At 45.7% G+C, this 57,671-nt stretch carries 50 protein-coding genes and 2 pseudogenes; 36 read left to right on the top strand and 16 right to left on the bottom strand.

Annotation, left to right across the window (positions count from 1 at the left end):
- Positions 1-324: 324 nt before the first annotated feature.
- Positions 325-794: pseudogene (locus FTO70_RS08980) on the bottom strand (catalase).
- Between the two features lie 394 nt (positions 795-1,188).
- Here FTO70_RS08980 and FTO70_RS08975 point away from each other — a divergent pair.
- The 12 genes from FTO70_RS08975 (at position 1,189) to FTO70_RS08920 (ending at position 16,665) form a co-directional block, all read left to right on the top strand.
- Entirely contained in the window at positions 1,189-2,361 is a 1,173-nt protein-coding gene (locus tag FTO70_RS08975; protein WP_369694353.1) for a nitrous oxide reductase family maturation protein NosD, read from the top strand.
- Positions 2,355-2,537, top strand: coding sequence for a hypothetical protein (locus FTO70_RS08970; RefSeq protein ID WP_255335417.1), 183 nt, complete (start codon positions 2,355-2,357; stop codon positions 2,535-2,537). Before FTO70_RS08975 ends, FTO70_RS08970 begins: the two co-directional genes overlap by 7 nt.
- Positions 2,538-2,784: 247 nt before the next feature.
- Complete coding sequence (locus FTO70_RS08965; protein WP_255335416.1) at positions 2,785-3,921, top strand: DUF1015 domain-containing protein; 1,137 nt, start codon at positions 2,785-2,787, stop codon at positions 3,919-3,921.
- Between the two features lie 743 nt (positions 3,922-4,664).
- Positions 4,665-6,959, top strand: a complete 2,295-nt coding sequence (locus FTO70_RS08960) for a PAS domain S-box protein (RefSeq protein WP_255335415.1) — start codon at positions 4,665-4,667, stop codon at positions 6,957-6,959.
- Positions 6,960-7,160: 201 nt separating this feature from the next.
- Positions 7,161-8,450, top strand: coding sequence for a hypothetical protein (locus FTO70_RS08955; RefSeq protein WP_255335414.1), 1,290 nt, complete (start codon positions 7,161-7,163; stop codon positions 8,448-8,450).
- Between the two features lie 305 nt (positions 8,451-8,755).
- Complete coding sequence (locus tag FTO70_RS08950; RefSeq protein WP_255335413.1) at positions 8,756-9,382, top strand: cysteine hydrolase; 627 nt, start codon at positions 8,756-8,758, stop codon at positions 9,380-9,382.
- Positions 9,383-9,851: 469 nt separating this feature from the next.
- Positions 9,852-10,142, top strand: coding sequence for a tropomyosin (locus FTO70_RS08945; RefSeq protein WP_255335412.1), 291 nt, complete (start codon positions 9,852-9,854; stop codon positions 10,140-10,142).
- A gap of 540 nt (positions 10,143-10,682) precedes the next feature.
- Complete coding sequence (locus tag FTO70_RS08940; protein WP_255335411.1) at positions 10,683-10,874, top strand: symporter small accessory protein; 192 nt, start codon at positions 10,683-10,685, stop codon at positions 10,872-10,874.
- Positions 10,874-12,463, top strand: a complete 1,590-nt coding sequence (locus FTO70_RS08935) for a sodium:solute symporter (RefSeq protein WP_255335410.1) — start codon at positions 10,874-10,876, stop codon at positions 12,461-12,463. Before FTO70_RS08940 ends, FTO70_RS08935 begins: the two co-directional genes overlap by 1 nt.
- Positions 12,464-13,323: 860 nt before the next feature.
- Positions 13,324-14,154 (top strand): YihY/virulence factor BrkB family protein, encoded by an 831-nt coding sequence (locus FTO70_RS08930; protein ID WP_255335409.1) that lies wholly within the window; start codon positions 13,324-13,326, stop codon positions 14,152-14,154.
- A gap of 537 nt (positions 14,155-14,691) precedes the next feature.
- The gene (locus tag FTO70_RS08925) at positions 14,692-15,213 is read left to right on the top strand and encodes a cob(I)yrinic acid a,c-diamide adenosyltransferase (RefSeq protein WP_255335408.1); all 522 of its coding nucleotides are present in this window, start codon (positions 14,692-14,694) and stop codon (positions 15,211-15,213) included.
- A gap of 120 nt (positions 15,214-15,333) precedes the next feature.
- The gene (locus tag FTO70_RS08920) at positions 15,334-16,665 is read left to right on the top strand and encodes an MFS transporter (RefSeq protein WP_255335407.1); all 1,332 of its coding nucleotides are present in this window, start codon (positions 15,334-15,336) and stop codon (positions 16,663-16,665) included.
- A gap of 46 nt (positions 16,666-16,711) precedes the next feature.
- Here FTO70_RS08920 and FTO70_RS08915 read toward each other — a convergent pair whose 3' ends face one another.
- The gene (locus FTO70_RS08915; protein WP_255335406.1) at positions 16,712-17,035 is read right to left on the bottom strand and encodes a cupin domain-containing protein; all 324 of its coding nucleotides are present in this window, start codon (positions 17,033-17,035) and stop codon (positions 16,712-16,714) included.
- A 676-nt stretch (positions 17,036-17,711) separates the two neighbouring features.
- Here FTO70_RS08915 and FTO70_RS08910 point away from each other — a divergent pair.
- Together FTO70_RS08910 and FTO70_RS08905 are read left to right on the top strand one after the other, a co-directional pair.
- The gene (locus FTO70_RS08910; RefSeq protein ID WP_255335405.1) at positions 17,712-18,242 is read left to right on the top strand and encodes a GNAT family N-acetyltransferase; all 531 of its coding nucleotides are present in this window, start codon (positions 17,712-17,714) and stop codon (positions 18,240-18,242) included.
- 288 nt (positions 18,243-18,530) lie between these two features.
- Positions 18,531-18,830 (top strand): carboxymuconolactone decarboxylase family protein, encoded by a 300-nt coding sequence (locus FTO70_RS08905; protein ID WP_255335404.1) that lies wholly within the window; start codon positions 18,531-18,533, stop codon positions 18,828-18,830.
- 705 nt (positions 18,831-19,535) lie between these two features.
- On the opposite strand, the gene FTO70_RS08900 is transcribed toward FTO70_RS08905, so the two are convergent.
- Positions 19,536-19,685, bottom strand: a complete 150-nt coding sequence (locus FTO70_RS08900) for a hypothetical protein (protein WP_255335403.1) — start codon at positions 19,683-19,685, stop codon at positions 19,536-19,538.
- Between the two features lie 96 nt (positions 19,686-19,781).
- Between FTO70_RS08900 and FTO70_RS08895 the strand changes: the two genes are divergently transcribed.
- Together FTO70_RS08895 and FTO70_RS08890 are read left to right on the top strand one after the other, a co-directional pair.
- Positions 19,782-20,261: a type II toxin-antitoxin system RelE/ParE family toxin gene (locus FTO70_RS08895; RefSeq protein WP_255335402.1), complete on the top strand. Its 480-nt coding sequence runs from the start codon at positions 19,782-19,784 to the stop codon at positions 20,259-20,261.
- Between the two features lie 211 nt (positions 20,262-20,472).
- Positions 20,473-21,288 (top strand): nitroreductase family protein, encoded by an 816-nt coding sequence (locus tag FTO70_RS08890; RefSeq protein ID WP_255335401.1) that lies wholly within the window; start codon positions 20,473-20,475, stop codon positions 21,286-21,288.
- Between the two features lie 308 nt (positions 21,289-21,596).
- Here the strand turns inward: FTO70_RS08890 and FTO70_RS08885 are convergent, their stop codons facing one another.
- Both FTO70_RS08885 and FTO70_RS08880 read right to left on the bottom strand, forming a co-directional pair.
- On the bottom strand, positions 21,597-22,274 hold the full coding sequence (locus FTO70_RS08885; protein ID WP_255335400.1) for a M48 family metalloprotease: 678 nt from the start codon (positions 22,272-22,274) through the stop codon (positions 21,597-21,599).
- A 164-nt stretch (positions 22,275-22,438) separates the two neighbouring features.
- Positions 22,439-22,798 (bottom strand): BlaI/MecI/CopY family transcriptional regulator, encoded by a 360-nt coding sequence (locus FTO70_RS08880; RefSeq protein ID WP_255335399.1) that lies wholly within the window; start codon positions 22,796-22,798, stop codon positions 22,439-22,441.
- Between the two features lie 359 nt (positions 22,799-23,157).
- On the opposite strand from FTO70_RS08880, the gene FTO70_RS08875 reads away from it, so the two are divergent.
- From FTO70_RS08875 to FTO70_RS08860, 4 genes are all read left to right on the top strand, one after another.
- A complete protein-coding gene (locus tag FTO70_RS08875; protein WP_255335398.1) occupies positions 23,158-24,333 on the top strand; it encodes an ABC transporter permease in 1,176 nt (391 codons plus the stop codon).
- Positions 24,326-24,997, top strand: a complete 672-nt coding sequence (locus FTO70_RS08870) for an ABC transporter ATP-binding protein (protein WP_255335397.1) — start codon at positions 24,326-24,328, stop codon at positions 24,995-24,997. Before FTO70_RS08875 ends, FTO70_RS08870 begins: the two co-directional genes overlap by 8 nt.
- A gap of 31 nt (positions 24,998-25,028) precedes the next feature.
- Positions 25,029-25,526: a Fe-S-containing protein gene (locus FTO70_RS08865; RefSeq protein WP_255335396.1), complete on the top strand. Its 498-nt coding sequence runs from the start codon at positions 25,029-25,031 to the stop codon at positions 25,524-25,526.
- A 344-nt stretch (positions 25,527-25,870) separates the two neighbouring features.
- The gene (locus FTO70_RS08860) at positions 25,871-27,085 is read left to right on the top strand and encodes an aldo/keto reductase (RefSeq protein ID WP_255335395.1); all 1,215 of its coding nucleotides are present in this window, start codon (positions 25,871-25,873) and stop codon (positions 27,083-27,085) included.
- 463 nt (positions 27,086-27,548) lie between these two features.
- Here FTO70_RS08860 and FTO70_RS08855 read toward each other — a convergent pair whose 3' ends face one another.
- Together FTO70_RS08855 and FTO70_RS08850 are read right to left on the bottom strand one after the other, a co-directional pair.
- On the bottom strand, positions 27,549-27,854 hold the full coding sequence (locus tag FTO70_RS08855) for an MscL family protein (protein ID WP_255335394.1): 306 nt from the start codon (positions 27,852-27,854) through the stop codon (positions 27,549-27,551).
- A gap of 340 nt (positions 27,855-28,194) precedes the next feature.
- Positions 28,195-28,764 carry a flavin reductase family protein gene (locus tag FTO70_RS08850; protein WP_255335393.1) on the bottom strand — a complete coding sequence of 190 codons (570 nt, stop codon included), beginning with the start codon at positions 28,762-28,764 and terminating at the stop codon, positions 28,195-28,197.
- A gap of 314 nt (positions 28,765-29,078) precedes the next feature.
- Here FTO70_RS08850 and FTO70_RS08845 point away from each other — a divergent pair, with 314 nt between their 5' ends.
- From FTO70_RS08845 to FTO70_RS08825, 5 genes are all read left to right on the top strand, one after another.
- The gene (locus FTO70_RS08845; RefSeq protein WP_255335392.1) at positions 29,079-29,213 is read left to right on the top strand and encodes a hypothetical protein; all 135 of its coding nucleotides are present in this window, start codon (positions 29,079-29,081) and stop codon (positions 29,211-29,213) included.
- 60 nt (positions 29,214-29,273) lie between these two features.
- Complete coding sequence (locus FTO70_RS08840) at positions 29,274-29,411, top strand: hypothetical protein (RefSeq protein WP_255335391.1); 138 nt, start codon at positions 29,274-29,276, stop codon at positions 29,409-29,411.
- 17 nt (positions 29,412-29,428) lie between these two features.
- Entirely contained in the window at positions 29,429-29,998 is a 570-nt protein-coding gene (locus FTO70_RS08835; RefSeq protein ID WP_255335390.1) for an Ig-like domain-containing protein, read from the top strand.
- Positions 29,999-30,829: 831 nt separating this feature from the next.
- Positions 30,830-31,342: an Ig-like domain-containing protein gene (locus tag FTO70_RS08830; protein ID WP_255335389.1), complete on the top strand. Its 513-nt coding sequence runs from the start codon at positions 30,830-30,832 to the stop codon at positions 31,340-31,342.
- Positions 31,343-31,825: 483 nt separating this feature from the next.
- Positions 31,826-32,251: a phosphate-starvation-inducible PsiE family protein gene (locus FTO70_RS08825; protein ID WP_255335388.1), complete on the top strand. Its 426-nt coding sequence runs from the start codon at positions 31,826-31,828 to the stop codon at positions 32,249-32,251.
- An 88-nt stretch (positions 32,252-32,339) separates the two neighbouring features.
- On the opposite strand, the gene FTO70_RS08820 is transcribed toward FTO70_RS08825, so the two are convergent.
- From FTO70_RS08820 to FTO70_RS08805, 4 genes are all read right to left on the bottom strand, one after another.
- A complete protein-coding gene (locus tag FTO70_RS08820; RefSeq protein WP_255335387.1) occupies positions 32,340-36,071 on the bottom strand; it encodes a hydantoinase B/oxoprolinase family protein in 3,732 nt (1,243 codons plus the stop codon).
- A 202-nt stretch (positions 36,072-36,273) separates the two neighbouring features.
- On the bottom strand, positions 36,274-36,723 hold the full coding sequence (gene tnpA, locus FTO70_RS08815; protein WP_255335386.1) for an IS200/IS605 family transposase: 450 nt from the start codon (positions 36,721-36,723) through the stop codon (positions 36,274-36,276).
- 430 nt (positions 36,724-37,153) lie between these two features.
- Positions 37,154-37,960, bottom strand: coding sequence for a class I SAM-dependent methyltransferase (locus FTO70_RS08810; RefSeq protein WP_255335385.1), 807 nt, complete (start codon positions 37,958-37,960; stop codon positions 37,154-37,156).
- 578 nt (positions 37,961-38,538) lie between these two features.
- Positions 38,539-39,651 (bottom strand): phosphoserine transaminase, encoded by a 1,113-nt coding sequence (locus FTO70_RS08805; RefSeq protein WP_255335384.1) that lies wholly within the window; start codon positions 39,649-39,651, stop codon positions 38,539-38,541.
- A 332-nt stretch (positions 39,652-39,983) separates the two neighbouring features.
- On the opposite strand from FTO70_RS08805, the pseudogene FTO70_RS08800 reads away from it, so the two are divergent.
- Positions 39,984-40,268: pseudogene (locus FTO70_RS08800) on the top strand (amidohydrolase family protein); the annotation flags it as partial.
- A 97-nt stretch (positions 40,269-40,365) separates the two neighbouring features.
- Here the strand turns inward: FTO70_RS08800 and FTO70_RS08795 are convergent.
- Complete coding sequence (locus FTO70_RS08795) at positions 40,366-40,947, bottom strand: DUF2121 domain-containing protein (RefSeq protein WP_255335383.1); 582 nt, start codon at positions 40,945-40,947, stop codon at positions 40,366-40,368.
- Positions 40,948-41,503: 556 nt separating this feature from the next.
- Between FTO70_RS08795 and FTO70_RS08790 the strand changes: the two genes are divergently transcribed.
- Both FTO70_RS08790 and FTO70_RS08785 read left to right on the top strand, forming a co-directional pair.
- A complete protein-coding gene (locus FTO70_RS08790; RefSeq protein WP_255335382.1) occupies positions 41,504-42,382 on the top strand; it encodes a pirin family protein in 879 nt (292 codons plus the stop codon).
- 1 nt (position 42,383) lies between these two features.
- The gene (locus FTO70_RS08785) at positions 42,384-43,439 is read left to right on the top strand and encodes a radical SAM protein (protein ID WP_255335381.1); all 1,056 of its coding nucleotides are present in this window, start codon (positions 42,384-42,386) and stop codon (positions 43,437-43,439) included.
- Between the two features lie 81 nt (positions 43,440-43,520).
- Here the strand turns inward: FTO70_RS08785 and FTO70_RS08780 are convergent, their stop codons facing one another.
- Together FTO70_RS08780 and FTO70_RS08775 are read right to left on the bottom strand one after the other, a co-directional pair.
- Positions 43,521-43,802, bottom strand: a complete 282-nt coding sequence (locus FTO70_RS08780) for a winged helix-turn-helix domain-containing protein (RefSeq protein WP_255335380.1) — start codon at positions 43,800-43,802, stop codon at positions 43,521-43,523.
- The gene (locus FTO70_RS08775; RefSeq protein WP_255335379.1) at positions 43,799-44,590 is read right to left on the bottom strand and encodes a hypothetical protein; all 792 of its coding nucleotides are present in this window, start codon (positions 44,588-44,590) and stop codon (positions 43,799-43,801) included. The genes FTO70_RS08780 and FTO70_RS08775 overlap by 4 nt, the downstream gene beginning before the upstream one ends.
- Positions 44,591-45,545: 955 nt before the next feature.
- On the opposite strand from FTO70_RS08775, the gene FTO70_RS08770 reads away from it, so the two are divergent.
- The 5 genes from FTO70_RS08770 (at position 45,546) to FTO70_RS08750 (ending at position 50,346) form a co-directional block, all read left to right on the top strand.
- Positions 45,546-46,139, top strand: coding sequence for a DUF4013 domain-containing protein (locus FTO70_RS08770; protein WP_255335378.1), 594 nt, complete (start codon positions 45,546-45,548; stop codon positions 46,137-46,139).
- 267 nt (positions 46,140-46,406) lie between these two features.
- Positions 46,407-46,691 carry a PLDc N-terminal domain-containing protein gene (locus FTO70_RS08765; protein ID WP_255335377.1) on the top strand — a complete coding sequence of 95 codons (285 nt, stop codon included), beginning with the start codon at positions 46,407-46,409 and terminating at the stop codon, positions 46,689-46,691.
- 102 nt (positions 46,692-46,793) lie between these two features.
- Positions 46,794-47,507 carry an ABC transporter ATP-binding protein gene (locus FTO70_RS08760; protein ID WP_255335376.1) on the top strand — a complete coding sequence of 238 codons (714 nt, stop codon included), beginning with the start codon at positions 46,794-46,796 and terminating at the stop codon, positions 47,505-47,507.
- A gap of 12 nt (positions 47,508-47,519) precedes the next feature.
- Entirely contained in the window at positions 47,520-48,971 is a 1,452-nt protein-coding gene (locus FTO70_RS08755; RefSeq protein ID WP_255335375.1) for a COG1361 S-layer family protein, read from the top strand.
- Positions 48,972-49,056: 85 nt separating this feature from the next.
- Complete coding sequence (locus FTO70_RS08750) at positions 49,057-50,346, top strand: ABC transporter permease (protein ID WP_255335374.1); 1,290 nt, start codon at positions 49,057-49,059, stop codon at positions 50,344-50,346.
- Between the two features lie 848 nt (positions 50,347-51,194).
- Here the strand turns inward: FTO70_RS08750 and FTO70_RS08745 are convergent.
- Positions 51,195-52,406: a hypothetical protein gene (locus tag FTO70_RS08745; RefSeq protein ID WP_255335373.1), complete on the bottom strand. Its 1,212-nt coding sequence runs from the start codon at positions 52,404-52,406 to the stop codon at positions 51,195-51,197.
- Positions 52,407-53,197: 791 nt separating this feature from the next.
- Here FTO70_RS08745 and FTO70_RS08740 point away from each other — a divergent pair.
- Positions 53,198-55,825, top strand: a complete 2,628-nt coding sequence (locus FTO70_RS08740) for a PAS domain S-box protein (protein WP_255335372.1) — start codon at positions 53,198-53,200, stop codon at positions 55,823-55,825.
- A complete protein-coding gene (locus FTO70_RS08735; RefSeq protein ID WP_255335371.1) occupies positions 55,770-56,588 on the top strand; it encodes an endonuclease III domain-containing protein in 819 nt (272 codons plus the stop codon). Before FTO70_RS08740 ends, FTO70_RS08735 begins: the two co-directional genes overlap by 56 nt.
- Before the next feature lie 383 nt (positions 56,589-56,971).
- Here the strand turns inward: FTO70_RS08735 and FTO70_RS08730 are convergent, their stop codons facing one another.
- Positions 56,972-57,184, bottom strand: coding sequence for a hypothetical protein (locus tag FTO70_RS08730; RefSeq protein ID WP_255335370.1), 213 nt, complete (start codon positions 57,182-57,184; stop codon positions 56,972-56,974).
- Positions 57,185-57,300: 116 nt separating this feature from the next.
- Here FTO70_RS08730 and FTO70_RS08725 point away from each other — a divergent pair.
- Positions 57,301-57,671 (top strand): hypothetical protein (locus tag FTO70_RS08725; RefSeq protein WP_255335369.1); only part of this gene is annotated, 371 nt, incomplete at its 3' end.

The following is a 57,671-nucleotide window of genomic DNA, read 5'->3' as shown; positions in this document are numbered from 1 at the left end:
ATGGAACGCATCGAGAGCCAGAGGATAAGAAAAAAGCTCTCAATTTAATTTTTTGCTATCATACTCTTGCTATCTATCATACTCTTGATATTTTATTTCCTTCTCCTTCCCCGTGCAAAAATAATAAAGGTGTGGGGAGTAAAAAAGTTTCCAAACCCCCCACAAAAAATTACTTTTCCCCATAAAACCGGGTTCTTTCAGGCTTGCGGTGAAACAGGAACCTGACCTGAAATTATTTTATTTTTCCGTCGCCTTTGCACGCTCTTCATGGGTCAGGTTCTTTATTCCCTGGTCAGTATTGAAATGATACTGTACCCAGAAGTATTATTCTCCATTATCATATACCACTTGTAGGTGTGGCTTGAGTACCCATTCATGTTCCGGTAAGTAGCAGGATACCCCCCTATCGGAGAAAAGGATAGTGACCTGGTGAATCGATTCCGGAGTGAGGGAAAAGAAGTCCCCGAACATGTCCGGGTCTTTGCAGTTTGTAGCGGGATTGCGCTTCTGTGTGTGGACAAAATCAGGAAATTTAAGAGGGGCGCGGATGAAAAACACAGGGGTGCTGTTTCCGGTCAAACCGTAGTTTCCATCTTCAGTGTAGAACTTTACGGCAAACCCGCACGGGTCACGGGCTGCATCAGCCGAACCTTTTTCCCCCCAACAGTGGAAAAGCGGACAAGGACTTCGGTTCGCTTGCCGACTTCTGAAAGGAACTTGGCCTTTGTGTACTTTGTCAAATCCGCTGTCACTTCGAAGTACCCGCCGGCACCCGCACCCTTGGCATGTACCACATGTTCCGGAATGCATTCCCGGTCGAAATGGCTGAGCTTATCCCCGATTAATATTATAGCATATATAATTTAAATTATAATAATTTTAGTAATTTTTCTTTATTTATAGTAATACTTTCTTATACAAAATTACTAATGTAAATTTCGTTTTATTTAATATAGATATATATACATAAAATTCATTGGAAAATATTGTTTTCCAATACATTTTTACAGTGGGGTAAATATGACAAGATGTAAAGAATTTATGATGATTTGTTTTGTAATCTCTTTACTTTTAATAAGCATGGGAACAGCATCAGCAGCAGACATCACTGTGAACAACAGTACAGGACCTGCAGCAGATTACACCTCCATCCAGGCCGCCGTGGATGCTGCATAGGACGGGGACACTATCATTGTGTACAGCGGTATCTACACTGAAAATATAAATGTGAGCAAGGAACTGACCATAGTCTCACAATCAGGTGACCCGGAGGATACGGTCGTTCAGGCTTTCAACCAAGAAAATGTTGTCTTCAATGTAACTGCAAATAATGTGACCATCCGGGGTTTTAAGGTAAATGGCTATCTTATGGGAATATATCTCAATGGAGTTCAGCATAACATTATTAGTAACAATGAAGTATACGGTAGCGAATGGGGAATCTTTCTGTATGATTCCAGCGACAACACACTGAGCAATAACATTGCAAGAGCTAGCAGTTTTGATACCATCCACCTGTTTTATTCCAACAACAACATGTTGATCAATAACTCTGCATGCGGGAGCATGGTTAATGGGATTGGCCTATCTTCTTCCGACAATAATATACTGAGGGACAACACCGCATCCTGGAACGATTTTGGCATCTGGCTGGCTTCTTCCAGCAACAACACTTTGAGCAATAACTATATAAGGGGGAACGATGAGTGCGGCATCATTCTGAGTCCTTCTGCCAACAACAACAAACTGGACAATAACAAGTTATTGTTTAACGGTGACGGAATCTCTCTGATGCATTCTTCCAGCAACAACATGCTGAGCAATAACAACATAAGCGGTGGATTAGACGTTGGTATTGAGCTGTATAATTGCAGCAATAACACGCTTACCGGCAACACGGCAAGCAAGAATGAAGATTGTGGCATATCCCTCACTAATTCAATGGACAACGTCATCTACAACAACTACTTCAACAATACCAATAACGCTTATGATGACGCGAACAACATCTGGAACGTCACGAAAACAGCAGGGCCAAACATTATAGGAGGGCCCTTCCTTGGTGGGAACTACTGGTCTGATTATGCCGGGATTGATACCGACGGAGATGGCCTGGGAGATACTTTGCGTCCATATGATTCTGCAGGGCAAATAGCTAACGGAGGAGATTATCTGCCCCTGGTAGCGTCAATCGGAGACGATGATGTAGAGTATAATCCGTACGACACCAACCAGGACTGTAAAATAAGTATGGAAGAACTTTTGGTTGCAATCGATGATTACTACAGTGGAGATCTGGAAATAAGAGGGCTCTTAAAAACCATTGAGTACTACCATCTTGGCGAAGCAGGGTATTGTTAAATAAAGGCCTGTTGGGAGATATTATTCTCTCAGCAGGCTATGATGTTAATGGCATTGAGGTACTAACAATCCTGCTGATGGGTGCCATCCCTGCAAAATGCCCTCCTGCGAAAGTGGGAGACTATGAGGCCGATGGCATTTCAGATCTGATGGTAAAGTTCGATAGAAATAACTGATCCCTCTTCTTGAAGCCGGAAATGCCGGATTCACGGTAACAGGGAAACTGACAGACAAACCAGTATTTGAATGGGCTGATTCGGAAATTCTTCCTTCCTGCTGTATGCCGATGAATCCCCCTCCGTCATCCTGGATACCGGGTAGTGTTAAATGAATTCAGGTATGTTGGATCCATTCCAACAGATTCTATTTTTGAAAATAATGATTATAGAAATCTTTATATCTTCTCTCTATTCTTCATTAATCATGACTCTTCATGTTCCCCGCATTCTTCTTCCAAAGGATAATTGGGAAAAGTGGGCCGTAATTGCCTGTGATCAGCACACTCAGGACCGGGAGTACTGGAAAAGGGTTGAAGAATTTGTTGGAAATACTCCTTCTACCTTAAGGCTTATTTATCCGGAAATATACCTTCCTTTAGATGAAAACAGGGTCAATAACATCCATAAGTGCATGGGCGATTACAAAAACGTCCTTGTCGATCACGGCCCCTGTTTTATTCTTGTAAAGCGTTCCGTTTCAGGCAGGGAAAGGTCCGGTCTGGTTGTTGCGGTTGACCTGGAAGATTATGAGTTCGACGGGTCCGATTCTTTTATAAGGCCGACTGAAAAGACGATTAAAGCAAGGCTCCCTGCAAGAGTCAAAATAAGAGAAGCTGCAGAAATCGAGCTATCCCATGTCCTGGTCTTATACGATGACTCGGACTTTTCCGTTCTTCCCGAAATTACAGCCGATCCGGTTTATGATTTTGACCTGATGGAGGATGGAGGCCATATAACCGGGTACAAAATCAGCGATGAAAAAACAATTAAAGAAATTTCCGATAAGATTCGGGCTCTCGGATTCCTTCTTGTCGGGGATGGGAACCACAGCCTTGCTGCAGCAAAGAGTTTCTGGGAACAGATCAAAGGGACCGTCCCGGACGACCATCCTGCACGGTACGCAATGGTCGAACTTGTGAACATCCACGACCCCGGGCTTATCTTTGAACCTATTCACAGGGTCGTAAAAGGAGTTGAGCCTGAGGAACTTCTCAAAAGGTTCGATGCAAGGGTTGCGGAATCTCAAGCCGGCCACTCAATCGGATTTATCACAAAGGACAGGAGTGGGGCCCTTATCTTTGACAGGCCCAGATATGACCTTGAAGTTGAAACCCTGGACGAGATCATCGATGAGTATTCCGTTGAATACGAACATGACCCCGAAATTGTAAAAAAGCTTGGAAAGGAGCCGGGTAACATTGGTTTCTTCCTTCCCGCCTTAAAAAAGAGCGAATTCTTTTCACTTATAGAAAAGAAGGGTGTCCTTCCAAAAAAATCATTTTCGCTTGGAGAGGAAAAGGAGAAAAGGTATTACATTGAGGCAAGAAAAATTATTCAGTAATACCCTGATAAATACTTTCCTTGACCCTAAAACCTTTTTTCAATCCAGACGTAATATCAATGCCCCCCGCCAACTTGCCTGGCGGCGCCTCTCCAAAAAGAGATAAAATGAAGCGATATATAAATATATTTTCCATGTTATGATGGTTAGAACACTAATTTCAAACACTAATTTCAAATTGAATCCCTGTACTTTTCTGAAATCTCCCATTCAGTCATCAGGATGCTCTTTTTGGTTATTCCAGTGATCTTTTTGGTTATTCCAGTGATCTTTTTGGTTATTCCAGTGATCTTTTAAGTTATCAGGGTGCCCTTCCTGGTTATCCCAATGCTCTCTTCAGTCATCAAAATGACTTTTTTGGTTATCCCAATGCACAAATAAGCCATCTGGCCACTCTTTTGCTTATTCATATATTATCCATACTTATGGAAAAGGCCGGTCGCAAGCGACCGGTGAGAGCTACGATACCTGAAAAGCAGATTGAAAAAGGTTTTCAGGAATTACTGAATGATTTATTGCAGCTGCTGTTTCCGGATTAAATCCGTTTCATCTGGATTGAAATTTCAACATATTTTCTAGTAAACTTGGTAATCAATGCGGTTTGCATGTTTCGACCAGTGCATGTTTCGACCAGTTTACATCTTCCTAAAAGTTTATATTTTTTGGAACGTGTTTTTCATCATGAGGTATTATATACTTCAAATATATTTTATATTAAGTTTCATTCCTTATAAGGTGAATTGATGGATTTCCGGAAAAATGGCTCGTCTTCGACCAGCAAAATGGAGGAGTACTCGGGTTACGGGGATGTATGGGGCTGTTCTGTGTTTGAACAAATGCAGATCGGAATGGCGATTGTTGCCACCAGTGGCAACTGGCTCAGAGTGAACTCCAGGCTATGCGAAATGCTGGGCTATACGGAATCCGAACTGCTTGAGCTGGATTTTAAGAAACTTGCACATCCTGATGAACCGGAACCGGATTTTGAGATTCGGGCCGAAAGCTTTTGCGGAAATGACAGAGTCAGGCATGATGAAAGACGTTTCGTCCGAAAGGACGGAGAAACGATATGGGTCAGGGTCTCAACCTCTCTTACCCTTGGCTCCGAAAATAAGCCGCTTTATTTCATTTCCCAGATCGAAGACATAACCGGAAGAAAGAAAGCTGAAATGGGGCTGGAAGCTTCAGAGAAAAAGTTCAGGATGATTTTTGAAAATGCCAGCGACGGCATCACAATAAACGAGCCAGGAGGCTGCTTTCTGGAAGTAAACCGGGTGACCTGTGAAAAACTGGGGTACAGCCGGGCCGAGTTTCTGCAGATGAAAGCAACCGACCTGATAGCCCCCGAAGCTTCAGAAGCTTTTTTTGAAAAAATAAGGGAACTGTACCGGTATGGGCACGTAATGGTGGAGGGTAAGATTATCTGCAAAGAAGGGTCCGTACTGCTTGTTGAACAGAACATGAGGTTTATCGAATACGGAGGCAGGCAGGCTGTACTTTCAATCACCAGGGACATCACTGAGAGAAAAAAAGCAGAGCAAATGCTCAAACATGAAAGGGACTGTGCACAGAATTATCTCGACATCGCAGGGACGGTAATTGTTGCAATTGACCCCGAACAAAAAACTCTGCTTATAAACAGAAAGGGGGCTGAACTGCTGGGGTATCCCAAAAAGGACATTATTGGCAAAAACTGGTTTGATACTTTTGTGCCTGAAAAATACCGGCAGAAAATAAAAGACATATATCCGGAATTTATAAGGGGTAATATTGAATCTTTCGGGCACTTTGAAAATCCGGTGTTAACCCGAAGCGGGGAGGAAAGGCTAATCATGTGGCAGAATACCTTTTTAAGGGACGGGGAGGGCAAAATTATTGGGATCCTTAGCTCCGGGGAAGACATAACCGAGAGAAAAAGGGTGGAAAAGGAAATGCAGGTTAAAAATGCTGCCATGGCTTCAGCCCTCACCCCCATTGCTATAGCTGACCTTGAAGGGGACCTGACCTACATAAATTCGGCTTTCCTCAAACACTGGGGATATGTGGACGAGGCAGAGGTTCTGGGCAGGCCTGCTGTAAAATTCTGGAACACGGAAGAGCAAGCTGCAGCTGTCGTAAAAAAGCTTTTTTTGGAAGGGACCTGGGAAGGCGAGTTAACTGCCAGGAGAAAGGACGGCACCGAGTTTCCCTCTCACCTTTCGGCAAGCATGGTCAGGGATGAAGCAGGCATCCCGATCTGCATGATGGGGTCATTCCTTGATGTTTCCAGAAACAAGGAAGCGGAACGGATGATGAACGAAGCAAGGCTCCGGGCTGAAGACACCTCCCGTGCAAAGAGCGATTTTTTAGCTTCCATGAGCCACGAGTTGAGGACTCCCCTGAATTCGGTTATAGGCTTTGCGGATCTACTACAGGAAGAAAGCTTCGGTCCCCTCAATGAAAAGCAGTTAAAATACATCTCCAACATTTCAATGAGTGGAAAGCACCTGTTAAAAATTATCAACGGAATCCTGGACCTGTCAAAGATTGAAACCGGAAAGATGGAACTTCACATTGAAGAATTTTCCGTACCTGCCGCATTTGAGGAGATAAAAACTACCCTTGCGCCCATAGCCTCAAAGAAAAACATCAGGATAGAGGATAACCTGGATAGGGAAATGGAAAAGATAAGGGCTGACAGGACAAAGTTCAAGCAGATCCTGTACAACCTGCTGGATAACGCCATAAAATTTACGCATGAAAACGGGCTCGTTGCCATTGACGCCCGGGCTGCGGGAGAAAACGTGTTAATCAGGGTTGCTGACTCAGGCCCCGGGATTTCCGGAGAGAACCAGAAAAAACTTTTTCACCCTTTCACCCAGCTTGGCAAATTCGAATCCAGGGAACAGCCCGGCACAGGCCTGGGCCTTGCCATTGTTAAGAAATTTGTGGAAATGCATGGAGGCAGGATCTGGGTTGAAAGTGAACCAGGTAAGGGCAGTGTATTTACGTTCATGATTCCCCTGAAACAGGAACATGTCCCCACAAAACAGGATTAAGTCACTCTGAAACAGGAATAAACTTCAGGCAAGTACCCAGCAACCTCTTTTTCAAAGTAATTCCTTAAACAGGGCCCGGAGTAAAAACAACCTTCAAAAGCAGTTTGCTTCCCGGTAATTTACCCCATTTCAGGGACATGCTCTCCCAGGCGCCAGCTTTTAGACCAATCGTTTGCAATCTCAGGTATGGGGAGTATAAACATGAGCAGGGAAAACATTCCACCCGGCCTTAGAGAAACTCTTGATTTCAAGTTCGTTGATGCACTTTTCGGAAGGAGGTCACGCCGTTTTTTCCAGGGGGCTTCGGTTCCTGACGGCTACTTTAAATACACATCAAAGCATGACCCGCTGCCTCTGAACGAACTTGAGCAGATGACGGTACTGGCAGCAGTGGCTGGCAACACCGGCTGGCATAACCTCATCATGCGTGGGGAACGATATGCACCTGACCTTTCAAACTATGCATGCAGTGCCGGGGGCCGAACTTTTCCCTCGGCTGCAGGCTTTCATACAAGCGAGCTGTTCTTCACCGATGATTCGGGAGTTTACTTTTTCGCAACCAGGGACGCACCTGAGCTTGCCGGACGTTTGGAGGAGGGGACCTTCGACTCGGAAGAACTCCTTGAGACTCACAGGGCAAGGGTCCGCAAAATTGCCGATGGCCGCTTAAAAGTCCCTCATGAGGTCCCTCATATCGAAGCCCACAACACCTGGGCCGTCAACCAGCCCGGGACCACCCTTATTATTCCGGTTGGGGACCTGGCCCAGCACGTCCTGGCGGGGCTCTGCTACTATACCCAGAATGGCGTCTGTTTTTATGACGATGTACATGGAGAGGAAATTAAAGGGCTTGAACAGTTCAAAGGTCTGGTTGACGTGGAAAACCCGTATCCGCTGAGTTTTCTTGAAATGTGGTCTCTCTCCGAGCTGACTGCCGAACTTTCTACCGCTTGCTATGCCGGAATGCTCATGCTGCAGGCAATGGGCCTGGGTGGCTGGATGTTCAACGGCATGGACCCGTTTTCCGTCCTCGGGGCAAGCGGGAATCCCGAAGTCCCTGGCCTGGGCTTCCGCTACGATACTGACGAATGCTGGCCCCTCCCGAACCCAACCGGCCTTCCCGGCATTTTTGAGGGATATACCCCTCCGCATTACCGGGATATGCGCCATGCCGTAGACGCCCTTACCGAAAGGAAGTTTGGTCCCGGAGGCCCTTTCCATCCGGAAACCCCGGGTTACTACAAAGATACAAAAGCAGTCCGGAGCAGTGCAAAGCCTCATGATGAGGAGTTCAGGGAATGTGTGGCGCTCCAGGCCCAGCATATCTACGACCGTTTCGGGAAATTCCCGGGCACAGTGCCAAGCATCTTTGTTATGCCATACCTCCAGGCCCATCACCTGGACCTTGAGTTCTACGATCATTTCTACGAAAAAGGCGCCTACATGGAAACCCATGCCCGGCACATGGAACGCTGGCACCCGGAGATGTGAAAGGTGAAGAGTCCCGGAAAAAACTATGTTCAGGAATGTGTTCAGGGATTTCTTTTGTAAATCAAGCCCTCATAAGGAGAGAATAACATCAGTAATAATGCTCTTACGTCAGAAACAATACTTGCTACTATATAAAAACATACACCCAATTATATTATAAACAACATAAATGGTCGATGGAAATAGTGCTATCAATATCATGGTGCGTTTGATCGATGGAAATAATGCTATCAATATCATGGTGTATTTCCTATCGCAAAGTACTCGTTTGGCTGCCAGTTTAAGAAAACCAGTGGGGGTAGAAAATGACCAGAGTAAAGAGAGAAGGGACGGCCCTTATCATCGTAGATGCACAACATTATGTTCTCCACGAAAAAGGGTTCGGTGCGGAATGGGGGGTCTGTAAGCACGCTAAAGAAACGAATATGATCGGAAATACGAAGAAAGCCATAGAAAAAGCAAGAGCAACAGGGATGCCGGTAATTTATATTGTAATGGGCCTGAGGCTGGAGGTTTTGCCTGATATGGGATTATGGAAAGAAGTTAAGGAGATCAACTTCAAAGAAGTCAGTCCCGGAGGAAGTGGGCCTGTCCGCAGTCTTGCGGAAGAGCTCGCGATTGTGGAAGAACTTACCCCTCACCCGGAGGATTTCATAGTCACCAAATACAATACCATGGATGCCTTTCACAATACTGATCTGGAACTAATTCTGAAGGGTTTGAAGTGTGATACCCTGATCCTTACAGGGGATGCAACAAACCTCTGCTTCGAAACCACGGTGAGAAGCGCGTTTAACAGGGGCTACAGGTGCATAGTGCTCAGCGACTGTACTGCTACAATGAATGAAGAATTCCAAAAGTTCCCGATCAATGTAATCTTTCCGATGCTGGGGGAAGTTACAACGGTGGCGGAACTGGAAATAATTTCCTGAAGCTTCTCTAAATTTAATTTTTTACTTCTTACATTCGGAAATCTGCATTCGGAAACCTACATTCGGAAATCCGGTCTTTAAATTCTATTTTTTTGAGTGGATTCATATGGGATTTTCGATTCATCAACTTGGTAAAATCATTATGGTAAAATCATTATCAAATTTGAGAATCTACAATCCTGAGGATAATTTCGCATACTTTAAGGTTTATAACATTGGTTTTATATTGCCTCAAATGAGAGGTTAAAAGGGCCGCTGGACGAGATCGGGGATTTATTACGAATTCCTGGAAATTCAGTTTCAGTTGCCGTTATCATGAATATTGCAGCCACGGGTACTATAAATACCAGTGGACAACATTCTCGTGCTTGGAATCACTCCTTTAATGTTATATAGAGTAAAGGAGTATTGATGAATGTAAATATTTTCCACTGTACTGAATTAAAACAATTAAAGAGTTGGGGGACTCATGACAAAGATTGGATTTTCTGGGCATTGGAGGGGAATCGTAGCCCTCCCTATCAACATCGTGGTGAAACTTATTTTCAGGCTGCTTACCCTTGCAGCACTCTTTTCGGGTATACCGGCTCCTGAAAAAGAGGGAGCGGAGCTCTCAGGAAGATCGGGGACGGAAGGAGAAAGCCTCCAGAATGAAAATTCAGTAATGGAAGAAGCCAGGACTTCAAAGGACCTTTTCGCAGCCACGGCAAAGATCAGGGCAACAGACCGGGAAGGAAATTTTATTGAAATAATTTATTGATTACCTGCAGGGCGGACACATTACCGTTATTCTCTGGTGGAGGGAGAAACTTTAAAGGGCCTGGCAGCAAACGCCTATTTTAAAAGTTTGAGAATAAGTAGTGGAGATCATGGATTAGAAGGATCATGGATTCGAATACAGATTTGATAAGGGTCCTGCAATTGCAGCTTGAGGCGATTGCAAATAAAAAACCAGGGAATGGTGGACCGCATACCTGAAGAATGCCGTTGAATTCTGGGGGCAATCTTGTTGACATCCGAAAAGAGCTGAAAGCCTGATGCGGAAAATTTACAGTGACAAAAACCCATATTCTCCACCTTATTCCCCCACTATATTCCTCTTTTTGTTAACCTTTTCAAGTTTTTATTTCCCGAAAACTTCATCTATGTTACATGTTAACATACATCACGACATCTGTGTCACAATGTGTTTAGACTGTGTGTTTAGACCGCATGCTTAAGCTAAATGTTTAGGTTGAATGCTTAGCTGAATGCTTAGACGGCATGCTTAAACCGGAAATAATTAGGCTGGAGATAAAAAATGTTAGGAATCGATGATCCCCAGATCTGGATTGCTTATGTCCTCTGTTTTTTGAGTGCTTTCGGATGCATTTTGTACGGTGCCCTTAAGTGGAACGCCGGCGCGGAAGATGAAAGAAAAGAAGAAAGAGATAAAGCTTCAGAATACCGGAAGTGGAATGAAGGTCCGGAAAAAACGGAGGCTGCAGAATAATGGCTGTAAGCACTCCCGTTCTCGGAATTATTGTCCTCATATATCTTATGGTCATTTTTTACCTGGGCTGGGTAGGGTACAAAAAAACAAGGGACATAGATGACTATATGATTGCAGGGAGGAAAATCCATTCATACGTGCTTGCCCTCTCATACGGCGCGACTTTTATCAGCACATCCGCAATAGTCGGGTTCGGAGGAGCCGCTGGCGTCCTCGGGATGGGGCTTTTGTGGCTTACGTTCATGAATGTGTTTGTAGGGATATTTATCGCATTTGTCGTGTTCGGGTCAAGGACAAGGCGCATAGGGTTTAACCTCAAAGCCGTAACCTTTCCGGAACTGATGGGAAAACGTTTCCAGTCAAGGTTCATACAGGGTTTTTCCGGAATTTTGATTGGCCTTTTCATGCCGCTTTATGCAGGAATCGTCCTGATCGGGGCTGCCAGGTTCCTTGAGACCACCCTGGGAATAAATTACGATGTTGCCGTGCTCATCTTTACGGTAATAATTGCCGCTTACGTGATAACGGGCGGGTTGATTGCCGTTATGTATACCGATGCCCTTCAGGGCGCCCTCATGTTTGTCGGCATGGGAATCCTGGCAGTCCTGACGTACTCAAAACTCGGGGGCATTACGGAAGCCCACAGGCTGCTCACGGACATGGCCCCCCTGGTTCCCGAAACCCTGGCAAAAGGAGGGCACCTGGGATGGACTGCAATGCCGGCCTTCGGGTCAACGATCTGGTGGACCCTTGTCTCAACCCTGGTCCTGGGAGTAGGGATAGGTGTGCTTGCCCAGCCCCAGCTTGCTGTCAGGTTCATGACGGTTAAGGACGACAGGGCCCTGAACCGGGCAGTCCTCGTGGGAGGCCCGTTCATTTTCATGATGACCGGGGTTGCCTTTACCGTGGGAGCGCTCTCAAACGCATACTTCTATAAGACACAGGGGCTCATCTCAATTGCCGTTGCAAAAGGGAATATGGATGTCATCATCCCGGAATATATCAACAGTTCCATGCCGGATGTTTTTGTAATCCTCTTCATGCTGACCCTCCTTGCGGCTGCAATGTCTACTCTCAGCTCCCAGTTCCATACCATGGGCACGGCAATAGGGCATGACTTTTACCGCGAGTTCCTTATGAAAGGGAAATCCTCCAGAACGACTATCACCATAACAAGGCTGGGAATTGCAGCAACCATCCTTGCAAGCGTGGTCCTGGCTTACATCCTCCCGATAAGCATCATTGCAAGTGCTACAGCCATCTTCTTCGGCCTGTGTGCAGCCGCTTTCCTTCCCATGTACATGGGTGCCCTTTTCTGGAAGCGCATGACAAAAGAAGGAGCCGTTGCAAGCCTCATAGTCGGGACATTCAGCAGCCTCTTCTGGCTTGCCTTCGTGCACGCAAAAGAAGCCGCACCCCTCGGGATCAGCCAGGCCCTTTTCGGAAAAGCAACTCTTCTCTCCGGCACCTGGACCGTTGTTGATCCGATCCTCGTTGCAACCCCCCTGGCAATGCTTGCAGCAATTATCGTAAGCCTTGCAACAAACCCACCTTCAAAAGAGCATCTGGAGCTCTGCTACGGCAGGTAAAAAACTGATATCTTTGTGGGTATTTTTTATCCACTCTTTTTCTTTCTGACTTTTTTGGTTCTGACTTTTTTGGTTCTGACTTTTTTGGTTCTGACTTTTTTGGTTCTGACTCTTTCTGACTATGCTTTGGGTGGCCTTTGATTAATCTGCTGCATTATATCAGAAACCGCTTTTCGATTCGGGTGATAGAGGGATCTTCACGCCAGCTTGCCAATCCGGATGATAGATGAATCTCCCCGCCAGCTTGCCAATCCGGATGATAGATGAATCTCCCCGCCAGCTTGTCTGGCGGCGCCTCCCCAAAAAGAAATGAAATAGAAATCTAAAAAAGAGTATTTTTCAGGTTCTTCGCTGTTTCGAGTGGGTAATTTATGTTCATACCCAAAATGTGAAGTAGCATATCTGAAATATAGAGTCATTTGTGGTTGAAAATCACATTCATGCTTGATGTTTCTCTTTTTGGCAGGGGATTCTTTGTAACTAAGCAATTATTTTCAACCCACACAAAACAGCGAAGAGCCATTTTTCATGTGTATTTTTCTCTGTTTTGTTTGCACCCTGGCCGTTTTTCTCGGCCGCTTTTATTTTTTGGCTTTCTTTTGGATGAGATACTTTGACGTAAAAAGTACTTTCATTTCATTGTGCCTTCATTTCTTTGTGCATGTTATTTGAAGAATTTCATGGTTTTTTTGCTTTTTTTACCTGGAAATGCCAGGCTTACACCCCTGGATAAAAGACAGACGGAAACTTCCATAAAGATATTAAATTATTTTTGGAAATTTCGAGAAATCAGATACTGAAACCACCAAATACAATTAGATCAATATAATTAGATCAGCATAATTAGATCAGGGGAAAATATGGATGGGGAATATATCAAAGGCCTAGTTACCAGAACATTCCATGAATGGGTAGAAGATGATGCAAAAACTGTAAGTGCAGCACTGGCTTATTATCTGGTTTTAAGCCTTCCTGCCCTCCTGTTATTATCAGTGTCAGCAGGAAGCATTTTCTTGAGGTCAAAACAGATCCAGGAAAACATACTCAGCTATATGGAAGGAGTTGTTGATCAAAGAATAATTGAGATGATAGGTGTACTTTTCGAAAAAATCCCGGAAACCTATTCCCTGTCAATAAGTGTACTGGTCAGCTTTTTGATCATTCTCTGGAGTGCCAGCAGTGTTTTCAGGCAGCTGAAAGTATTCATTGAAAAAATGTGGGATATCAGGCCCGTAGAATCAAACGGTATAAAAAGTTATGCAAAGAACACACTCGTGTCTTTCGTTATAGTGATGATATTTGGAGGGCTGCTTGTAATCAGCATCCTTGTTGAAAGCATTCTGTATACCTTTTCAAAGCTGTTCCAGGGACTTCTGCCTTTCCCACCTGTGGTTGCTCACTATGCCGGACCCATAGCCAGTTTCCTGGTCCTTGTGTTATTCTTTATGTCCTTATATCGGGTATTGCCTGATACGAACCTTGAACTTAAGCCCGTTTTTGTCGGATCGCTTGTGACAGTAATCCTCATTACAATAGGCAAATATGCGATGGGAATTTACTTTGCATACAGTAGTATTTCAAGCATCTACGGGGCAATAGGGTCAATCCTGGGGTTATTTCTCCTGCTGTATTATTCTTCGATAATGATCACTATTGGCGCTGAGTTCACAAAAGTTTATTCCGAATCCTGAGTCTATTTTGAATCTATCCCGAATCCTGAAAGTGCCTTTTCGGCAAGCTTGCACTGCAAAACTATTGTCTATATTAGTTTGGCACTGGATAACAATCACTTATTTTTGCGGTACTTCCATAAAATGTAGTATTTAATCAATATTCCTTTATTTTTTATATATTTGTACCTATTATTATTTTCCAGGGCATCTGAGAAACACTTTTCTAATGTAATTTACTTCCACCCCCAATCAACCCCAATCAACCCCAAACTCCCTAAACACCCCCAAACACCCCCAAACCAGCTCTTTTAATCAGATGCCCTATCCCCCTTTAGATATTCTATTAGCTTTCTTGCTTTGGCTTCTTGCTTTGGCTTCTGCTTTGGCTTCTTCCTTTAGCTTTCTTTTTTTACTTTTTTTATGTTTGTGTTTTTTGTTTAGTTTTTGTTTAGATCAGTTTATTATAGAGCATCAGAACAGTAATACAGGAAAAACGGAGATATTCGGACCGGTAAACGGTTCTTTTTCAAGGGGAGTTAACTTAAAGGTGATAAAATGGGTAAGGGCATGGTTTACCTCTACACGGGAGATGGAGAAGGAAAAAGCACCAGTGCCTTCGGGCTTGCTCTCAGGGCGGTAGGCCATGGGTACAGGGTCATAATTATCCAGTTCATGAAGGGGAGGAAGTACATCGGGGAGTATAAAGTGAGGGAGAGGCTGACCCCGGAATACGAAATCTACCAGTTCGGGAGGGAAGATTTCATAGACTTCGAAAACCCCGAGCCCCTGGACTATGAACTGGCGGGGAAGGGCCTGGAATTTGCAAGAGAGGCCCTCCGGAAAAAGCCCAGGCTCCTTGTGCTTGACGAAATCAACCTTGCAGCCCACGTCGGCCTGCTGAAGACCGAAGATATCCTGAGCCTGCTGAACGAGGCCCCGGAAGAGACCACGGTCGTCCTGACCGGGAGGAAGGCTCCCCCGGAGTTGATAGAAAGGGCAGATCTGGTGACAGAGATGAAATTTGTGAAACACCCCTTCGAAAAAAACATCCCTGCAAGAAAGGGCACAGAATATTGATTTCCTGAAGGCACGAAATATTGATTTCCTGGAATTTGAAGCATGGAATACTGGCCCCAAAAATCATACACTTTTTTGGGCAGATTATTATAAAACCCCGGATAAACAATTATTGTTTAGATGGCGCAGGATTCCGGACCCTCAAAGGCATACGGAAATGCCCTTTTTCCTCTGTATACGATTACATTCATAGGGACTCTGGGATTTGGCATAATCCTCACCTTCCTCGTGTTTCTTGTAACGGAATATGGGGGAAATGCCCTGATCTACGGGCTGCTTGCCTCCACATACCCTGCGTTTCAGCTGGTAGGAGCCCCGATCCTCGGGAAATGGTCTGACCTTTACGGAAGAAAGAAGATCCTGCTCCTGAGCCAGATTGGAACCCTCCTCGCCTGGTTCATCTTCCTCGGCGCTCTTTTTCTTCCTATAATTCCCCTGATCGAAGTCAATTCCAACCTCCTCGGCGTATTTACGGTCACCCTGCCCCTTTTTGCACTCTTCTTTGCAAGGGCACTTGACGGGGTTACAGGGGGAAATGTCTCAGTGGCAAACGCATATCTTGCAGACCTGACCACGGAAGAGGAAAGAAACAAGAACTACGGCAGGATGTCCGTGGCTTCAAACCTGGGATACGTCTTCGGGCCAGCCCTTGCCGGGGTCCTGGGGACAACAATCTACGGGGAACTCCTCCCGGTATCCGCAGCCCTGCTTATTTCGGTTGCAGGCACCTTTATCGTATTTTTTCTTCTCCCCGAGTCCCGGGCATGTACCATTGAGCAGTATCCCGAAAAAAAGAGCATCCGGAAAATACTCGGGCAGGAACACAAAGATTGTTACCTGGTCGAGGGCGGGAAAAAAATTTCATTGAAGGAGGTTTTCAAGCTTGAGTATGTCCCTTTCATGCTGCTGCTCTATTTCCTCATCTTCCTGGGCTTCAACATTTACTATACTGCATTTCCCATCCATGCCGTCGTTGCCCTGGACTGGAGCCCTGCGGAACTCGGGATATACTTCTCCGTAATCAGTGCCCTGATGGCATTTGTACAGGGCCCGGTCCTTGCAAAACTTGCCGACAGGTATTCCGAGTCGCTCCTGATCGTCGCAGGCGGCTTCATCCTCGGGCTGCAGTTCATCCTCCTGGTCCCGGGAAACCTCATCCTCATATACATAGCAGCCGTCTTCTTTGCATTAGGAAACGGGATCATGTGGCCCTGCATCCTTTCCGTCCTCTCTAAATTTGCAGGAACGACATACCAGGGTTCCGTGCAGGGCTTTGCCATGAGTGCCAGCAGCCTGGCAAGCATAATCGGCCTGCTTGCAGGAGGCCTTCTTTACACGCAGTTTAATGCGATTTCATTCCTGATCGCAGCTGCAATCATCTACCTTGTCGTTTTCCTCTCATTCAGGCTTGTTAAAATTGAAAAGAGCAGAAAGATGGAAGAAGGGGTATAAGGCCGCAAAAAAGGCCATATTGATGATATTTTCGGATGTTTGGGATTTACCCGATATATTCGTCCCTTCGCGGAGAAAAGACTTCAACAGCCACCGAATCTTCCAGGACCTCCACACTGTGGGCGACGCTGCCGGGTATATTCCAGGAGTCCCCCGGCATCACTTCGAAATCCTCTTCCTCGATTGTCAGAAGGATCTTCCCTGAAACCAGGTAGCCTGTCTGCTCATGGATGTGGTCATGGGGGGGAAGAATGCTTCCCTTATTCAGAATAAATTCAGCCATAAGGGTCTTTTCCCCGTACACTATGGTTTTCATGCTAATGCCGGGAAGAAACTCTTTGTAGCCATCTGAGTCTTGTTTGGAAAACATAAAAGCCCTCTGTAACTCTTTTTGAATTTATCTTTTCTTTGAATTCTATTTGAATTTACTTTGATCCAGCATGGATCATGAAGCAAATTTTACTTCATACTCTTTTTCTTTATTCAGTTATTCTTTATTCAGTTATTTTAGCATTTTCCTGCTTCGGCAGATCCGAAAAAGGAGAATTAATGGGTTTTTCCGAATTTACCTTAAAAAATGGCTTAAATGTATGAATGCAGTACTGTTATTTTTTGCCTTATAATTACAGTACTGTTACATAATCGATCAATTTGTCTTTATACACATGTTTTTATATAATATAGTTGATTATTATTGTATGAGGGCATCTGAGAACACTTTTCTCACATAACAAACCAGCTTTTTCACCCCCCTATTCCCCCACCCACTCCCAAACTCAGATGCCCTATTCCCCCCTAAAAGATTTTTTCAGGTTATTTTCTGTTTTTCAGGTTATTTTCTGTTTTTCAGGTTATTTTCTGTTTTTCAGGTTATTTTCTGTTTTTCAGGTTATCTTGTGTTTTTCCAGGTTATTTTCTGTTGATTCAATGTATACACATATTAGTTTTGAAGCTGCAGATACCTTATTTTGGCTTTCCCTTGCTCCCGGCAGGAATGGTAAAAAATACCAAAAGAGTTATCTAAATTCACGCTCAAATCCGCTTCTATGAACGTGCCTGCTTTTCCGCTCAGGACCGAACGTCTGGACCTGCTTCCTGCCACGGTAAAACTCTATCTCCTTGAACTGCACGACAGTTCGGGATTTGCCGCTGCCCTGAAGGCTGACGTTCCCGTGGAATGGCCGCCTGAACAGATAAGCCCTGAAGTAATTGAGGAGTTCATCGGACGAATGAAGGCCAGGGACCGGAAAATCTGGAGCTTTTACTGGCTCCTTCGGCAGGCAGGCCCCAATCTCCCGGTCCTGGTAGGAAGCGGCGGGTTTCTTGCCCATGAAAGTGGGGGCCTCGAAATAGGGTACTCGGTGCTTTCCGGGCACCAGAACCGGGGGTATGCCACCGAAGCAGTCAGTTCAATGTTGAAGTGGGCGTCTTCCAGCTTTGAAAAGCCCCGGATCATAGCTTATACGTATCCGCACCTTACAGCCTCGATCCGCGTCCTGGAAAAAAACGGATTTGTTTTTAGGGGAAAAGGGCCTGAGGATGGGACCATCACTTACGAACTGGCGAACTACCCCTGAACTAAAAACCGGTGAACTACCCCTTAACTAAAGAAAAGATCCGAAGTTTGGAAATATGCTTCCGGATTCAAAAATCCGGATAAAAGACCTGGCTAAATTTCTACCCTGTTTTCTTATTCTGCACTCCTTTTACCCCGGAAGAGAATGCTTTAAATTAATAGAGCCAGAGTATAATGGTAATATTCGAGACTCAAATAAACCATAATGGCAATATTCGAGACTCAAATAATACCATAACCGGCAAATAAGGCTAAGATACTTCGGTAATTGGGAAAAGGAGACAGCAACATGCCAGAACACCCGCTTAAGATTATAATGGAAAAGGACCCTGAATTTTTCAGCCTGCTTGAAAACACCCGTGACCTAGCATTTAAAGAAGAGGGTATCCCCCTGAAGTACAAATTCCTGATGGCAATGGCTCTTGATGCAGCTAACGGCGCGGTTGACGGAGTAAAAGTCCTTGCAATACAGGCCATGCAGGAAGGGGCCACAAAAGAAGAGGTTATGCAGGCAATAAAGATAACCCAGTATATTTTCGGAGTAGGTAGCGTTTACACGGCCGCTAGGGCCCTGGATGGCGTCTTATAAAAGCTGTCCCGATTTCAGGACAGTTTCTGGATTTCAGGCAGATATACAGTCTATACCGAATAAAGGCCTATATCAGATAATGGTCTATACAGAATAATGGTCTATACAGAATAATGGTCTATATCGGATATACGGCCTTTACGGATACTGCCCTGATTCCTTCTATTTCTTTTACCTTTTTCAATCTCATAATCTTTTTATTACCTTCCGGAAATGCAGTAAAACAAGATTATTTCATTATTTTTATATGTCATGAGGTAGTAGTATTAGTTGGGCATCTGAGAAATCTTTTTTTCAGTTATATCCCAAACTCATATCCATATAAACTCAATCCCAAATATCAGATGCCCCATATCCCTTTGGAGAGTTGCTCCATTCAAGTTTTCACTTCTCTTCTTCTCATATCTCATCATTTCAGTCCGTAAGAAAATAACCGTCATCTGCCGGTGCTTTTTAAACAAACAATGCATTTCCGGAAATTAAAATTGTGTAGTAATCCAAAAGTTGGTACTGCTAAAAATAGCTGTTATTTAGCAGTACTGCTAAAAAAGACCAAAATATTTCATTATTAACATAATTTTATATAATATTGAGTATTATTATATAGTAAGGGCATCTGAGGAAAACTCTTTTTCCAAAACTAATCTCCAACTCTTTTAACCCCCTTCTCCCCCACTCCCCAAAAATCAGATGCCCTATCCCCCTTTAACATGTCTCTCCTTTCCTTTTCCTTCTTCTCTCTTTATTTCTTCTTCCCTTTACTTCTCTCTTCTTCCCCTTCCTTTCGCTCTCTCCTTTTCCTTTTACTTCTCTCTTCTTCCCCTTTTCCTCCCTATTCCTCCCATCAGTGTCCAAACCGCAAGGAAAGTTTCTTGGTTGTAAGTGCGCTGCAAAGGAGTCAGGATTCTTTTTAAAGAAATCTATAAATAAAACAAAACTTAACCGTTATGCATGGTAGAGTCGGGATTTGAAAAAAAGGTTCTTGAAGAGCTCAATTTCATAAAAAAACAGCTCTGGGAAGTAAGGGAACACATGGTTGACGTGGACACGGTCCTTAGCTGGGAAGAAAAAGAGCTCGTGAACGCCAGTTTCCGGAATGAATCCGAGGGAAAGCTGAGGGCTTTAAAGGAATTCAAAGAAGAAATGGGGTTAAAGAGAGATTCTGCCCCGGAAACATTTAGAATTTTTCTTGATGTTTTTGTCCAGTCCTTCCTGGAAAAAGCCGGCCGTTACATTGACTACCGAATTGCTGATCTCCTCCAAAAGCTGTCATCTGACCCCGTACCCCCGGGAGCAAGCAGGATCCTCGATAGCCAGGAAAAGCTTTTCAGGTTGAGGGCCGGGAACTACAGGTTGCTTTATCGGATTGATTTTGAAAACCATAAGGTCATTATTCTGAAAGTAGACTGCATAGGGCGCGTTTATTGCTGAGGGTTAACTTGGGTCCGACATGTTAACCTGGTGAAATTAGCAGGCCTGAGTGAACTACCTCTCCCTGCCTCCTTCGGAGTCGAGGAAGGGGACTTCTCGCCTGCAAAGTTAAATTGGCAGGTGAACTGGCTAACTATAGAAGGTTAATAACTTAGCAGATTAACTATATCACCGACTTGCTCATAATATCCAGCTTAATGAGGTACCTGAAATGAGCCTGATTTCTTTTGACCCGGAAAAGTGCACAGCCTGCGGGATCTGCTCGCAGATCTGCCCCGTAAACATTATCCTGCCAGGAGAAGATGGTATTCCCTCCCTGCCAGCCGAATACGAAGCTTTCTGTTCCCGCTGTGGGCACTGTGAAGCCTCCTGTCCCCATGATGCGATCCGGGGAAATTACCCGGCCTTTGCACCGGCAGACAACGCCGCTGACACCACGAAGATAAACTCCGAAGTGCTCACAAAATATGTGCAGAGCAGGCGTTCGATCAGGGTTTTTAAGGACATGCCGGTTGAAAAGGAGAAAATTGCCCGAATCCTTGAAGCTGTCCGTTTTGCCCCCTCCGGCGTGAACGCCCAGCCTGTTAAATGGCTCGTGATTACCGATGCCGCCGAAGTCAAAAAGCTTTCAGCGCTTACAATAGAATGGATGCGCCGGATGGCCGAAAGTGATGCGGAACACCCATTTATGCCGATTTTCCCAGCTCTGGTCGCCCTTTCTGACGCAGGCCTTGACCCCATCTGCCGCAATGCACCCGGACTGGTATACGCTTATGGCGAAAACGCCACGGGATATACCGACAGCATCATCGCCCTTACAACTTTTGACCTGGTGGCTCCTTCCTTTGGCCTCGGCACCTGCTGGGCAGGGCTTTTGCATATCGCAGCCCAGGAATACCAGCCCTTAAAAGAGGCCCTTGGCCTTCCCGAAGGGCAGGTCCTGCAGTACCCGATGCTGGTCGGATACCCTAAATATAAGTTAAGGAAGATTCCGGGAAGAAAACAGGCAGATGTTATCTGGAAATGATCAGGCTCCGGATTTCTAAAATTTACTTTTTTGAACTCAAAAGCAGTAAAGTCGGTTTTGTTTCTTGAGCGGTATTTGTTTCTTAAATTTTGGTTTTTTTGGGCCAATAGCCTGATTTATTGCTGGAAAAGGCCGGATGCCTGTGGCAGCCCGTGAAAGCCACGGTACCCGAAAGAAAATAAAAAGTTTTCTATAGCTGAAAGGTTGAGTTACACTCGCTTTGTCAGGTTGACCCTTTTCATGCGGATTCTTCAGCCTCTTACTTCTGATTAAGATCGGGTTTCCACAAAGCCGTTCACGGTAATTTTTTAGTTCAACTTTGCCCTTGCAGATTCCACTGCATCCTTGCTGACAACTTCTCCTGCAAAAATGTCAGCCAAGAGTTCAAGTTCATCTTCCGAGCGGTTTCTTGTGAAAGTCATGATTGAAAGCTGCCTCAGGATGGGGGTCTTATTGTTGTGGCGAATGTGCCAGACTTCGTGAGCAAGGATAGCTTTCAGTTCCGACTCGTCCATCAGTTCAAGCATTCCCATCGACAGGAAAACGGCTTTTCCCGAAGCAAATGCCCGGGGTACTGCGGAATCGTAATAATACACCTCTGCCTTTTTGGAGAGAATATTCACAAAATGCTGGGGCCAGTCCATGACCTCTGTGATTGGGCGGGCTCTGTACCTTTTGATCAGGGCTTTGTAGTATACGCATGGCAGGAGCAGGATTATCGCACTTGAAGCAAGCACATATGCGGTGTATATCTCGATTGTCAGCATCTGGCTGCACTGCATTGCAGAAGCAACCATGCCAATTGCAAAAACCATGGACAACTGTGCGGCAATGAAAGAGAAAATCCTGAAAACCGAGCTTTTCGCTTTAAGGTAAACCGTAAAAAGTAGCAAAGCCAGGAATATGTTCATTCCCATCAGGGGCAGCAAGCTGGAATCGGTGATACAGGCAATGTAACATTCGATTTCTTCAGTTATGGAAAACATCTTCACCGTCCAGAAAAACTCACGCCTTAAGGTTCTTTTTAAATAACTTCATGAGACCCGTTTTTAAAGAATTGACCTTAAAACCCGTTTTCAGAGAATTGTTTCTTAGAACTCGTTTTAAGAATTGTCTTTGAAACCCGTTTTAAAGAACTGCCTCTTAAGGTTCACTTCTTATTCTGGTATGTATGAAAGTTTTCGATAGCCACTTTGCCAAAGGTGTCCACAAGGCTATCCATCACTTTTTTCGTGATGGTATTTGCCGTGTTATCCATGGACTCGGCTGCAGAATAAAGATATCTTACCCTCTGCCCTTTCTTGTCCACCTTTCTTGTTGCAAAGCCGGCTTTTACAAGCCTGTCCAGCGTCCCGGCTACACTGGATAAAGGGATGCCTGTTTTTGCGGTGATTTCCGGAGTGGCGGATTCTTCGTTTGTCCACAAAACCTCCATTATCTGGGCTTCGATGGGACTGAAAAACTTGGTCAGTCCTTCATTGGAGAGATTTATTCGATCTAATTTCACCATGGGTTTACAACTGCTGTAAACAAATATAAGCTTTGCTATCACCGGTTTTTAATTCCGCTTCAGGTCGTTAGTTCTCGGTTCGGATTGTTGATTTGCCATATTTTAAACCAGGATTCTTTACATCTAGCGTAAAGTTCAAGTAGTTTACATCCACTGTAAAGTTCTGCCTTTACATTAAGCGTATAGTAAATCTGGTACAACGTGAATTGGTACAGGTAAGCCGGTACAGGTGAACCGATACAGATGAACTGGTACAACGTGAATCGGTGCAGGTAAACCGGCACAAGTGAACCGATACAGGTGAACGGGTACAACGCGATATAAGAAAATGAACCGCCTGGATATTTTGAGGCTTATCAATGAATTTACACTCTATAGTATTGAAGGACATATCCCGCAGGAAAACGAAACTCATAGTAGCAGTGCTGGGAGTGGTAGTAGCTGCTGCAGCACTGGTAGCTGTGGTCACGACGTTCACTGCAGCAACCGAAAGCCTCTATGAGGAATCGAATACCTTTGGTGCAAACATCGTCGTCAAACCGGAAACCAGGTCCATACCCCTTGTTGCGGGCTCCACATCTGCAGGTTCGTTATTTACGGGAGAAAACTATATTGAAGAATCGGAAATTCCCCGGATTTACACTATCGAGAATAAGGCTAACCTTGCAGTCGTAGCCCCAAGGCTTTATGGAATCGCAGAACTTGGCAACTCCCCCGTTGTAGTAATGGGGGTGGACCCGGAGGAAGAAATGAAGCTCAAAGCATGGTGGAACATAAGGGGGCACTGGATGGCTGAAGAAGGCCCTGAAAAAACCGAAATAATGGTTGGTTCGGATATAGCCGGCCCCATGGGACTGGAAGAAGGCTCATTGGTGACCCTCAAGCAGGGTGACGTTTACATTGACGCCCGGATCGCCGGGGTGATCGAGAGCACAGGCGGCAATGAAGACGGATATGTTATTCTTCCCCTTGCGGCTTCCCAGTATTTGTTCGGAAAAGAAGGAAAAGTAAGCAGTCTGGAAATCAGGGCGCTTTGCAATGACTGCCCTGTCGAGGAGATGAGCCGGCAGATAATGGAAGTCTTCCCCGGGCTGGAAGCCAGGCCAATGAGCCAGATAGTGCAAAATGAGATGACAATGATTGAGCACGCCCAATCTTCTGCAATGGCAGTCTCGGTTATTATTCTGCTTGTGAGTGCGTTAACGGTTGCTTCCACAATGCTTGCATCCATAAATGAAAAAATAAAGGAGATCGGGATCATGCGTGCAGTGGGCGCAAGCGATACCCAGATAGTCTCCATGCTGTTTCTTGAAGGGGCAATTATCGGAGCACTGGGAGGAATCCTTGGTTTTTTTATAGGAACAGGAGCCTCCTTCATCGCTGCTCCACTGACGGTTTCAGTTACACCTTCCCCTATCTGGATGATTCTGCCCGCCGTTTCCGGGATCTGCATACTTACGGGAATGGCAGCATCCCTTGTCCCCGCAAGAAAAGCTCTTGGAATTGACCCTGCGGAGGTGTTAAGAAGTGTCTGAAGGTCCAGAAAAACTGATCCGGGTAAAAGATGTGGCAAAAGGCTACAGGATTGGTTCCCATGAAGTAGAAGTCCTGCACGGCATAAACCTGGAAGTCAGGGAAAGGGAATTCATATCCATCATGGGGCAATCGGGTTCCGGAAAAACCACCCTCATGAACCTTATCGGGATGCTGGATCGGCCAGATTCCGGACGCATCCTTTTCAACGATGTAGATATCACCGGAAAAACCCAGAAAGAACTTGTTGAGTTCAGGCGCAGGACCGTTGGCTTCGTCTTCCAGCAGTTCCACCTTATTCCGTCCCTTACAGCCTATGAAAACGTTGCTATGCCCCTGGTGTTTGCCGGGGACAAAGACCATGACGCAGTGGCCAGTGCTCTTGAGCGAGTGGGACTTGCCCATCGGATGGACCACAAGCCCGTAGAACTGAGCGGAGGAGAGCAGCAGAGGGTCGCAATAGCCAGGGCCATTGTTATGAAACCTAAAATCCTGCTTGCAGATGAGCCCACAGGGGCACTCGATGCAGCTACCGGCTTAAGGATAATCTCCCTGCTGAAATCACTTTCAGGGGATATGACGGTCGTCATGGTTACCCATAACCGGGAGCTTGCTTCATATTCCGACCGCATTGTGCACATACAGGACGGAAATATTGCGGAGTGAATAAGGAAAGAAGAGAAAAGGAGCGAAAAATATGAATGTAAAATTAACAGGTATGGTTTTGTTAGTGATCGCAGTAGCTTTAATGGCAGCCGGGCTTGCGGAAAATGGACCTTCGGCGGTTTCTACGGACACCGGAAGCCCGGTAGCGGCAACCTGGATAAATGCTGTGAAAAGTACAGATACGGTATCAATTCCCTCCAGTTCAGTGGACGAGAATACAAATGTCCACTTTAAAGTTAACACAGACATCGGTGAAATCGCAGTCATGGCATACCGGCTTGAAGACGAGGTATTTGTCAGGTCCAATGTCTGCCCTCCATGCGGTTCAATCGGATTTTCCCTTGCTAAGGAAACCCTTATCTGTGATTCCTGTGGCACCACCTTCGATGCTGCAACAGGCCTGGGGATTGGGGGAGCCTGCATATCATATCCGAAAGAGAGCATTCCTTACACAGTTTCAGATGGGAACCTTGTCATGAAACTCGATGATGTAGTGGATGCTCACAGGAAAACCGTAGAATTCAACTAAGGGTCCCGCAACCTTTATTAAAAAAGAAGGGGTGACTGACAACAGGTACTTAATGACAGCCCTTCAACTCTTTTTCCTTTTTCATTCAGGAATTCTCCACTCAAGACTTATTCACTCAAGACTTATTCATTGGGGACTTTTTCCACTACTGGAAAAGCCTTCAAGGTAAGTTTACAGTCCCATTGTAGACCAAATCTCAAACTCCATTGCGATTTTTTGTTTCGGTCTAAGTTTATAAGCTCGGATCCGAAATAACATCAAGCAAGACACAAAATGCGGTGTATAACTAAATATTACATTGGCTTACAATTCCAGTTCAACCAGAAGTAGGAGGGGAAAGAAAAATGCTCTATAGAAAAGTTCCGAAGAATGGCGATGAGCTTTCAATACTCGGTTTCGGCTGTATGCGCCTTCCCGTAAAAGAGGGAAAGATCGATGAGGAAAGGGCCTCCCGTCAGGTCCGCCACGCTGTCGACCGGGGCGTAAACTACATCGATACGGCCTGGCCCTACCATATTGGAGAAAGCGAACCATTTCTCGGGCGTGCCCTTGCTGGCGGATACCGCGAGAAAGTCAAACTTGCTACAAAACTTCCCTCCTGGACAGTGGAAACCCGGGAAGACATGGACAGGATCTTAAACGCCCAGCTTGAAAGGCTCAGGACAGGCCATATCGATTATTACCTGGTCCACGGGCTTGTCGGAGCCCTGTGGGAGAAAATGGAAAAGCTCGATGTGCTCGCTTTCCTTGACAGGGCTAGAGCTGACGGCAAGATTATCAACGCCGGCTTTTCCTTCCACGGTTCAACTGCCGATTTCAAGCGGATAGTGGACTCATACCCCTGGGACTTCTGCCAGATCCAGTACAATTTCCTGGACGAAAAGAACCAGGCAGGCACGGAAGGGCTGGAGTATGCAGCTTCAAAGGGCCTCGCTGTCATAGTCATGGAACCCCTGCGCGGAGGAAAACTAACAAACCCGATACCCCCGGCAGTTGAAGAGATCTGGAGCGAAGCTGAGGTGAAACGGACCCCTGCCGAATGGGCGCTTCGCTGGACCTGGAACCGCCCCGAGGTCACTGTAGTGCTTTCCGGAATGAATGAGGAGTCCCACATAGAAGAGAACTTGAAAATAGCAGATGAAGCCTACCCGAATTCCCTGACCGAAACCGAGCTTCAGCTTGTAAAGAAAGTGGAGCAGAAGTACAGGAAACTTATGAAAACAGGCTGTACAGGCTGCAGGTACTGTATGCCCTGCCCCTCCGGAGTGGATATCCCCTTCTGCTTTGAAATCTACGACAACCTGCACCTGTCCGGAAACTCGGATGAAGCAAAAGTCATGTATGCGGCAAAACCCGGCGGGATAATAAGAGGCGACTTCTCCGGTTATGCCTCTCTCTGCGTGCAGTGCGGAGAATGCATGGAAAAATGCCCCCAGCACCTGAAAATACCTGAACTCCTTGAAGCCGTGGCAGAAGAACTAGAAGGACCGGATCTTGAACTGTGGGAGGAAAAGGCAAGGCAGACGTTCAGGAAAGGGGAAAGGCAGCAGAAATCCTGAAATTGTTCCCGATAAACCTTTTTTCAATTTGTTTTTCAGGTACCGGTGCTCTCACCGGCCGCGAAGTCGGCCGGTCTTTTCCATAAAGTGAATTTTAGTAACTAAAAGGTATACCCACATGACTGAATAAGGCACCTATCTGAATAAAAACATCTCAATAATGTGAGGTCATGGTTGTAATAAAAAGGGCATCATATGATTGGATTAGGGTGGCTGTAGAACTAAAAATATCTAAATGCGTTAAGGGTATTCTAATGACCTAAAAGTATATCCTGATGACTGAATATAAGCATTCTGATTACTAAAAATAATATCCCAATGACCGGAAAAGGGCATTCTGATGAAAATCCCAATCATCCATTTATTCCATCTTTTACAAACTCCGGCAGGGCTTCATCAAGGTAGGGATGAACATTTGATAAAAAAGATGAAATTAAAATTAAAAAAGAGGAATAGAAAATGCTCACTTTTTGCTAACTTTTTCCTCTTTTAAAACCTTCTTTGCAATGATAAATACCACAAATGCGATGATAATGAAATATATCAGCTCACCCAGAAATGCACCCCAGCTTATCACTATGGGCCCGATTTCAAGTGTTGCCGTTCTCCAGGCCCCTCCCGGTACAAAAGGAGTGATAATCGGCATTACTATGTTATCCACAAAAGATTTAATAAGAGCAGTGGATGCGAGACCCATGATAAAAGCAATAGCCAGCGGAATGACCTTGTATTCATAAAGAAACTCTTTAAATTCAGTTAGCAACCCCATTTTAACCCCCCTATAGTAATAAGCAAGAGACAATGACATTATCGAAATAAACCTGTAAATCCCGGCTTTGCAGCAATTCCCCTGTTTGCAGTCACTCTCTGCTTGCAGTCACCCTCTGCTTACAGTCTCCATCCTGTCCATTTTATAGAGTGTGCATTATAAAATATGAGTTGTATGCGTATAAAATTTTGCATCCCGGAACACGAGGTTAAGAGCAGAATTCAAATAAATTTTAAGGAAAAGGAATTATCTGCAGATTTATCTGCGTATGCCTGTTCCTTCCATACTTCAAGTTTGTTTTTCAAGCTTATTTCAAGTTTATTTCAAGCTTATTTCAAGCTCATATATCAAGCTTCCCTATTGAAAAAGCCTTTCCGAGAGCCTTCCCGACCCCATAGTATGTCCGGTCTCCCGTCCCGTACACCAGGGGCCTGACTTTCTGAATATCCGGGTTTCCATTTTCATCCAGTACGGACTCTTCCGCTTTGATGTCCAGGATTTCACCCACAAACATCGTATGAAGGCCGATCTCAAAGCTGTGGAGGAGTTTGCATTCAAGGACAAGGGGGAATTCCTCTATATAAGGAGCGGACACGAGAGTGCTTTTTACGGGGGTAAGGCCGGCTGCTTCGAACTTGTTCTCGTCTTTTCCGCTTGCAATCCCGAAGTAATCGGTTTCCTTTATGAAGGCCTCCGAGGGGATGTTTACCGTGAAGGCTTCGTTTTCCAGAATGCAGGAATAACTGTAGGTGGCTTTTCTCAGGGAGACGCTGATGCAGGGTGGGTTCGAACAGCAGATGCCTGCCCAGGCTGCAGTCATTGCATTTGGTTTTCCGTCCCTGTCATAGGTGCCGACTACCCAGGCGGGAGCCGGGCATGCCAGGGTTTTTGCTCCGATTGATTGTTTCATGGATAAAACATTCTTCCGGATGATACAAAACGGTTTTCTTTGATACAAAACTGTTTTTCCGAGTCAGAATAAGCATTTTACTGCTCCCGGCATTCCGGGCTCTGTACTGCCAGCTGGCGGACCAATTTTGCAAATATTTTATTTAGTAGTCATTATATAATATGTGGAATATATTTGAATGCGCGGGAAAAAACAGGGGAAACACGGGATTCAGAAACACGGGATTCAAATCCATTTATTGAAAATTTCCATCCAACGGGAGATCACGTACACACATCCTTTAAAAGCACGGATTTTTCGTGTCAGGACAAAAATTGGGGGAGATAATTTTGCCAGATTTGAAGAAATGCTGCAAAGTTTTTGTGGGGGCACTTATCGGTGCTACATTCGTATATGCTGTTGCAAAGAATTCCCGAAAGAGCTTGAGTAAAATTAAGGTCGAGGAGTAAGGGATTAAAAAATAAGGGGGGATTGAACTGACAGAGAAAGAGATAGCCAGCGGCCTGCTAGTGGGTGTAGTTGCCGGAATCGCAGCGGGTGCAGCTGCTGGAATTGTGGTGGGTTCAATTGCCGGAATCACGATGAAATGTGCGTATGATAGATGTGGAAAACTCGACTTAAAAGAAAAGTTAAGTAAAGTACCATAAGATAAGGAGGTATAGAATTGTCGAAGAAAGAATTAGCAGGTGGGCTGGCAGGTGGGCTGGCAGGCGGCGCGCTTGTGGGTGTAGTTGCCGGAGTCGCCGCTGGTGCAGCTGCCGGGATCACGATGAGATATGCTTATGAAAAATATGTTCATGAGGAACAGAAGGAATACTTACACGAAAAAATTAAATCCATTCCTCATAAGTTTAGGCACGGCCCGAGTACCGCTAAAGTAAAGTTAGTGTACCCGGACCGGCAAACCTTCGCACACAGCATGGAATCCCCAATCTGGATTGAATTCGATAAAGATATGGACAGCTCGACCATTACGAAGGACACGGTCATTGTCACAAGTTCAGAATCCGAGGAGCCAATTGACGGTTTCCTCGATGCCGGTAACAGGACACTGATGTTCCGCCCTAACAGGCCGTATCCTGTAGGTGGAGAAGGCGCCAAAATCACCATCTCCCTGATCGGAACCGATATAGGGAATGGGGCTATTATGGATGCCGAAGGAACTCCCTTTGACGGGGATAAGGACGGGAAACCTGGCGGAGATTTCGAATACACTTTCAACGTTGTAAAATGAATATTCCTGCCTCCGGAAAAAACCTCTTTTATTCCTTTACCTCTTTCATTCCTTTTTTTGAACTACTGGTCTTGATCCTGGATACACTTTTTTCAAATAAAGAAATATGGCTACTGCCATTTCTGGGCCTTAAATCACAGTACTTCCATACTGTTCTTCAAAATCGCATTTTCACCATATTATTATATACTCATAAGTATTATTATAATGTAAGGGCATCTGAAAACTCTTTTCAAGTATATTATCCCCCCACTCCCCAACCACCCCCCAAATCGGATGCCCTATACCTCCTTAAAAATTCTTCCAGCCTACCTATATCGTATACCCTTTTTCAGCCCTTAAAAGCCTGGCCCCTGGGTTAATAAACGTGAGCTAAATCCATCAGCAAATTCTCTTAGCTAAATTCCCCGGCCAAACCCTCTATCTCTGCGCCCCTCTTCTGCTCTTTTCGATCCCCCTCTTTTCGAACCACCTGTTCTTTTTGTCCTGTTTCAGGTCCGGTGCTTGAAGTCAACTGTCCGATTAATTTATTAGATATTTTATATAGTTGTCGTTATATAATATGTGAGATATAGGATAGATACGGGGAATATCACAAAATTGGAATCCAGTTGTATATCCTGACAGGCAATAATTTGACAGGTAATAATCCTGAACATGAAGCTTCATGTTAGGAAAAATTAAGGGGAGGGGTAAAATTGTCATACATGAAGAAATGCATTACTCTTTTGCTGCTTGCAACTGCCGGAGCCACAGCATTATATTTCATTTCCAGGTGTACACAGAAAAGTGGGTTCAAGATCAAAGTGGAATAAAACCAGGGGGATAGGGGTGTATTATATAAAGAAATGGTGGAAACTGGCTATGGGGGCACTTGCCGGGATCACAATTCTATATACCTTTAAAAAATACTTCCATAACAAATGTGTTTATCTGCCACATATGTCCCTTCCGGGGCCCTTTAAAATTAGACCAGTTCTTGCCAGAGTAAAATCCGTTTATCCCGACAGGCAGACTTTTGAATACCAGGCAGACTCACCTATCTGGATCGAATTCGATAAGGAAATGGATAGTTCGACCATCACGAACAATACGGTAATAGTCACGAGTTCCGCATCCGAAACACCCGTAAAAGGCCTTCTGGATACCGGCTCCAGAATGCTTATGTTTCGCCCGAATAAGCCGTATCCCATGAACCACGAAGGAGCCACAATTAAAATTACCCTTATAGGGACAGATACCGGGATGGGAGCTATTACGGATTCTGAAGGCGTTTTCCTTGACGGGGATAAGGATGGAAAGCCGGGAGGCGATTTTGAATACACATTTCACATTGTGAAATGAAGACACCTGTTTCCGGAAAAAACTTTTATTTTCTAATTTTTTTCTCATTTTTCTTTTCATCCCGTTTTTCTTTTCATCCCGTTTTTCTTTTCATCCCGTTTTTCTTTTCATCCCGTTTTTCTTTTCATCCCGTTTTTCTTTTCATCCCGTTTTTCTGTCATTCCATTTTTCCTGGCATAAATATCTCTCACTTTTAGGATCTTAGGACTTACGCACTTGAAATGTAAAATCAGGCACATGAGGACTCGTCAACATTATTTGGGTTTATACAGTTAAGTCTTTTCCGCTCGTGGTTTTCAATTCAACTGCGTAAGTCCTAGATCTAATAAATTGTAGGAGTTTAATATAAAAAATTCACTGATGTTATTCCAGAGTCTGTTCTATATATTTCGGGGGTAATGATCAATATAACGGAAAATTATATTTAGGTGATTGTGGATTGTTCGCTCAATTTTACTGGTATTTATCAGGACGAGTAAAAAAATGATAGACAACACGCGGATATTTAAGAAAATCACATATTTAGCAACAACCTTCATCCTTTATGTGCTGGTGATAGCGCTAATCCTTGGGATGGTTAAAATCGTGCTGGATCTGCGTTTTATAATCGATGATTCCCTTGAGAACGGGTTCAAGCGTATAGTAAGCAGTGTCCTCTCAATTTTTATTGTAATTGACCTTTTCAAAACTTTTGTAGACTTCCATGAACATGAACGAATAAAACTTACATATGTAACCGATGCCGCGATTTTAGTGCTCCTGCGTGAAATTACAGTAGGGATTTACGCCCAGGAGTTCGGCTACGAATTCATATTATGCCTGTCATTCCTGCTGCTTGTACTCGGGTTGATAAGGGTGATGGCTATCAAGTATTCCCCCTCCGAAGGCTCCCACACCCCGGGCAGGTAAACAACAGGGACCTTTGATTTTGAAAAAAAGAAGGGAGTTTCAAAAGAGGGGAGTTTCGGGCCAATTTCGCGCCCTGCTCCTTGCGCCTTTACTCCCCCACTTTTCCGTATCCCCCGCCTCCGGGAGTCTCGATCACAAAAACATCTCCTTTTTCCACTTCAACTTCGGCCTGTCCTTCAAGTTCGATAACCCTGTCGCCCCTGCGGATAAGCACGTTCTTTCCGCACTTGCCGGGATCGCCTCCTTTCAGGCCGAAAGGCGGGAGTTTCCTGTGACTTGAGAGGATTGCAGCGTTCATCCCTATCAGGAACCTGAGTTTCCGGACCACCCCGTTTCCTCCCCTGAACTTCCCGTCCCCACCGCTGCCCTGCCGGATGGAGAACTCCTCGACAAGCACCGGGAACCTGGTTTCCAGGACCTCGGGATCGGTGATGCGGGAGTTGGTCATGTGGGTGTGGACGGCGTCCGTACCCGGGAAATCCGGGCCTGCCCCCGCGCCTCCGCAGATGGTTTCGTAGTACTGGAGGGCATGGTTTCCGAACGTAAAGTTGTTCATGGTGCCCTGGGAGGCTGCCATGGTCCCGAGGGCTCCGAAAAGGGCGTCGACTATGTACTGGGAAGTCTCGACGTTGCCTGCTACAACGGCTGCCGGAGGCTCCGGGGAGAGCATGGAGCCTTCGGGGATGATAATCTCAAGCGGCCTTAAACAGCCGGCATTCAGGGGAATGTCGCTTTTCACGAGCGTCCTGAAAGTATAGAGGACCGCTGCCATGCAGACTGCGGCAGGGGCGTTGAAATTGTTCGAAAGCTGCGGGGAAGTGCCGGCAAAATCGATCATGGCACTCCGGGCCTTGCGGTCGATCGTAACCTTTACTTTGATAGAGTTCCCGTCATCGAGGCTGTAGGTGAACTTCCCGTCGTCAAGTCTGTCGATGACCCTCCGGACGGCTTCTTCGGCGTTGTCCTGCACGTGGCCCATGTAGGCTTCGACTGTCTCAAGGGAGAACTCCTCAACCATCCTGTACAGTTCCTGAAGCCCTTTTTCATTAGCTGCAACCTGGGCCCGGAGGTCTGCCACGTTCTGGTCCGGGTTCCGGGCAGGGTGCTGGCCCGACCCAAGCCAGTCCCTGAGCTTTTCTTCACAGAAACGGCCCCCGTCAACTATTTTCATGCCCTCGCTCAGGACCCCTTCCTCTTCAATGTTCCTGCTTTCCGGAGGCATCGAACCCGGGGTGATTCCGCCGACATCGGCATGATGGCCCCTCGAAGCGACATAAAAAAGAACCTCGCCGAAGTTTTCGCCTCTTCCGAACATCGGGGTGACGACCGTGATGTCAGGGAGATGGGTCCCCCCGTGGTACGGGGAGTTGATCAGGTACACGTCCCCGGTCCGCATGTCCTCAAACTGCGATTTTATGAGAGATTTTACGCACTCTCCCATGGAGCCGAGGTGCACCGGGATGTGAGGGGCGTTTGCGATCAGGTTTCCGTGCCTGTCAAAGATTGCACAGGAAAAGTCCAGGCGCTCCTTTATGTTCACCGAGTGGGCGGTGTTCTGCAGGGTGTAGCCCATCTGCTCGGCCACTGACATGAAGCGGTTGTTGAAGATCTCAAGCATAACCGGGTCAACTTCGGTCCCGACGGCAGTGCGGGCAGGAAGCGGGACCCTGCGGGTCAGGAGCAGGTGGTCCCTGTCAGTAACCTCCCCCTGCCAGCCCGGCTCGATGATTATGGTCGTGTTTTTCTCTATCAGGACTGCAGGCCCCTCAATGCAGGCTCCGGGGAAAAGCCCTTCCCGCCGGAAAACCGGGGTCCTGTGGAATTCCCCGTAGCTGTACATATCCACGGAAGCAGCAGGGACATAAACCCGGCCCTCCTCGATCTCCAGCACCGGGTCGAGGACCCTTTCCGTAACCCCAACGACCTCCACGGAAAGCGCTTCGGCCACAAGCGCCCTGTCTTCCATTATGAAGCCGAACCTTTTCTTGTGGGCTTCCTCAAACCCGCGCCTGAGGGCATCGAAATCCCCAAAATCCACAACAAGCTGCGTATCCGACCCTGAATAGCGCATGTGAACCTTATGAAGCACGGAAATGCCCCCTTCAGGCACGCCCTGTCCCAGCATTTCCAGGCGCCCTTCCCGTTCAAGCCCGGAAAAGGCAGGTTTTAGCTCTTCGACCAGCCCTTCCGAGAGATCAGCCCCGATGTACTGTTCTTTTATCAGCCGCTGGTCGGCAAGCCCCATCCCGTATGCGGAGAGGACGCCTGCAAAGGGGTGAATGAAGATCCTTTTGATCCCCAGGGCGTCGGAAATCCTGCAAACGTGCTGGGCTCCCGCTCCCCCGAAGCAGCAGAGGGTGTATTCTTTTACATTGTACCCCCGCTGGACCGAGATTTTCTTGATGGCATTTGCCATGTTTTCCACAGCCACGGAAAGGAAACCTTCGGCTACCTGTTCCGGCGTCTGGACGGAAACGGATGCAGAAACGGATGCAGAAACTGAAGTAGTATCCTCGGCCTGACCGGCACCGGTAGAACCGCTTCCGGCAGATTCAGCAGAGACCTGGTCTGCAAGTTCGGCAAATTTCCGTCTTACAACTTCCGCATCAAGGGGCTGGTCTGCGTCGGGCCCGAAGAGGCTCGGGAAAAATTCGGGCTGCAGTTTCCCGAGCATCAGGTTGCAGTCGGTAACCGTAAGGGGCCCTCCCTTCCTGTAGCACGCAGGCCCGGGCTCGGAACCTGCGGAGTCGGGCCCTACCCTGAACCTGCCTCCTTCGTAATGCAAAATCGAGCCGCCTCCGGCTGCAACCGTGTGGATCCGCATCATGGGAGAGCGCAGGCGGACCCCTGCAACCTCGGTCTCGAAACTGCGCTCGTACTCCCCGCTGTACTGGGCAACGTCCGTAGACGTCCCACCCATATCGAAACTGATGATCTTTTCGGCCCCGGCCATTGCAGAGGTTGCAACTGCTCCCACAATTCCCCCCGCAGGCCCGGAAAGGATGCAGTCCTTGCCCTGGAAAGCCACGGCATCGATAAGCCCGCCGCTGGACTGCATAAACATGAGCTTTGTTTTTGGTTTTGTTTCTTCTATGGCTCCATGTACTTCACTTTCCCCGTCTTCCAGGGTCTGCTGGACCATATCAACGTACCTGCGGAGCACGGGTGAAAGGTAAGCATCCACAACCGCAGTTTCCCCACGGCTGACAAGTTTTATGAGCGGGCTTGCCTGGTGTGATAGAGAGACCTGGGTAAATCCTATCTTCCGTGCAAGTTTTCCCAGCTCAAGCTCGTGGTCCGGGTGGCGGTAAGCGTGCATAAGGACAATTGCCGCCGAGCGTATGCCTGTATTAAAAGCATCCTCAAGCTCCCTTTTCGCAGCTTCGAGGTCAAGGGGTACGAGTTCTTTTCCGTCTGCTCCGCAGCGCCCGGAAACCTCAATCACCTTTTCGTAAAGCTGGTCAGGAAGTTCGATCTTCTGGGCAAAAATATCCGGGCGGTTCTGGTACCCTATCCAGAGGGCATCTCCGAATCCCCGGGTGATAAGAAGAACAGTGCGCTCTCCCTTTCTCTCAAGGAGAGCATTTGTGCCTACGGTTGTGCCCATCTTTATTGCTTCTATTTGCTCCGTGGGCAGGGGTGCATCTTTCGGCAGCCCAAGGACCTGTCGGATCCCGTGCATGGCTGCATCCTTATAGTGTGAAGGGTCATCCGAAAGGAGCTTGTGGGTAATCAGGTTTCCATCAGGGGAGCGGGCTACGATATCAGTAAACGTTCCGCCGCGGTCGATCCAGAACTGCCATCGGGTTTTGGGGGACATGTAGGGAATAATTGTAGAGGTGGTATTAATTATTAATCGGAAAATCTTGAGTGTAGCTCGGTTTGCATTGAATGCATAACTTATTTCAAAGAGATTACGAGAAAATTGTGTCTTTATGGGAAGATTAGAATCAAAGTTGCGCTGGCGCACCCCGCTGCAAGCAACGGGGTATGTTCGCGCCAGCGCTCTCGGTATAAGTGAATTATTCAAAATCAAGTAATTTCATTTGCTGATATGCTTCTTTTTCTTCTTGGTTTCCCTGATTTTCAACATAACTTTTTATGACGTCAGAAGTTGTTCCATCCCCCACCGTTCCAGTGTAACCTCCATCACTCCACAGTTCACCACCCCAAAGTTGTTTTTTAATCTCAGGATATTCCTTAAAGATTTGTCTTTCTGTAATACTTTTTATAATCTGCATCACTCTTGAAGGAGAATACTTTGGCTCAGCCCCAACAAAAAGATGTACATGATCACCATCAGTACCAATTGCATCAAATTCAAAATAGTACCTTTGACCGATTTCAAAGCATATTTTTTTCAAATAGTCGATGACATCTTTATCCAAAAGAAGTTTTTTACGGTACTTCATACAAAAAACCATGTGGTACCTTATTTTATAGACACAATGGTTTGCATGCCTAAGTTCCATTTACGTTACAAAGGTAGCCAAAAATATAAATCAGTTCGTAACAACGGTTCTCGGGGAAGTGTCCATCCCCGCAGCAAGCTGCGGGGTATTCGGCTGAAATAAAAAGAAAAAGCTTTTGGAGTTAAAGTGTGAAGAAACAGGATGAGAATTGAGAGTTTCCTGTAGCTAAGTACGTGATTTCTGTGGAGGAAGAGGTTCTATGGATTTCCATAGAGCGTCATCGATTTCATGGAATGACATAAAAATAAATTTATAATTTCAGCATGATATTACTTTTGGGATAGGCTCTACATGAAGTTTTTGGATAGGCTCAGTATTAAATTGAGATTCCTTTTTCAAAAGCGATAAGCTGCTATCCTCTATTTCAGCAAATCCCTTTCATAATTTTCTTACAACGGAACCCAATTTATGGTAATGTAAACTTTCTATATTATTTCCTTGGCCTTGATGCTAAAATGAGATTAAAATGATCATGTTCATTAAAAACTCCGTCTGGATTAATAAGCAAAAGAGTTTCATTAATGTCTTTTTTAAATTTTTCAATCTTATTGCCAAAATATTTAGGTGAGGCAAAGGAACTAGAAAACAACCACCCTATGATACTCTCAACAGTCCAGGTTCGAACAATTTCGACTTCTTTTGATTCAACAACACTAAAAGCTGAACGGCTAATTATATTCTCCCACGGTTCAGGTGATTCTTTGAAGGTTCCTTTCCCAGCACGACGTTCCTTGCCCAAATATTTTTGAACAACCTTTTTAACTGCATTTTGCCATTCTTCTTCGCCAGTCCAAAAACTTCCATCACTAATAATAGCTATTCCACCATCCTCGCTAATAAGGCTATCAAGATCTGTTAGCACTTTATTTTGATCCATCCAATGAAAAGCTCTACAAATAGTTACGAGTTTAAAAATTTCGAATTCATTTTTTCTCTTTATTAAATCTTCAGCATAACAATTTACTAAAACAATCTTTTGCTTTAAATTCATTCTTTCTAGTTCTCTTTTGGCTTGCTTTAACATCTCTAGGTCTGAATCTAAACAAACCATTTCATTGCATTTACCATTCATAGCAATTGCCATTTGGCAAGTGCCACATCCGATATCCAAAACTCTATCCACTGGTTTAATATCAAACTGTTCAATAATTATTTGAACTACCTCTTCTGGAACATTTGGCCTATATTTTGCATAATATTCATAAGTTCCACAAAACAATGTTGAATCGTATCCCATTTTTTCAACTCAATTATTATATGAGCCTATCCCAAAACCCACTTTTGTTTCCCTACACTAATGATTCATAACTACTTTCGTGATCAGTTGCCCATTTATTATTTTAAAATCGAAATTCAATGAAGTAACTTTGAGTTTTGGGATCAGCTCACTATAAATGCATTACTGATACCGATTTTCTATATTATACAACTAATTGCATAATAATAAGGAAACTCATTTTCAGACGTATCAAAATTATATACATAACACTTATAATAATAAGACTAAATAAGTGCCTATAAGAGTATCATAAATCAATCTATTGATGTGGTTTTTTCTCTCATAGAGACTTTGAAATAAATTATTAATAGTTGTTAGGAACATTCGTATTTCTTATGTGTTATATGTAGAAACGTTCGGATTTTGAAGTTACGAGAATACAAGTTTTACAAGAAAACCTAAATATTATTACAAATAGTCTGTTATATATTTTAAGAGTTAAATTCTTCTGGGATAAAACATCCTTTTGCTATCAGCAAAAAAGATATTAACGATCTCTCGCGAACCCTTCTTTGCTGACAACAAAAAGGATTTAATTATTTAACCAAATCGTAAGCCCATTCGATCCATTCACAGAGGCATTCTAAATCCTCTTTCTCGATGGTTGCACCGCACCAGATGCGCAAGCCCGAAGGAGCATCACGATAAGAACCGATGTCATAAGCAACTTTTTCTTTCTCAAGCGTTTTAATCAGTTCTTTAAGCTTTTCTTCGGATAAATCAACTTTAAAGCAGACACTGGTACCGGACCTTATCTCTTTTGTTTCCGCTAAGAAATGGATCCAGTTGTTTTTAGCAACAAATGCCTCAAAGACCGCCAGATTATCATTTGTCCGCTGGATAAGTTGTTTAAGCCCTCCGACAGACTCTGCCCACTTTAGTGTTGCCAGCCAATCTTCATTAGCAAGCATGGATGGGGTGTTAATAGTAGAGCCTTCAAAAATCTCCTTATTCAGCTTACCACCTTTGGTCAGTCGGAAAATCTTGGGCAACGGCCAGGCAGGGGTATAGCTTTCTAAGCGCTGAACAGCCCGCGGAGATAAAATCAGCATCCCGTGTGCACCTTCCCCACCTAAAACCTTCTGCCATGAGAATGTAATGACATCCAGTTTATGGTAGGGTATATCCATAGCAAATACAGCAGAGGTGGCATCGCAAAGTGTGAGCCCTTCCCGGTTATCAGGAATCCAGTCGCCGTTGGGCACTCTGACTCCGCTAGTAGTCCCATTCCAGACAAAGACGACATCATTCTTGAAATCGACCTGCTTTAAATCCGGTAATTTCCCGTATTCTGCCTCAAAAACTCGGGTATCTTTTAATTTTAACTGTTTAGTGATGTCGGTTGCCCATTCTTTACTGAAAGATTCCCAAACCAGAACATCAATCCCGCGGCACCCCAGCATGGACCACAAGCACATTTCAAAAGCGCCTGTATCGGAAGCGGGTACAATACCTACGAGATAATCATCAGGAAGTCCAAGCATATCTCTTGTTCTTTTAATTGCTTCAGCTAATTTTTCCTTGCCAGGTTTGCTCCGGTGTGACCGGCCAAAAGGTGTATCCTTCAGCTCTTCAACAGAATAACCTGGATGTTTGGCACAAGGCCCGGAAGAAAAACAGGGATTATTAGGAACTCGTGTTGGTTTCATTTTATCTTTTCCTTTTTGGTACTGTTATGTCTTAGGGGGATAAGAAATTTTCCAGTTACAGGCGAACATGTAATTGTAGCCGTCCCCGAAGACTTAACAGTGTACCTTTTATTTATCTTTTCGTGCTACTTTTACATGGTCAAAACCGATGTTCGTAGCCAACAAAAAAAGTGCCTGTATATTTCATAGTTTTTTGCATTTGTTTTATTGCATTTGATGAAAGGTAATCGACCAATTAACCTGTATCTTCCTTTTTTTATTCTTTTTCTCCAGGTTCCCAATACTGGTTTTTTGGAAAAAATTTAGACATTGTCGGGGCGAAATAAATCACCATGCAAAAGTACCCGGGGATTATTTTCGATGCCGTTTCCAGGCGGCAGTTCAAAGGCGAGATTACCGTTGAAGACTGGAAGATCCTGCGTGTCGAAGAAAAGGAACACGATCATGAGCAGTACATCCTGCCCGGGCTTGTGGACGCCCATGTGCATATAGAAAGCTCCATGACTGTGCCTTCGGTTTTTGCCCGGATGGCTGTTGCAAAAGGGACGGTTGCCGTGGTCAGCGATCCTCATGAGATTGCAAACGTCATGGGAGAAGAGGGTATTGACTATATTTTAGCCTTTTTTCCTTTCAGTCTTTTCCCTCTTTTGTCCTTTTCAGCTGTTTCACTCTTTTGCCTTTTCCTGCCTTTCAGTCTTACCTTCAGTCTTACCTTCAGTCTTTTCTGTCCTTTTCAACAACTTTCAAAACATCGACATTCGACGCCGTCTGCACAAGCATATACTGCTTGCTCACAGAAGCCGTAGCCTCTGCAGCAGTTTCCATGCAGAGCATCAGGATTTTTACTGCGTCCTGGAAATTGCTTTTTTTCGTCCAGTTGTCCTTGAAGCATTTGTTGGCTACCTGTTTGGTGAAGTCGTTTCCGAAAGCTATGAAGTTGCTCCCCTTTCCCTGTGCAGTCAGGGTCACTTCGGAGTCTTTGAGCTCGGCAATGGCATAATTACCCGCAACCGCATACAGCCTCCTTTTCCTGACAACGCCCCCCTCGACTGAGGAAACTTCACCCACCAGAACCCCTTCCCGCCCCTCGATCTTGTTCTTGTCGTCCCTGACCGTTATTTTGACCCCGAGCACCTCTGCCTTTTTTCCCAGCTCCTCATCACTGACGATTGCCCCGCTGTAGAGCTCCTTTTCGAGTTTTTCCCGGTCGTCCTTTTCTCCCTCAAAGGTGATTTCACGCATGTCTCCGGCCATGACTGCGCCGTTTTTTCCGATAAAAACGATTACGAGGCTCATATTTCATCCGTCCTTAAATCCTGATACATTTTCAATTTCCATATGATAAATACCTATCAATTAAATTCAGCATGAATCCCTCATTCAACCTGCTTAAATTTGTCAATCATCCGCCAAAACCATATATGCTAAAAAAGATAGTAGATTTGGGGTAAACTGGAAGGGAGAGTTAAACTGAAAAAAGTCAGAAATTATCTTGTATGAACTTTCTGACTATTCGTATCCGAACTATCTGAACCGTCCTTTATCTGAACTATCCGTTTTTCAAAAGGAGGGATTAAACTGGACAAGGTCAGAAGAATACAAAAAATCCTGAAAAGCATGCCCGGCAGAGTTGCGCCAGCAGAGTTGCGCCAGCAGAGTTGCGCCAGCAGAGTTGCGGCTCTGCAGTGCGCTGTCCGTTTCGCTGCGCTCAAGCGGACTTATCATTTTCGTATTATCCACGTACCTGAACTATCCTGTATCTGAACTATCATCCTGTATCTGAACTATCCGTTTTTCAAAAGGAGGGATTAAACTGGACAAGGTCAGAAGAATACAAAAAATCCTGAAAAGCATGCCTACTATTGAGGGTGCTGGGGTTCACCTTAAGCGTGCTTTCGGGTTTAATCAGGTCCCGGAGCTTGACCCGTTTTTGCTTCTGGATGATTTTCACTCGAAAAAGCCGGAGGAATATTTGATGGGTTTTCCCTGGCACCCTCACAGGGGGATTGAGACGATCACGTATGTCCTGCACGGGGAGGTTGAGCATGGGGACAGCATGGGAAACAGCGGCGTCATCGAGGCGGGGGATGTGCAGTGGATGACTGCAGGGAGCGGGATAATCCACCAGGAGATGCCAAAGGGAGAGAAGAGCGGGCTTATGTGGGGCTTTCAGCTCTGGGCCAACCTTCCGGCTTCCCATAAGATGATGGAGCCGCGCTACCAGGAAATCAAAAGCAACCGGATACCTGAGATTTTCATGGGAAAGGGGCTGAAGGTCAGGGTCATCTGCGGTGAAGTGCTGGGAATGGAAGGGCCTGTGCGGGAAATCGTTACCAGCCCCGAATACCTGGACGTAACCGTGCCGGTTGGAGAAACTTTTTCCCACCTCACGGTCCCGGGCCATACTGTCTTTGCATACGTGATCGAGGGCAGGGGCTACTTTGACCGGGAGCGGGACCCCTATGCCTTTGAGGTTGGAGGTGGCAGGTATTTCGACCTTACGGAGGAGTGCCTGGTAGGCCCTGAGAACCTGGTCCTCTACGGGGACGGGGATACGGTCGAGGTGACTGCAGGAGATAGGAATGTGAGGTTCCTCCTGGTTTCCGGAAAGCCCATCGGAGAGCCTGTTGCCTGGTACGGGCCAATCGTCATGAACACGCAGGAAGAGTTGAGGGTGGCTTTTGAGGAGTACAATAAAGGGACGTTTATAAAGCACCCCGGACGATTATGAAATGAAACGCATTTCAATAACCGTAAACGGTAAGCGTTGCGAATCTGTTGAAAAAGGTACCGTTAAAGATGCTCTCGAATCCGCAGGCTTAAAATTCGGGATCTTCCCCGGAGAAGGGGACCTTCAGGCCCCCTGCGGGACCGGAGGCTGCCATACCTGCATGGTCCTGCAAAACAAAGAGCCTGTAAGGGCCTGCGTGACCCCTGTTGAAGATGAGGGGGTGATAGAAACAGAACTCCCGGCAGGTTTCGTGCCTCTCCGGATAATCCACGGCCCCTCTCCTCATTCTGTCGGAGGAAAAGCCACGCCCTGGTGGCTGAAAGCCAGGCCCGGAGGCTATATCGAAGTTGCTATCTGGGCCGCAGGCTGCAACCTCCGCTGTCCCCAGTGCCAGAATTATGCAATCACCTGTGACAGCAAAAGCCGCCCCAAAACCCCGCAAGAGGCGGCCCGGCTCATCACCTCTGCCAGGCAGCTCTACGGCGTGGACAGGATGGCTATCTCGGGTGGGGAGCCGACCCTGAACCGGCCGTGGCTAACCGAATACTTCAAAGAACTTAAACGCCTGAACCCTGACGGACAGGCAAGGCTGCACCTGGACAGCAACGGGACCATCCTCACCCCGGACTATATCGACGAGCTGGTGCTCAAGTGCGGGGTAACCGATATAGGAATCGAGCCAAAAGGGGTGCGGAAGGAGACTTTCATGGAGATTACCGGGATGGGGGACGAAAAACTGGTGGAAAGGTACATGCAGACCCAGTGGGAGGGGATCTACCATATCCTGCAAAACTACAGGGACAGGGTTTTCCTGGGGGTCGGTTTTCCGTACAACCGGGCGTTTATGAAAATGGACGAGGTATCCGAATTCGGGAAAAAGCTTTCCGGACTCGACCCTGAGGTGCAGGTCTGCGTGCTTGACTATTTCCCTGCTTTCAGGAGAAAAGACCTGAAGCGGCCGGACGTGGACGAGATGCTTGAAGTAAAAGAAGCACTGCACGAGGCAGGACTCCGGACAGTACTGGTGCAGACATCCAGAGGGCACTTCGGACCCTGAATGCAGGTTTGATTGAAGAAAGTTTGATTGAAAGACTTGTTCGAAGAAAAGTTTGATTGATAAAAGTTTGCCGTGGCAACATTAAAGCCCAAAATCCCTTAAAAAGGACACAAAGTCCTCATATTTTTCCAGAAACGCCCTTCCTTTAGGGGTCAATGAGTATACTTTTCTTTTCCCTTTATAGTCATTTAATTCGACCAGTTCTTTGGCTTCCAGTTCTCCCAGGTATTCTTCAAACATCTGGTAGGAGAGGTTGGAGAACCTCAGAAGTTTTGTTGGACTGATAGTGCTGTTGGAGTCGCGGATAACCGTGAGGATATCCCTTATAATTTCCAGCCGGCTTCGCTTTTGAAACGGCTTCATTTCAGTAGAATGCGGCTCCATTTTCTTATTCCTTTAAGGATTATTACGTAGGCAAGAAGAGTCAGGAAGTCAAAGGCATACCCTATTAATTCCGACCCTTTCTCAATTATGATTGAAAAATTTCCCAGGAAACCCAGGGTAAAGATCAGGATCAGGCCCAGGTAGTAGGGGTGGGTTATAGGCTTTGTTTCTCCTCCCGAGCGCATGTTTGACCTGATAAGGAGCAGGATAAGGACAAAAACCACAGCCTTATACCCCAGGGCAATATAATCTCCGGCAAATACCGAGACCAGGAGATAGACGACCACGTCCATCAGTACGAGCAGCATTACGGAGATGAAAAACAGGGCTTTGAGGGTCTTTTTCCTGACAGTCCCCTCAACCAGTTTCCACACTATGGAAGAAAGCAGGTTTGCTTTGGCAAACCAGAGACTTAACCCGGTGAAGAAGAAGAAAGGCAAAAGGACCACAGCCATGAGATACAGGCCTGCAGGGACTGAAGATTTTGCCAGCAGGAGAGAAAGAGTCATTGAAGCCAGGAAAACATTTGCAAACCCGTAGAAAAGGAAGGCGTTTTTGAAATATTTAAGCCCTTCGTACTCCATAAATGAGTAGATTTTCGAGACCTCCCGGTAGATCTGCAGGGCGAGGACCGCCATCAAGGAATATACGAAAAGGCTGAATGCAAGCTCGGGTATGCTGGTCGATGCTGCAGCTTCCGAGGCGAGATTAATGAATTCTTCGCTAAAGGTTGCATTAAACGCCCCGAGGGTCATGGGTACGTCCATTAAGCCGGAAATATATATATTTTTTGGAAAAAGTGGAGGTAAACTAGATTTTAGTACTACCTTATGTTTTTATATAAGTACCCCCTTTAAAGAATGCCTTGAAAGTTTCCCGGGGAAGAGAAGTCCGGTTCAGCAGGAATTACGGAACGGTTAGGGGGACATCAGGATAAAAATTTATTAAATTTCATGAGTATTCCTTGTAATAGCGGAGGTATAATTTGTCTTTATTAATTATCAGTTTAGGAATCTTCAGTTTTATATCCCTTCTATGGGTGACCTATAACATCCTGACGCAGAAAAAAAGCCTCAGCAATATGCTGATGACCATCTGGATAATAGCTGCGATAATTTCAGGAGTCCTGTATGCGATCGCCTTCTATTTTTTCGGGAGAAGGCAAAATAAAGCAAATTATTAAAGTCCGGAAAAGTAATTTTTGAAGTGTGCTGAGCATTTTTCAGGCCTAATTCTTTTTTGCAGTCTGCGGCTGCCTTTCTGATTGAGTCCTCATATTTTTTTCTGACCGCCTTCTTTTCAATAATTAGGATCTCCTTTTTGGTGTCCCAACACATATTTCAGTCACCGGAATGCCCTATTTATTCATTCCAATGTATTTTCCCGGATTCCAATGTATTTTTCCAGCCATCTTGCTATTCGGGTAACCCCCAATGATTGACCCTGGTAACACTTCCCCTGACCCCGGAAACCGTTTATCAGTCCAGGTGTTGTAGGATCCCCCGCCAGCTTGCCTGGCGGCGCCTCCCTTAAAGAAATAAAAAAGCTAGAATTCAGAATATATGAAAAATAGAGGTAAACTATATTTTTCAACTACAGTCTTTTTTTATATAAGTAGAGATTTCAGGGGCATGTAGAAAATCCGCGGGACTTTTGGAAAAGTCCCACCAGACATAACAAAATAATTAATGAGCGTAATAAAGTAAATTTTCAGGTGGCTATATGCGAGAAATTAGTTTCACAGATGCTTTCAAATATCCGTTCAGGAGACCTAAAAGGCTTTTATATGTCCTCTGGATGCTTTTTCCGGTGTTCGGATGGTTTGCCCTATTCGGATATATTATAAGAATAAATAACGAGTTTGTAGAGGGAAAATACGAAGGGCTTCCCCAGCTTCATTTCATGGAAGACCTTAAACTCGGGTTCTGGATGCTCCTGAAATCAATACCCTTCTCTATAGTGTACTGTATTCCGGTAGTCCTGGCCACTTTCTATGATGAGACTGCAGCCAACATTCTGAGTTTCGTATTATCGTTCTTTGTGCTTCCGGTTCTTACAGTCAACTTCTACAGGAAACAGACCGTAGAGTCATTATTTGAGTTTTCCAAACTCAAATACGTCATGAACAATTTAGGAGACTACCTGTTTGTAATGATAAAGCAGTATGTGCTAATCTTTATATTCTTGATACTCTCCATCGTCCTCGTAGGCATACCCGCCATATATTTCGCAGGCACGATCTTTGCCGCAAATTTCTACGGCCGGGTAGTAGAAAAGAATACGGCCGGGTTCTGTAAAACGGATCAGGTTCTGTAAAAAGGCAGATCCCTGAAAAAAACCATTCGCCGTGAAGTTCAATGATTTCGTGCCAAAATTTTTTGGCCGGAATCTTTTTTTATTCCGGGTTTACAGCGCACTCAAGAAGTTTCCGGAAAGAAAATCCTCTCTCGATGTTTTACCGAATATTTGCACCGGTTAAGAGAACTCAATTTGTACCGCTTAAAGGAACATTATTTGCTTACGATCAAGATGGCCTGATTTTTTCGGAAAAGGAACGTTTCTGCAAATGACGGAGGTATCTACATGTCTGCACCAAATATCATTTTCAAGATGCTGGGCACGCTTGGCGCCTTCAGCCTGGGAACCCGCAACCTCGCTGCATTGGGCAGCCCCTTCGAAGCCATTTCCGGGGTAATCGTCCTTTTCTGTCTTCTATGTATAATCCATGACCTTTCAAAATATAACAAGGAACCAGGCCCCTGGAAGAAGCTCTTCTGGATATCCGCTGCACTTGTTTTCGGGCTTCTGGGAGTCTTTACATATTATCTGTTCGGAAGAAAACAGGCTGAAGCAAACTTTCAAAATTAAACGGGTTGATTTCCGGAATTGCAATGTTTATGAAAAATAGAGGCAAACTAGATTTTTCAACTACAGACTATTTTTATGTAAGTAGGACTTAAGGGTGTGTATATGGAAAATACGCTGATCACCTTCAGAAACGTCTGGAAGATTTACCAGATGGGAGAAGTCGATGTAAATGCCCTGAAGGGCGTGAGCGTGGAGTTCGGGAAAGGAGAATTTGCCGCAATTATCGGTCCTTCCGGGAGCGGCAAGTCCACTATGATGAACCTCGTGGGCTGCCTGGATGTCCCGTCGAAGGGAGAAATCTTCCTGAAGTCCAGAAACATAGCCCGCCTGGAGGAATCGGACCTCGCGGCCCTGAGGGGAAAAACCATAGGCTTTGTTTTCCAGCAGTATAACCTGATCCCGGGGATGACTGCACTTGAAAACGTGCTTTTGCCCCTGGAAATTCAGGAAGTTGACGATGCAGCTGCCGAAAAGAGGGCAAAGGCGCTCCTGGGCCTTGTAGGCCTTTCCGACAAGATACAGCACAGGCCTTCCCAGCTTTCGGGAGGGCAGCAGCAGAGGGTCTCGATTGCCCGGGCCCTTGCTTGCAACCCTGAAATCATCCTTGCCGACGAGCCCACCGGAGCCCTGGACAGCGTTACGGGAAAAGAAGTAATGGGAACTCTCTACAGGCTGTGGAAGGAAAAAGGAAAAACAGTAATCATTGTCACCCACGACACTCACCTCGCACAGTATGCCAGCAGGCACATCGAGCTGAAGGACGGGGAAATAATCCGGGACGAGCCGAATCTCAACCAGCTCAAGCCGGAAATTTAAGGAAAGATGAAAATGACTCTTAAAAAAATACCTGGCGAACAGACTTTTAACACTTTTAGGATTTTTAACAGACAGGCTTCCGGAAAGCAGGTACATGGCCCCTTTTTTGGCAGGCAGCTTCCCGGGAAGCAAATATTCGGGCTTTTTCTTGTACTGTTAATAGGCCTCTCCCTATTCAGTTCTCCGGGCCTTGCTGCTCTTCCTGAAACTCTGGACAATGGACTGACAATCGACCTGCTCAACCAGGACCCTGACCCGGTAAAACCCGGGGAAGTTCTTGAAATCAGGCTCTCGATCCAGAATACCGGGTATGAGGAACAGGAAAACTGCGTAGTGAAAATAGAGCCAGTTTATCCTTTCAGGGCTCTCCCTGGAGAAGAACTTTCAAAAAACATAGGGACTCTGGGAAAACGCTATGAGGACGAACGTGGAAAAGTCGTGAAATTCAAGTTAGGGGTCGAAAACGACGTAAATGAAGGAAAATACCCCCTTAAAGTATACCTCTACAGCAAGGGCAGCGCAAAAAATAATCCCCTTACAAAAGACCTTATAATCGACGTTGACAGCGAGTCAAACGCGGAAATCGAGTTCATAAGCGTTGAGAAACTGGTGCCGGGGAAAAAGACGGACCTCACTTTCGGGATCAAGAACGTGGGCAATTCCCCCCTGAAAAATGCAATGTTTTCCTGGGAATGCACAAACGACCTGATCCTGCCTGTCGGCTCAAGCAACGTCAAGCACATCAACCTGATCGATATGGGGGAGACCGCAAACGTCAGTTTTGATGTCCTGACCAACGTCAATACAAAGCCCGGGCTGTATAAACTGGACATGGTCCTGACCTACGACGACATCGAAGAACTCCAGACCATTACCGAAGCAGGCACCGTGGAAAACCAGAAGCGAAAGGAGATCAAAAGCAAAGCCGGGATCTATATCGGAGGCACAACGGACTTTGACATCGCCTTTATGGAGAGGAGCCCGACGGGAGCCTACACCTTTTCGGTTTCGAACATAGGAAACAACGGTGCAAACTCGGTCAAGATTTCCGTACCTGCGCAGGCTAACTGGAGCGTCACTGACGGGTCCAATTCCGTAATACTCGGAAACCTGCAAAAAGGAGACTACACGGTTGCCGACTTCAACCTCATGTCCGCAGAAATCGGGGAAGACCTGCCCATTAAATTTGAAATCAGCTACACTTCCAGTGACGGCATGAGGCAGGTCGAGGAAAAGGAGCTGAACCTTTATGCTTCACCTTTCACCATCCCCACAGAATCAAAACAGCCTGGGGAAAATAACGGTTCCGGCTTCCTTTCATACAAACTGTTGTTGCTGGTCCTTGCAGGAGCCGCAGCTGTCCTGATTTACAAAAGGCAGCAGAAAAAGAAGACAGGGAGAAGGGAAATGGATGAAGGTGAGATGGGCGAAGAGGAAATGAACGAAAGGCAGACGGAAGAGTAAACTCGGATGAGCCTGACTAAAAACCGTGCGAACCTGAGAAACACAGAGCCTGCGCAAACCGGAAAAGACCGAAACCTGTGGTGCCATGAAACCTGCAAAGATTTTGAAAATAGCCCTGAACATGGTGAAAGCCAATAAGCTGCGGAGCTGGCTGACCATCATAGGAGTGATAATAGGCATTGCCTCGGTAATGGCCATTGTCACGACAGGGGAGTATTTCCAGGAACAGGTTACTGAAACCCTGGAGAGCCTGGGAGGCGATACGATTACGATCGTTGCTTCCTATCCTTTTGATTCTGTAGAGATGGATTTCGATGAGTCAGGTGAACCTGTCGTATCGGAAGAACCTGTAGAGATACAAAACCCGGAGCTTACGAAGACAGACGTGCTGGCCATCCAGCGCATCCCCGCAGTTGAATACGTCAATGTAAATGTCGAAACCGGGGTTGATATGAAATATGGAGGAGAGCAGACCTCGATCTGGGTTAAGGGTGTGGACCCGAGGGTCTGGCCTGATATCACGAAGAAGAAAATTGGCGAAGGAAGGATGCTTGAGCCCGGGGACAGGGCTGTTGTGGTTATTTCCGACGAACTTGCAAATGAGGCCTTCGAACGGAAAATCCGGCTTAACCAGATGGTCCTCTTGAACGGAAAATCCTACCGTGTAGTCGGGATCCTGGCAAAAGACGACGGCCTGCTAGGGGGCCTGGGCGGCTTATTCGGAAGCAGCGTATATATGCCTTACGAAGAGGTCTACTCTTTTAAGCAGGGGGAGGAAAGCCTGTTCGAAATGGAGAAGGATGTCTACGACTCCATCGAGGTAAAATTGCACAGTTGGGCCGACCACGAAGCCGCCCTTGAAGAAATCGAGCGCAGGCTGAGGCTTTCCAGGAGGGTGGACGAAAAGACCCAGGACTTCTACGTGAGCTCCCCAAAAGAGGCAATAGAAAGCACCGGGAAACTGATCGACGGGCTCACAGCCTTCCTGGCCTTCATTGCAGGGATTTCTCTCCTTGTGGGTTCAACAGGCATTGCAAACACCATGTTCACTTCAGTCCTGGAAAAGACAAAAGAGATAGGGATCATGAAAGCCATCGGTGCGAAAAACAGGGACATCCTCCTGATTTTCCTCTGCAATGCTGCCATGATCGGACTTGTAGGGGGAATCATAGGCATTCTCCTGGGAACTGCAGCCGTGCAGTTAATCCTGTTCCTGGTCTCGATGAAAATGCAAACCCCCTTTGAGTTCACCCTCAGCATAAAAGGGACCCTTGTAGCAACCCTCGTGTCCATAATCGTGGGGCTGATCGCGGGCCTTGTGCCAGCAAAGAATGCGTCGGAACTGAAGCCTGTGGACGCTTTGAGGTACGAGTAAAAAGGTCGAGTAAAAAGGTCGAGTAGCTCCGTAGAAATCCTGTTGTATTGTGGAAAAGGTCATAGGGTTGTTGTCGTTTTTGACCCGGGCTAAAGCCTGTTGTTGTCTTTATATTGTTCCCGGGGCTCTCACCGCCCGCCTCAGCGGGCGGCCTTTTCCGAATTCACTGAGATAAATTGCTTGCAAAAAAAACTGATGCAAAGAACTGGTAAAAAAGCCCTTCACTCTGCTTTTCCATCCTGCTTTCTACGTCCTGCTCTCAACATTATGCTTTTGGCATCCTGCCAGGGAAAATCAAGGCATTAAAATCCGATACGGAAATTCACAAAAATTTTTCGCTGTCAGAGCGTATCGCTGTCATGGCGTATTATACTGTTTTTCAAGATGAAACTTTTAATCATCCTGCTGTATCTTTACTTCCATCTGAATGACTTTTTTGATCATCCTGCTGTATCCATTCAGTTATCAGAATGACCTTTTAAGTTATGTAACTGTATTATATCAGTTATCAGAATGACCTTTTAAGTCATGTAACTGTATTATATCAGTTATCAGAATGATCTTTTAAGTCATGTATTATATCAGTTACCAGAATGACATTTTAGCTGTCCAGTGGTATTTTTCAGTAACTTCAACTCCATTTTTTTCGTCATTTGAATATACTTTATGGAAAAAGCCGGTCGTCTTCGACGACCGGTGAGAGCGCAGGTACCTGAAAAGCAGATTGGAAAAAGGTTTTTAGGGTTAGATGAAAGGGGAATTACAGTTGTCCTTTCCGGATTAAAGGGAGTAAAAAAATAGAAAATGAAAAAGAGGAAACCTGCGGAGCAGGATTAATTCTTCGGGATTTACTCTTCTATTATATCCATCACATCAAGCCTCATCGTCGGAGGAACTTCTTTTTCCGGGACCCCGACTCTTATGAGCATCTGGATTGTTTCCCCTTCCCTGGCATATTCTTCATGAAACTCCTTATATAGTCCAGCCATTTCAGGGTACTCTTCAGTGGCCTGGCTCAGGGGCTGCATGGCATATCCCATGTCTGCGGCCGTGAGCAGGAAGCGGCTGTAGAGAATGCCTGTTTCAACCTGGACCGTTCGGCTGTTGCCTTCAGTTATTATCAGGGCATATGCGGGAGTGTTTTCTACGGCAGATTCAGTCTGGCTGAGGAAGGAATCCTTTGAGGCTTCAGGGCTGTTCATGGAGGGGAAAAGGGATAGGAGTCCCTGGAGTACATGGACTTTGAGGGGCGAAAGCCCCTGCCCTTCCAGGGTGAAGCCGTAGCGAAACTCGTTCTTTTCCCATTCGTTAGGGCGGAACAGCTCAGAGCCTTCTTTCTGGACACCGGAATTCCCAGCTTCCACCTCTGCCGCCCGAAGGGCGATGTCCCCGAGCTTTTCAACGTCCTCAGCTTCCTGGAAAATGACTATGGTGACGTTTTCCGTGCTCAGGGCTTCGAGTTTCTCAACGTCTTCCTGCAGCAGCTTTGTTTCCCTGTAAGGGACCCTGTAAGTGTCAGGGATAAACATCGCATCATAGAGAAGAGAGGTTTCGAGACCGAGCTCTCCGTTTCCGCTTTCATTCGTTTCGTTTTCCCCGGGCTTTTCCTTCAGGCTTACCCTGGCAACCGGCTTGCTCCCAAGGTTTTCCGCACTGCCCTCAGGCCCGTATTCCCCGTCAGGGAAAAGTCCGATATCGGCTTCATACCCGAGCTCTTCAGCAGCGATCCTTACGTACTCAAGGAAAGTCCCCTGGCTGATGGTCACCTGCCTGCCCGGAGGATCTGCTTTCGGGCTCAGCCTGTCCGTATTCACATACAGGAGTAAACTGTCTTCATCTTCCAGGACTACTTTCCAGGACTGGAGGTTGTGGGAATTCGGAGCAAGCACCCCGTGGGCAAACACCTGAACCCTCGGGTCCTCAAACTGCTCATGATAGTCTTTATTCCAGGGCTCAAGATAATTTTTCGGAAGAAACGCCCCGTCTGCTATAAGCACTGCAAATGCTCCTGCAACAAGCAACCCGATCAGTACAATTCCGGCTTTCTGCCAGGTTATCACTGCCAGGCTACCACCATCCCGTTCAATGAAGCAACGAAGGCGAATACGGTATATGGAAATGTAATCAACTCTTATCCTCCTGATCCAGAAAATAACATATTTCAAAACAATTCTGCCTTTCACTATAATAAAATATCTTATTTCAAAAAATCCCTGATAAGAAGAGCAAGTAAGAGAATAGTTTCATGCAGATTCGTCAATCAGAACGCGAACCGGAGTTACAATCAACGGGATACTAATATATATAGGTGAGATTATATGGACGAGAATTATATATAAAACAGTTCATAAAAACTTTATAAGCACTTCATAAAACATTTCATGCTAGATTACTTCTATAAAGGGATAAGATAAGGGATAAGATGATGGACGTTCAAGACAGTTCTTAGTTTACTATTCAGTTTCTTAACAGTTTTCTTGAGGGACTCTGCATAGTTGACAGCAGAGGAAGAATTGAGGCTGTTAATGACCTTTTTTACGATGCTACCCAATGGGAAAATAAAGATCTGTTAGGAGAACAGTTCAATGAACTACCGGTTTTGGATGGGGACGGAACTGCGGTTAAACTTTTTGATTGGGTAAAACGGGACTTTGCTGAATATTTAGAGGCAAACACTGTCACAACTGGAAACTCAAGAAAAAAGGTGACATTTAGCTCCAAAAAGATAAAGCTTGGAGAAGAGCTGAAATATTGCGTTTTTGTGAGAGAAGTTTTTGAAAGAGAACAGGACCAGAAAGAAAGTAAAAGCAGAAGCCCAACAATAGAAGAAATATGCAATTGCCCGGTATTCGTGCAGTTCCCGATAGGCATGGCCCTCGTAGGAACGGACGGCAAATGGCTCAAGGTAAATTCCACACTATGTGGGATTCTGGGATATTCCGAAGCCGAGCTTCTGCAGCTGGATTTCCAATCCCTCACCCACCCTGATGATCTTGGCCCGAACTCCAATCTCTTTAATGAAATCCTTAAAGAATCTGCAGGGGTCTATCAGACCGAAAAACGCTACATAAAAAAAGACGGGGTACCTATCTGGACAAGGGTCTCAACCTTTCTCTCCAGAGACTATGAGAACAGGCCCCTATTTTTTGTTTCCCTTATTGAAGATATAGACGCGCAAAAAAAATCAGTACTTGCCCTGAAAGAATCCCGGGAAAGGCTAAAAACGATATTCGAAAATGCCAGCGAATGTATCACCATCAATGAACCCGACGGCTGTTTTCTGGAAGTAAATAAGATGATGTGCGAGGTTATGGGTTATTCCAGAGACGAACTGCTGAAAATGAAGCCTTATGAGATCGTTGCTCCCGAATTCGCCACCCATTTAACCCCAGACTTCGCTGAACTGCTGGAGAGGAAACATGCAACCTTTGAGCTTACCGTTACTCGCAAAGACGGGATGCCCATTCCGACTGAGTTGAAAGTGCAGCTTATTGATTACGGGGAAAAGAAAGCCGTACTTACGATCGCCCAAGACATGAGTGAGCGCAAGCAAGCTGAAGAAGCCCTTCATAACCAGATACGGTTTTTGGAAACCCTGCTTAATACTATCCCTGCTCCTGTTTTTTACAAAGACATGGAAGGAAGGTACCAGGGCTGCAATGAGCTCTTTGCCAGCAAGATTGCAGCTCTTCCGAAAGAGCAGCTCATAGGCCGTACCGTAGGAGAACTTCCCAAATCGTTCACAAAGAAAACGGTTTGTCTTCACCGAAAAAAAGACCTCGAACTACTCAGAAATGGAGGATTGCAGTTATATGAAAGCAAGGTTGTATGTGGAACTGGAGAGCCACGAGATTTTCTCTTCAGTAAGGCAGCATACGGGGACGCATCTGGGAAGGTCGTGGGGATAACTGGAGTGATGCTGGACATAACCGAGCGCAAAAAAGCCGAAGAGGACCTCTTAAACCAGGTCCAGTTTTTGAAAAACCTGCTCAATGCTGTCCCGGCCCCCGTTTTTTACAAGGATGTAAAAGGAAGGTACCAGGGCTGTAATGAGCGCTTTGGCAGAGAAATCCTGGGCCTACCGGAAGAACTCATTATTGGCCGTACCGTCCATGAACTTTCGGAATTAATCCCTAAAAAAATGGCTTCTCTTTACGGGAAAAAGGACCTTGAGCTCCTTGAGACAGGAGGAGCACAGTTGTATGAGGGTAAGGCCCTGTGTGCGGACAGGAAGGTACGGGACTTTCTTTTCAGTAAGACCACATACGGAAACGCGTCAGGTGAAGTTATAGGGATTATTGGGGTGATGCTGGATATAACCAAGCGCAAACAGATGGAAAAAAACCTAAAAGTCACGAATACTGCTGTAGAATCCTCAATTAACGCTATGGCTTTTACTAACTTAAAAGGGCGGTTGACTTATGTGAACCCTTCTTTCCTGAAATTGTGGGGATATGAGGACGCGAAAGAGCTACTAAGGAACAGCAGTAAGTGCCTGTGGGAAAATCAGAGGAAAGCTTCAGTAGCTTTCTGGAGGTTGCATTCCGAAGGGAAATGGGAGGGAGACCTGGTTGGAAAGAGAAAAGATAACACTTTATTTGATGTCCACATATCGGCAAACCTGCTATATGATGAAAAAGGCCGCAAAATCGGGATGATGGGGTCCTTTTTAGATGTAACTCAACAGAGAAAAGCAGAAGCAGCTTTGATTGAAGCTAAGCTAAATGCTGATGCTGCCAACCGTGCCAAGAGTGAATTTTTGGCCACCATGAGCCACGAACTGAGGACTCCGTTAAACGCTGTAATAGGCTTTTCGGATATCCTGCTCAGCCAGAACTTCGGCCGCTTGAATGAAAAGCAGTTGAGGTATTCCAACAATATCCTGAAGAGCGGAAAGCACCTCTTAAAATTAATAAATGACATCCTCGATCTCTCGAAGGTTGAAGCAGGAGTGACGGAACTTCACCTTGAGGAATTTTCCCTGTCAGATGCAGTAAATGAAGTAAGGACGATGCTTATGCCCCGTTCATCTCAGAAAAATATCAGGATTATGACCCAAATTGGCCCGGGAAAAACTAAAGTGGTAGCTGATAAGACCAGGTTTAACCAGATATTGTACAACCTTGTAGGCAACGCCTTAAAGTTCACACCTGAAGGAAGCATGATTATTATCTCTGTTCAAATGACAGAGGACAAATTCCAGATCAGTGTTGCAGACCAGGGAAAGGGAATTCCGCAAGCAGAACAGCAAAGGATCTTCCAGCCCTTCGTGCAGCTCGAAAAGTTTGAATCGAGGGAGCAAGCGGGGGCCGGCCTTGGCCTTGCTCTTGTCAAACGTTTTGTGGAGATGCATGGCGGAGATATCTGGGTGGAATCCGAAGCTGGAAAAGGGAGCACCTTTAAGTTCACCATCCCTGTGGAAGATGAAAAGACAAACAAAGGACAAACGGTTTGCAAGAGCAGCATATTTTTACCTTAAGGCCGATCTTAACATCGGTGTCCTGAAAATGAAGAACATCACCCGGAAGAAAGTAATCCTCAGGATCTACGGCTGCCTCATGGAAGCATACGGCCCCCAGGGCTGGTGGCCCCTTACAGACCTGCATGCCAGCGGCGGGACAAACCCCACAAAAACCGGCTCTGTCCAGGGATATCACCCCGGCAACTATAGTTATCCGAAAACCGGAAACCAGCAGTTCGAGATAATCTGCGGAGCCCTGCTCACCCAGAACACAAGCTGGCCCCAGGTCGAAACAGCTCTCCTCAACCTGAAGGGCTTAAATGCCCTCTCCCCGGAAGGAATCCTTACCCTTGACCCGGAAACCCTAAAAGAAGCTATCAAACCTGCAGGCTATTACAACCAGAAAGCTGGGCGCCTCATAACCCTTGCAGGCTGGTTTTCAGACCTGGTGGAAAAAAACCCTGATAAAAACCCCACTCGGGAAGAGCTCCTCTCCTTAAAAGGCGTCGGTCCCGAAACCGCCGATTCGATCCTCCTCTATGCCTTCAAGCAGCCTTCCTTTGTCGTTGATGCATACACGCGGAGGATAACCGTCAATTTAGGCCTTATTGACGAGAAAGCAAAGTACGATGAAATCAAAGCCCTCTTTGAGAAAAACCTGCCCCTGGAAGTGCCCCTATACCAGGAATACCACGCCCTGCTGGTTGAGCATGCCAAGAGGCATTATAAGAAGAAAGGGATGTATGGGGGATGCCCGCTTCTGGATCTTGTCCGGGACTGAACTGGCGTCGGCAAAAGGAAGCTATCCTTGAAAACCGTAGGTGAAGTTACCTGAGGTAAAATTACATTGGGCGGGTTACCTGAATATGATGTCGGATGGCTTTGAAGATATGGGAACAAACGGGAGTTCAACCGGCTGCTAACTCACGGGCTCGGAATTATGAACATAAGCATTTTGGTAATCCAGATTCCCATGCCGATCAATAGCAGATCCGAAACAGTATGAATTAATTTGAACATGAAAACAATACAGAGTAAATGTACTTAAATTTTATTATAAGTTTGGACTTTATGTAGTTTACCTCCGCAGGGACAACAAACAGGGCAGTTCACGTTACGTAACGGGCTTAATCCGGACAAAGCAACTGTAATTATACCGTTAAGTTATCCACAAAAACCTTTTTCTATTTGCTTTTCAAGTACCAGCGCCCTCACCGGTCGCTTGCGACCGGCGTTTTCCGTAAATTGCATTTGAATGACCAAAAAGAACAGCCGGATGACTGAAAAACGTGGTGAAATAACCAAAAAGAACAGCCGGATGACTGAAAAACGTGGTGAAATAACCAAAAAGAACAGCCAGATGACTGGAAAGTTCATTGGATTAACCAAGTAAAGAAAAAAATAAAGCGACCGGAAAAACGTCAAGGATTCAATAAAATAGAAGAAATACAACCTGAAAAATATTCATTTCCAGATCTCTTTATCATTTCTTTTTGGGAGGCGCCGCCAGGCAAGCTGGCGGGGGGAACTCCTATATCGCCTGGATTAAAAAAGGTTTCCGGGATCAAACGAAGTATTCTGTTACTACGTCTAAGAAGGTTCAGGATATAGAAGAACTTACAAAACGACAGGAAGATACAAAACGAGAGGAAGTTACAAAAAGGGTGTGGGGGAAGAGAAAACAATTTTCTCATTCTGGTAGTCCTTCCCAAAGGAAAGAAACCAATTTCCTGACTCAACGTTATTCAATTCAAACGTTATTCAATTCAAACGTTATTCAATTCAAACGTTATTCAATTCAAACGTTATTCAATTCAAACGTTATTCAATTCAAACGTTATTCAATTCAAACGTTATTCAATTC

It is taken from the genome of Methanosarcina sp. KYL-1 (assembly GCF_024372725.1).
Lineage (GTDB): Archaea > Halobacteriota > Methanosarcinia > Methanosarcinales > Methanosarcinaceae > Methanosarcina.
This window is presented reverse-complemented; position numbering and strand designations above follow the sequence as displayed.

Coding starts and splice junctions, on each gene's coding strand:
- FTO70_RS08795 (WP_255335383.1), bottom strand. CDS start 40,947: ATGAGCCTCGTAATCGTTTTTATCGGAAAAAACGGCGCAGTCATGGCC.
- FTO70_RS08865 (WP_255335396.1), top strand. CDS start 25,029: ATGAATGTAAAATTAACAGGTATGGTTTTGTTAGTGATCGCAGTAGCT.
- FTO70_RS08780 (WP_255335380.1), bottom strand. CDS start 43,802: ATGAAGCCGTTTCAAAAGCGAAGCCGGCTGGAAATTATAAGGGATATC.
- FTO70_RS08905 (WP_255335404.1), top strand. CDS start 18,531: ATGCCAGAACACCCGCTTAAGATTATAATGGAAAAGGACCCTGAATTT.
- FTO70_RS08945 (WP_255335412.1), top strand. CDS start 9,852: ATGACAAAGATTGGATTTTCTGGGCATTGGAGGGGAATCGTAGCCCTC.
- FTO70_RS08735 (WP_255335371.1), top strand. CDS start 55,770: ATGAAAAGACAAACAAAGGACAAACGGTTTGCAAGAGCAGCATATTTT.
- FTO70_RS08825 (WP_255335388.1), top strand. CDS start 31,826: ATGATAGACAACACGCGGATATTTAAGAAAATCACATATTTAGCAACA.
- FTO70_RS08880 (WP_255335399.1), bottom strand. CDS start 22,798: ATGGTGAAATTAGATCGAATAAATCTCTCCAATGAAGGACTGACCAAG.
- FTO70_RS08860 (WP_255335395.1), top strand. CDS start 25,871: ATGCTCTATAGAAAAGTTCCGAAGAATGGCGATGAGCTTTCAATACTC.
- FTO70_RS08910 (WP_255335405.1), top strand. CDS start 17,712: ATGAACGTGCCTGCTTTTCCGCTCAGGACCGAACGTCTGGACCTGCTT.
- FTO70_RS08760 (WP_255335376.1), top strand. CDS start 46,794: ATGGAAAATACGCTGATCACCTTCAGAAACGTCTGGAAGATTTACCAG.
- FTO70_RS08750 (WP_255335374.1), top strand. CDS start 49,057: ATGAAACCTGCAAAGATTTTGAAAATAGCCCTGAACATGGTGAAAGCC.
- FTO70_RS08820 (WP_255335387.1), bottom strand. CDS start 36,071: ATGTCCCCCAAAACCCGATGGCAGTTCTGGATCGACCGCGGCGGAACG.
- FTO70_RS08790 (WP_255335382.1), top strand. CDS start 41,504: ATGCCTACTATTGAGGGTGCTGGGGTTCACCTTAAGCGTGCTTTCGGG.
- FTO70_RS08730 (WP_255335370.1), bottom strand. CDS start 57,184: ATGAACTTTCCAGTCATCTGGCTGTTCTTTTTGGTTATTTCACCACGT.
- FTO70_RS08765 (WP_255335377.1), top strand. CDS start 46,407: ATGTCTGCACCAAATATCATTTTCAAGATGCTGGGCACGCTTGGCGCC.
- FTO70_RS08875 (WP_255335398.1), top strand. CDS start 23,158: ATGAATTTACACTCTATAGTATTGAAGGACATATCCCGCAGGAAAACG.
- FTO70_RS08895 (WP_255335402.1), top strand. CDS start 19,782: ATGGTAGAGTCGGGATTTGAAAAAAAGGTTCTTGAAGAGCTCAATTTC.
- FTO70_RS08920 (WP_255335407.1), top strand. CDS start 15,334: ATGGCGCAGGATTCCGGACCCTCAAAGGCATACGGAAATGCCCTTTTT.
- FTO70_RS08785 (WP_255335381.1), top strand. CDS start 42,384: ATGAAACGCATTTCAATAACCGTAAACGGTAAGCGTTGCGAATCTGTT.
- FTO70_RS08770 (WP_255335378.1), top strand. CDS start 45,546: ATGCGAGAAATTAGTTTCACAGATGCTTTCAAATATCCGTTCAGGAGA.
- tnpA (WP_255335386.1), bottom strand. CDS start 36,723: ATGGAACTTAGGCATGCAAACCATTGTGTCTATAAAATAAGGTACCAC.
- FTO70_RS08935 (WP_255335410.1), top strand. CDS start 10,874: ATGGCTGTAAGCACTCCCGTTCTCGGAATTATTGTCCTCATATATCTT.
- FTO70_RS08775 (WP_255335379.1), bottom strand. CDS start 44,590: ATGGACGTACCCATGACCCTCGGGGCGTTTAATGCAACCTTTAGCGAA.
- FTO70_RS08810 (WP_255335385.1), bottom strand. CDS start 37,960: ATGGGATACGATTCAACATTGTTTTGTGGAACTTATGAATATTATGCA.
- FTO70_RS08940 (WP_255335411.1), top strand. CDS start 10,683: ATGTTAGGAATCGATGATCCCCAGATCTGGATTGCTTATGTCCTCTGT.
- FTO70_RS08915 (WP_255335406.1), bottom strand. CDS start 17,035: ATGTTTTCCAAACAAGACTCAGATGGCTACAAAGAGTTTCTTCCCGGC.
- FTO70_RS08885 (WP_255335400.1), bottom strand. CDS start 22,274: ATGTTTTCCATAACTGAAGAAATCGAATGTTACATTGCCTGTATCACC.
- FTO70_RS08950 (WP_255335413.1), top strand. CDS start 8,756: ATGACCAGAGTAAAGAGAGAAGGGACGGCCCTTATCATCGTAGATGCA.
- FTO70_RS08850 (WP_255335393.1), bottom strand. CDS start 28,764: ATGAAACAATCAATCGGAGCAAAAACCCTGGCATGCCCGGCTCCCGCC.
- FTO70_RS08955 (WP_255335414.1), top strand. CDS start 7,161: ATGAGCAGGGAAAACATTCCACCCGGCCTTAGAGAAACTCTTGATTTC.
- FTO70_RS08965 (WP_255335416.1), top strand. CDS start 2,785: ATGACTCTTCATGTTCCCCGCATTCTTCTTCCAAAGGATAATTGGGAA.
- FTO70_RS08960 (WP_255335415.1), top strand. CDS start 4,665: ATGGATTTCCGGAAAAATGGCTCGTCTTCGACCAGCAAAATGGAGGAG.
- FTO70_RS08890 (WP_255335401.1), top strand. CDS start 20,473: ATGAGCCTGATTTCTTTTGACCCGGAAAAGTGCACAGCCTGCGGGATC.
- FTO70_RS08925 (WP_255335408.1), top strand. CDS start 14,692: ATGGGTAAGGGCATGGTTTACCTCTACACGGGAGATGGAGAAGGAAAA.
- FTO70_RS08855 (WP_255335394.1), bottom strand. CDS start 27,854: ATGGGGTTGCTAACTGAATTTAAAGAGTTTCTTTATGAATACAAGGTC.
- FTO70_RS08930 (WP_255335409.1), top strand. CDS start 13,324: ATGGATGGGGAATATATCAAAGGCCTAGTTACCAGAACATTCCATGAA.
- FTO70_RS08755 (WP_255335375.1), top strand. CDS start 47,520: ATGACTCTTAAAAAAATACCTGGCGAACAGACTTTTAACACTTTTAGG.
- FTO70_RS08805 (WP_255335384.1), bottom strand. CDS start 39,651: ATGAAACCAACACGAGTTCCTAATAATCCCTGTTTTTCTTCCGGGCCT.